Annotated in this window: 48 protein-coding genes; 22 read left to right on the top strand and 26 right to left on the bottom strand. The window is 53.7% G+C overall.

Features of this window, described 5'->3' with window-relative positions:
- Position 1: 1 nt before the first annotated feature.
- The 18 genes from M5B43_RS00785 to rpmH form a co-directional block, all read right to left on the bottom strand.
- A complete protein-coding gene (locus tag M5B43_RS00785) occupies positions 2–427 on the bottom strand; it encodes a F0F1 ATP synthase subunit epsilon (protein WP_248748352.1) in 426 nt (141 codons plus the stop codon).
- A gap of 44 nt (positions 428–471) precedes the next feature.
- The gene (gene atpD, locus M5B43_RS00780) at positions 472–1,848 is read right to left on the bottom strand and encodes a F0F1 ATP synthase subunit beta (RefSeq protein ID WP_017135118.1); all 1,377 of its coding nucleotides are present in this window, start codon (positions 1,846–1,848) and stop codon (positions 472–474) included.
- Between the two features lie 27 nt (positions 1,849–1,875).
- The gene (gene atpG / locus M5B43_RS00775) at positions 1,876–2,736 is read right to left on the bottom strand and encodes a F0F1 ATP synthase subunit gamma (protein ID WP_003233565.1); all 861 of its coding nucleotides are present in this window, start codon (positions 2,734–2,736) and stop codon (positions 1,876–1,878) included.
- Between the two features lie 50 nt (positions 2,737–2,786).
- Positions 2,787–4,331 carry a F0F1 ATP synthase subunit alpha gene (gene atpA / locus M5B43_RS00770; RefSeq protein ID WP_017848933.1) on the bottom strand — a complete coding sequence of 515 codons (1,545 nt, stop codon included), beginning with the start codon at positions 4,329–4,331 and terminating at the stop codon, positions 2,787–2,789.
- 21 nt (positions 4,332–4,352) lie between these two features.
- Positions 4,353–4,889, bottom strand: coding sequence for a F0F1 ATP synthase subunit delta (locus M5B43_RS00765; RefSeq protein ID WP_053258794.1), 537 nt, complete (start codon positions 4,887–4,889; stop codon positions 4,353–4,355).
- Positions 4,890–4,901: 12 nt separating this feature from the next.
- Positions 4,902–5,372, bottom strand: coding sequence for a F0F1 ATP synthase subunit B (locus M5B43_RS00760; RefSeq protein ID WP_060756576.1), 471 nt, complete (start codon positions 5,370–5,372; stop codon positions 4,902–4,904).
- Between the two features lie 56 nt (positions 5,373–5,428).
- Positions 5,429–5,686, bottom strand: a complete 258-nt coding sequence (gene atpE, locus M5B43_RS00755; protein ID WP_002555987.1) for a F0F1 ATP synthase subunit C — start codon at positions 5,684–5,686, stop codon at positions 5,429–5,431.
- Between the two features lie 133 nt (positions 5,687–5,819).
- On the bottom strand, positions 5,820–6,689 hold the full coding sequence (gene atpB / locus M5B43_RS00750; RefSeq protein ID WP_248748351.1) for a F0F1 ATP synthase subunit A: 870 nt from the start codon (positions 6,687–6,689) through the stop codon (positions 5,820–5,822).
- Between the two features lie 16 nt (positions 6,690–6,705).
- On the bottom strand, positions 6,706–7,113 hold the full coding sequence (locus tag M5B43_RS00745; RefSeq protein ID WP_248748350.1) for a F0F1 ATP synthase subunit I: 408 nt from the start codon (positions 7,111–7,113) through the stop codon (positions 6,706–6,708).
- Positions 7,114–7,261: 148 nt separating this feature from the next.
- Positions 7,262–8,134, bottom strand: coding sequence for a ParB/RepB/Spo0J family partition protein (locus M5B43_RS00740; protein ID WP_015886650.1), 873 nt, complete (start codon positions 8,132–8,134; stop codon positions 7,262–7,264).
- A gap of 9 nt (positions 8,135–8,143) precedes the next feature.
- Positions 8,144–8,941, bottom strand: a complete 798-nt coding sequence (locus tag M5B43_RS00735; RefSeq protein ID WP_016978715.1) for a ParA family protein — start codon at positions 8,939–8,941, stop codon at positions 8,144–8,146.
- 18 nt (positions 8,942–8,959) lie between these two features.
- Positions 8,960–9,604 (bottom strand): 16S rRNA (guanine(527)-N(7))-methyltransferase RsmG, encoded by a 645-nt coding sequence (gene rsmG, locus M5B43_RS00730; RefSeq protein WP_248748349.1) that lies wholly within the window; start codon positions 9,602–9,604, stop codon positions 8,960–8,962.
- Positions 9,601–11,493, bottom strand: a complete 1,893-nt coding sequence (mnmG, locus tag M5B43_RS00725) for a tRNA uridine-5-carboxymethylaminomethyl(34) synthesis enzyme MnmG (RefSeq protein WP_105696012.1) — start codon at positions 11,491–11,493, stop codon at positions 9,601–9,603. The genes rsmG and mnmG overlap by 4 nt, the downstream gene beginning before the upstream one ends.
- Before the next feature lie 552 nt (positions 11,494–12,045).
- On the bottom strand, positions 12,046–13,416 hold the full coding sequence (gene mnmE / locus M5B43_RS00720) for a tRNA uridine-5-carboxymethylaminomethyl(34) synthesis GTPase MnmE (RefSeq protein ID WP_248748348.1): 1,371 nt from the start codon (positions 13,414–13,416) through the stop codon (positions 12,046–12,048).
- A 79-nt stretch (positions 13,417–13,495) separates the two neighbouring features.
- Positions 13,496–15,178, bottom strand: coding sequence for a membrane protein insertase YidC (gene yidC / locus M5B43_RS00715; RefSeq protein ID WP_248748347.1), 1,683 nt, complete (start codon positions 15,176–15,178; stop codon positions 13,496–13,498).
- 2 nt (positions 15,179–15,180) lie between these two features.
- Positions 15,181–15,426 (bottom strand): membrane protein insertion efficiency factor YidD, encoded by a 246-nt coding sequence (yidD, locus tag M5B43_RS00710; RefSeq protein ID WP_003213574.1) that lies wholly within the window; start codon positions 15,424–15,426, stop codon positions 15,181–15,183.
- On the bottom strand, positions 15,419–15,823 hold the full coding sequence (gene rnpA / locus M5B43_RS00705) for a ribonuclease P protein component (protein ID WP_248748529.1): 405 nt from the start codon (positions 15,821–15,823) through the stop codon (positions 15,419–15,421). Before rnpA ends, yidD begins: the two co-directional genes overlap by 8 nt.
- Before the next feature lie 16 nt (positions 15,824–15,839).
- Positions 15,840–15,974 (bottom strand): 50S ribosomal protein L34, encoded by a 135-nt coding sequence (gene rpmH, locus M5B43_RS00700; protein WP_003213577.1) that lies wholly within the window; start codon positions 15,972–15,974, stop codon positions 15,840–15,842.
- Positions 15,975–16,560: 586 nt separating this feature from the next.
- Between rpmH and dnaA the strand changes: the two genes are divergently transcribed.
- From dnaA to drmC, 8 genes are all read left to right on the top strand, one after another.
- Positions 16,561–18,078 carry a chromosomal replication initiator protein DnaA gene (gene dnaA, locus M5B43_RS00695; RefSeq protein WP_248748346.1) on the top strand — a complete coding sequence of 506 codons (1,518 nt, stop codon included), beginning with the start codon at positions 16,561–16,563 and terminating at the stop codon, positions 18,076–18,078.
- A 38-nt stretch (positions 18,079–18,116) separates the two neighbouring features.
- Positions 18,117–19,220 carry a DNA polymerase III subunit beta gene (gene dnaN, locus M5B43_RS00690; protein ID WP_005783345.1) on the top strand — a complete coding sequence of 368 codons (1,104 nt, stop codon included), beginning with the start codon at positions 18,117–18,119 and terminating at the stop codon, positions 19,218–19,220.
- A 20-nt stretch (positions 19,221–19,240) separates the two neighbouring features.
- Entirely contained in the window at positions 19,241–20,344 is a 1,104-nt protein-coding gene (gene recF, locus M5B43_RS00685; RefSeq protein ID WP_248748345.1) for a DNA replication/repair protein RecF, read from the top strand.
- Positions 20,345–20,348: 4 nt separating this feature from the next.
- Positions 20,349–22,766: a DNA topoisomerase (ATP-hydrolyzing) subunit B gene (gene gyrB, locus M5B43_RS00680; protein ID WP_248748344.1), complete on the top strand. Its 2,418-nt coding sequence runs from the start codon at positions 20,349–20,351 to the stop codon at positions 22,764–22,766.
- Positions 22,767–23,301: 535 nt separating this feature from the next.
- On the top strand, positions 23,302–24,552 hold the full coding sequence (gene dcm / locus M5B43_RS00675; protein WP_248748343.1) for a DNA (cytosine-5-)-methyltransferase: 1,251 nt from the start codon (positions 23,302–23,304) through the stop codon (positions 24,550–24,552).
- Positions 24,542–27,973 carry a DISARM system helicase DrmA gene (drmA, locus tag M5B43_RS00670; RefSeq protein WP_248748342.1) on the top strand — a complete coding sequence of 1,144 codons (3,432 nt, stop codon included), beginning with the start codon at positions 24,542–24,544 and terminating at the stop codon, positions 27,971–27,973. Before dcm ends, drmA begins: the two co-directional genes overlap by 11 nt.
- Positions 27,974–27,977: 4 nt before the next feature.
- Positions 27,978–29,777 carry a DUF1998 domain-containing protein gene (locus M5B43_RS00665; RefSeq protein WP_283099305.1) on the top strand — a complete coding sequence of 600 codons (1,800 nt, stop codon included), beginning with the start codon at positions 27,978–27,980 and terminating at the stop codon, positions 29,775–29,777.
- Positions 29,778–29,785: 8 nt separating this feature from the next.
- A complete protein-coding gene (drmC, locus tag M5B43_RS00660; RefSeq protein WP_186728445.1) occupies positions 29,786–30,604 on the top strand; it encodes a DISARM system phospholipase D-like protein DrmC in 819 nt (272 codons plus the stop codon).
- Here drmC and M5B43_RS00655 read toward each other — a convergent pair.
- The 6 genes from M5B43_RS00655 to M5B43_RS00630 all read right to left on the bottom strand — a co-directional run bounded on the left by M5B43_RS00655 (position 30,601) and on the right by M5B43_RS00630 (position 41,082).
- The gene (locus tag M5B43_RS00655) at positions 30,601–34,569 is read right to left on the bottom strand and encodes a BREX-1 system adenine-specific DNA-methyltransferase PglX (protein WP_248748340.1); all 3,969 of its coding nucleotides are present in this window, start codon (positions 34,567–34,569) and stop codon (positions 30,601–30,603) included. The two genes, drmC and M5B43_RS00655, sit on opposite strands and share 4 nt — an antisense overlap.
- Complete coding sequence (gene drmD, locus M5B43_RS00650) at positions 34,569–37,637, bottom strand: DISARM system SNF2-like helicase DrmD (protein WP_248748339.1); 3,069 nt, start codon at positions 37,635–37,637, stop codon at positions 34,569–34,571. Before drmD ends, M5B43_RS00655 begins: the two co-directional genes overlap by 1 nt.
- A 593-nt stretch (positions 37,638–38,230) precedes the next feature.
- Positions 38,231–38,476 (bottom strand): hypothetical protein, encoded by a 246-nt coding sequence (locus M5B43_RS00645; RefSeq protein ID WP_186728448.1) that lies wholly within the window; start codon positions 38,474–38,476, stop codon positions 38,231–38,233.
- A gap of 57 nt (positions 38,477–38,533) precedes the next feature.
- The gene (locus tag M5B43_RS00640) at positions 38,534–38,920 is read right to left on the bottom strand and encodes a helix-turn-helix transcriptional regulator (protein WP_186728449.1); all 387 of its coding nucleotides are present in this window, start codon (positions 38,918–38,920) and stop codon (positions 38,534–38,536) included.
- Between the two features lie 153 nt (positions 38,921–39,073).
- Positions 39,074–39,241: a hypothetical protein gene (locus M5B43_RS00635; RefSeq protein WP_186728450.1), complete on the bottom strand. Its 168-nt coding sequence runs from the start codon at positions 39,239–39,241 to the stop codon at positions 39,074–39,076.
- Positions 39,242–39,324: 83 nt separating this feature from the next.
- Entirely contained in the window at positions 39,325–41,082 is a 1,758-nt protein-coding gene (locus tag M5B43_RS00630) for an N-6 DNA methylase (protein ID WP_248748338.1), read from the bottom strand.
- A gap of 453 nt (positions 41,083–41,535) precedes the next feature.
- Here M5B43_RS00630 and M5B43_RS00625 point away from each other — a divergent pair, with 453 nt between their 5' ends.
- From M5B43_RS00625 to M5B43_RS00585, 9 genes are all read left to right on the top strand, one after another.
- On the top strand, positions 41,536–42,264 hold the full coding sequence (locus M5B43_RS00625; protein WP_248748337.1) for a TnsA endonuclease N-terminal domain-containing protein: 729 nt from the start codon (positions 41,536–41,538) through the stop codon (positions 42,262–42,264).
- Complete coding sequence (locus tag M5B43_RS00620; protein ID WP_248748336.1) at positions 42,261–44,228, top strand: transposase; 1,968 nt, start codon at positions 42,261–42,263, stop codon at positions 44,226–44,228. The genes M5B43_RS00625 and M5B43_RS00620 overlap by 4 nt, the downstream gene beginning before the upstream one ends.
- Entirely contained in the window at positions 44,225–45,169 is a 945-nt protein-coding gene (locus M5B43_RS00615) for a TniB family NTP-binding protein (RefSeq protein ID WP_248748335.1), read from the top strand. Before M5B43_RS00620 ends, M5B43_RS00615 begins: the two co-directional genes overlap by 4 nt.
- Positions 45,166–47,010 carry a TniQ family protein gene (locus M5B43_RS00610; protein WP_248748334.1) on the top strand — a complete coding sequence of 615 codons (1,845 nt, stop codon included), beginning with the start codon at positions 45,166–45,168 and terminating at the stop codon, positions 47,008–47,010. The genes M5B43_RS00615 and M5B43_RS00610 overlap by 4 nt, the downstream gene beginning before the upstream one ends.
- Before the next feature lie 137 nt (positions 47,011–47,147).
- A complete protein-coding gene (locus M5B43_RS00605; RefSeq protein WP_248748333.1) occupies positions 47,148–47,504 on the top strand; it encodes a hypothetical protein in 357 nt (118 codons plus the stop codon).
- Positions 47,505–47,651: 147 nt separating this feature from the next.
- Entirely contained in the window at positions 47,652–47,990 is a 339-nt protein-coding gene (locus M5B43_RS00600) for a hypothetical protein (RefSeq protein WP_186611276.1), read from the top strand.
- A 31-nt stretch (positions 47,991–48,021) separates the two neighbouring features.
- The gene (locus M5B43_RS00595; protein ID WP_186728455.1) at positions 48,022–48,459 is read left to right on the top strand and encodes an antitoxin Xre/MbcA/ParS toxin-binding domain-containing protein; all 438 of its coding nucleotides are present in this window, start codon (positions 48,022–48,024) and stop codon (positions 48,457–48,459) included.
- A 114-nt stretch (positions 48,460–48,573) separates the two neighbouring features.
- Positions 48,574–48,798: a hypothetical protein gene (locus M5B43_RS00590; RefSeq protein WP_248748332.1), complete on the top strand. Its 225-nt coding sequence runs from the start codon at positions 48,574–48,576 to the stop codon at positions 48,796–48,798.
- Positions 48,799–48,890: 92 nt separating this feature from the next.
- Positions 48,891–50,027, top strand: a complete 1,137-nt coding sequence (locus M5B43_RS00585; RefSeq protein WP_248748331.1) for a hypothetical protein — start codon at positions 48,891–48,893, stop codon at positions 50,025–50,027.
- Between the two features lie 79 nt (positions 50,028–50,106).
- Here the strand turns inward: M5B43_RS00585 and M5B43_RS00580 are convergent, their stop codons facing one another.
- Positions 50,107–50,610, bottom strand: a complete 504-nt coding sequence (locus M5B43_RS00580; protein WP_248748330.1) for a hypothetical protein — start codon at positions 50,608–50,610, stop codon at positions 50,107–50,109.
- A gap of 186 nt (positions 50,611–50,796) precedes the next feature.
- On the opposite strand from M5B43_RS00580, the gene M5B43_RS00575 reads away from it, so the two are divergent.
- The 5 genes from M5B43_RS00575 (at position 50,797) to M5B43_RS00555 (ending at position 56,609) form a co-directional block, all read left to right on the top strand.
- The gene (locus M5B43_RS00575; protein WP_248748329.1) at positions 50,797–51,906 is read left to right on the top strand and encodes an ATP-binding protein; all 1,110 of its coding nucleotides are present in this window, start codon (positions 50,797–50,799) and stop codon (positions 51,904–51,906) included.
- The gene (locus tag M5B43_RS00570; protein WP_003340138.1) at positions 51,903–52,463 is read left to right on the top strand and encodes a helix-turn-helix transcriptional regulator; all 561 of its coding nucleotides are present in this window, start codon (positions 51,903–51,905) and stop codon (positions 52,461–52,463) included. Before M5B43_RS00575 ends, M5B43_RS00570 begins: the two co-directional genes overlap by 4 nt.
- A gap of 291 nt (positions 52,464–52,754) precedes the next feature.
- A complete protein-coding gene (locus tag M5B43_RS00565) occupies positions 52,755–53,087 on the top strand; it encodes a YegP family protein (protein WP_248748328.1) in 333 nt (110 codons plus the stop codon).
- Positions 53,088–53,240: 153 nt separating this feature from the next.
- Positions 53,241–54,032 carry a hypothetical protein gene (locus M5B43_RS00560; RefSeq protein WP_248748327.1) on the top strand — a complete coding sequence of 264 codons (792 nt, stop codon included), beginning with the start codon at positions 53,241–53,243 and terminating at the stop codon, positions 54,030–54,032.
- 204 nt (positions 54,033–54,236) lie between these two features.
- Positions 54,237–56,609, top strand: a complete 2,373-nt coding sequence (locus tag M5B43_RS00555; protein ID WP_248748326.1) for a DEAD/DEAH box helicase — start codon at positions 54,237–54,239, stop codon at positions 56,607–56,609.
- A 312-nt stretch (positions 56,610–56,921) separates the two neighbouring features.
- On the opposite strand, the gene M5B43_RS00550 is transcribed toward M5B43_RS00555, so the two are convergent.
- Positions 56,922–57,641: a response regulator transcription factor gene (locus tag M5B43_RS00550; protein ID WP_248748325.1), complete on the bottom strand. Its 720-nt coding sequence runs from the start codon at positions 57,639–57,641 to the stop codon at positions 56,922–56,924.
- Positions 57,642–57,671 lie beyond the last annotated feature (30 nt).

Below are 57,671 nucleotides of genomic sequence, written 5' to 3'. Positions count from 1 at the left end.
CTTAGCCGCCAAACTTCTTGCGGATCTGCTGGACGGTACGCAGCTGAGCTGCGGCCTCGGCCAGACGTGCAGCAGCAGAACCGTAGTCGAAATCTGCGCCTTTTTCGTTCAGCGCCTTCTCGGCAGCCTTGACGGCTTCCTGAGCGGAGGCTTCATCCAGATCAGCAGCACGTTGCACGGTGTCGGCAAGTACCTTGACCATGTTCGGCTGAACCTCGAGGAAACCACCGGAGATGTAGAACACCTCCTTTTCCCCGCCTTGCTTGGTCAGAGTGATCGGACCTGGCTTCAAGCTGGTGATCAATGGCGCGTGGCCCATGGCAATACCCAGGTCACCGAGTTCGCCGTGTGCAATCACCATTTCTACCAGACCGGAGAAGATTTCCCCTTCCGCGCTGACGATATCGCAATGGACTGTCATAGCCATCTGATTGCCTCAACCTGATGAGCGCCCGTTGCCGGGCGCCTGGATTACAGTTTCTTGGCTTTCTCGATCGCTTCTTCGATGCCGCCGACCATGTAGAACGCTTGTTCTGGCAGGTGGTCGTAGTCACCGTTGAGGATGCCTTTGAAGCCAGCAATGGTGTCTTTCAGGGAAACGTATTTACCCGAGGCACCGGTGAAGACTTCAGCCACGAAGAACGGCTGCGACAAGAAACGCTGGATCTTACGAGCACGGTTTACCAACTGCTTGTCGGCTTCCGACAGCTCGTCCATACCCAGGATCGCAATGATGTCCTTCAGTTCTTTGTAACGCTGCAGCACGTACTGAACGCCGCGAGCGGTGTCGTAGTGCTCCTGGCCGATCACGTTCGGGTCCAGCTGGCGCGAAGTCGAGTCGAGTGGATCGACCGCTGGGTAGATACCCAGGGAAGCGATGTCACGGGACAGAACGACGGTGGCGTCCAAGTGGGCGAAGGTGGTCGCTGGCGACGGGTCGGTCAAGTCATCCGCAGGTACGTATACCGCTTGGATCGAGGTGATCGAACCTTCTTTGGTCGAAGTGATACGTTCTTGCAGAACGCCCATCTCTTCAGCCAGGGTCGGCTGGTAACCTACTGCCGAAGGCATACGGCCCAGCAGTGCGGATACTTCAGTACCGGCCAGGGTGTAACGGTAGATGTTGTCGACGAACAGCAGAACGTCGTTACCTTCGTCACGGAACTTCTCGGCCATGGTCAGACCAGTCAGTGCTACGCGCAGACGGTTTCCCGGCGGCTCGTTCATCTGACCGTAAACCAGTGCCACTTTGTCCAGAACGTTGGAGTCCTTCATCTCGTGGTAGAAGTCGTTACCCTCACGAGTACGCTCACCCACACCGGCGAACACGGAATAACCGCTGTGCTCGATGGCGATGTTACGGATCAGTTCCATCATGTTTACGGTCTTGCCTACACCGGCACCACCGAACAGACCCACTTTACCGCCCTTGGCGAACGGGCAAACCAGGTCGATAACCTTGATGCCGGTTTCCAGCAGGTCGTTGCCGCCAGCTTGTTCGGCGAACGAAGGTGCTGGACGGTGAATGCCCCAGCGCTCTTCGGTGTCGATTGGGCCAGCTTCGTCGATCGGGTTGCCCAGTACGTCCATGATCCGGCCCAGGGTCGCTTTACCGACCGGTACGGAGATGGCTGCGCCAGTGTCGACAACGTCCAGACCGCGCTTCAAGCCTTCGGTGGAACCCATCGCAATGGTACGAACTACGCCGTCGCCCAGCTGCTGCTGAACTTCCAGAGTAGTTTCCGCGCCTTGTACTTTCAGCGCGTTGTAGATGCTCGGTACGCTGTCGCGTGGAAATTCCACGTCGATAACGGCGCCGATGATTTGAACGATACGTCCGCTACTCATAGCTGGATCCTCTGAATATTTGAACCGTTAAACCGCGGCAGCGCCGCCGACGATTTCCGAGATCTCTTGGGTGATCGCAGCCTGACGCGCCTTGTTGTAGATCAGCTGCAAATCGCTGATCAGATCACCGGCGTTATCGGTAGCGTTTTTCATCGCGATCATCCGCGCCGCTTGTTCAGCTGCGTTGTTCTCGACCACCGCCTGGTACACCTGCGACTCCACGTAGCGCACCATCAAGCCGTCAAGCAGCTCTTTGGCGTCTGGTTCGTAGAGGTAGTCCCAGTGGTGCTTGAGTTCCTGATCCGGAGTCGCCACCAGTGGAATCAACTGCTCCACGGTTGGCTGCTGGGTCATGGTGTTGATGAACTTGTTGGATACCACGGACAGGCGGTCAATCCGGCCTTCCAGGTACGCATCCAGCATCACCTTCACACTGCCGATCAAGTCATTGATCGACGGCTCTTCACCCAGGTGGCTGATAGCTGCAACGACGTTACCGCCGAAGTTACGGAAAAAGGCCGCACCCTTGCTACCAACAACACACAGATCAATCTCGACGCCGTTTTCGCGGTTTACCGCCATGTCCTTGACCAGGGCCTTGAACAGGTTGGTATTCAAACCACCGCACAAACCACGGTCACTGCTCACTACCACATAACCCACACGCTTGACTGCGCGGTCGATCATGAACGGGTGGCGGTATTCCGGGTTGGCGTTGGCCAGATGCCCAATTACCTGGCGGATACGCTCCGCATAAGGACGGCTAGCAGCCATGCGCATTTGTGCCTTGCGCATTTTACTGACCGCCACTTTTTCCATGGCGCTGGTAATTTTTTGCGTGCTTTTGATGCTCGCAATCTTACTGCGAATCTCTTTTGCGCCTGCCATGTAACACCTATCAGGTTAGCAAGCGGGAGCCTTGCGGCTCCCGCTGCGGCTTACCAGGTTTGGGTGGCCTTGAACTTCTCGATACCGGCTTTCATGCCAGCATCGATATCGTCATTGAAGTCACCCTTCACGTTGATCTTCGCCATCAATTCGGCGTGATCGCGGTTGAAGTAAGCAATCAGCGCTTGTTCAAAGCTGCCGACCTTGGCGATTTCAACGTCGGTCAGGAACCCACGCTCAGCGGCATACAGCGACAACGCCATGTCAGCGATCGACATTGGGGCGTATTGCTTCTGCTTCATCAGCTCGGTAACGCGCTGACCATGCTCAAGTTGCTTACGGGTCGCTTCGTCCAGGTCAGAAGCGAACTGGGCGAATGCCGCCAGTTCACGGTACTGAGCCAGAGCGGTACGGATACCACCGGAGAGCTTCTTGATGATCTTGGTCTGAGCGGCACCACCCACACGGGATACCGAAACACCGGCGTTCACTGCAGGACGAATGCCTGAGTTGAACATGGCCGATTCCAGGAAGATCTGACCGTCGGTGATGGAAATCACGTTGGTCGGAACGAACGCGGAAACGTCGCCAGCCTGGGTTTCGATGATCGGCAGTGCGGTCAGGGAACCGGTTTTGCCGGTCACTGCGCCGTTGGTGAACTTCTCTACATACTCTTCCGAAACGCGGGATGCGCGCTCCAGCAGACGGGAGTGGAGATAGAACACGTCGCCTGGGTAAGCTTCACGGCCTGGTGGACGGCGCAGCAGCAGGGAAATCTGGCGGTAAGCCACTGCTTGCTTGGACAGATCGTCATAAACGATCAGCGCGTCTTCACCGCGGTCGCGGAAGAATTCACCCATGGTGCAACCGGAGTACGGTGCCAGGAACTGCAGCGCAGGAGATTCCGAAGCACTGGCAGCCACGATGATCGTGTTGGCCAGGGCGCCGTTTTCTTCCAGCTTGCGAACCACGTTGGCGATGGTCGATTGCTTCTGACCAATAGCTACGTAGACGCAGAAAATGCCGCTGTTCTTCTGGTTGATGATCGCGTCGATCGCCAGAGCGGTTTTACCGATCTGACGGTCACCGATGATCAGCTCACGCTGGCCACGGCCGACCGGGATCATGGCATCGACAGCCTTGTAGCCAGTCTGTACAGGCTGGTCTACCGACTTACGCCAGATCACGCCTGGAGCAACTTTCTCGACCGCGTCGGTCTCGGTGTTGTTCAGCGGACCTTTGCCATCAACTGGGTTACCCAGTGCGTCGACTACGCGACCCAGCAGTTCCTTACCCACCGGAACTTCCAGGATGCGGCCTGTGCACTTGGCGCTCATGCCTTCAGCCAGACTGGTGTACGCGCCCAATACAACGGCACCTACGGAGTCTTGCTCCAGGTTGAGGGCCATACCGTAGACGCCGCCCGGAAACTCGATCATCTCGCCGTACATGACGTCGGCCAGACCGTGAATCCGCACGATGCCGTCAGATACGCTGACGACAGTGCCTTCGTTACGGGCTTGGGAGGTCACATCGAGCTTGTCGATGCGGCCCTTGATAATTTCACTTATTTCGGAAGGATTGAGTTGCTGCATTGCTCTGCTGCCCCTTCAAACTCAAGATTTCAATGCTTCGGCAAGTTTCGCGATTTTGCCGCGAATCGAGCCATCGATAACCAGGTCGCCGGCGCGGATAACGACACCACCAATCAGGGATGCGTCCTCCGTAGCTTGCAGGCGCACTTCCCGATTGAGTCGTGCACTGAGAACCTTGGCGAGTTTGTCTTGCTGTTCTTGGTTCAATGCGAAAGCACTGGTCACTTCAACGTCTACCGATTTCTCTGCTTCGGCCTTGTACAGGTCGAACAGAGCGGCGATCTCCGGCAGTAGCGGGAGACGGTCGTTTTCGGCAACGACATGGATGAAGTTCTGCACTTTCACATCAAACTTGTCGCCGCACACTTCAATAAAAGTGGCGGCCTTGTCTGCGCTCGTCAGGCGCGGGGCCTTGAGCACGCGCTGCATGGTGTCGTCTTGCGACACTGCTGCAGCCAGGCCGAGCATGGCTGACCAAGAGGCCAGCTGCTGGTGGGCCTGGGCGTGCTCGAAGGCTGCCTTAGCGTAAGGTCGGGCCAACGTGGTCAGTTCTGCCATGATCGCCCTCGCTTAAATTTCAGCAGCCAGTTTGTTAACCAGCTCCGCGTGCGCGTTTTGATCGATTGTGGCACCGAGGATCTTCTCAGCACCGCCGACCGCCAGAGCACCCAGTTGGGCACGCAGCGCGTCTTTGACGCCGTTCAGTTCCTGTTCGATCTCGGCATGAGCCGAAGCCTTCACACGGTCAGCTTCGACGCGGGCTTTTTCAACAGCCTCTTCGACGATCTGGTTACCGCGTTTCTTGGCTTGCTCAATGATTTCAGCTGCCTGTGCTTTAGCTTCGCGCAGTTGATGACCCGCTTTCTCTTGGGCCAACTCCAGGTCGCGAGCTGCACGGGTGGCAGCGTCCAAACCATCCGCGATCTTCTTCTGACGTTCGTGCAAAGCCGCGATGACCGGAGGCCACACGAACTTCATGCAAAACACTACAAAAATGAAGAACGCAACGGATTGGCCAATCAGGGTTGCATTAATGTTCACGCCAACACCTCGCTCATTCGTTGTCCATCACCCTAATCACTCGAAAATTCGAGTGATTAGCCAGCGAGTTGACCAACGAAGGGGTTCGCGAAGGTGAAGAACAGAGCGATACCAACGCCGATCATGGTCACGGCGTCGAGCAGGCCGGCGACGATGAACATTTTAACTTGCAGCATTGGGACCATTTCTGGCTGACGCGCTGCGCCTTCCAGGAATTTGCCGCCCAGCAGGCCGAAACCAATGGCAGTACCCAGGGCGCCCAGGCCGATCAACAGTGCAACAGCGATAGCGGTTAGACCAACTACAGTTTCCATCTTTCCTCCCGACTTTTACGTCGTATGGTTTAGGTTTTTTAGATTTTAAAGCGGTAAAACAAATCGTTTCATAGCCCTGGTGGGCCACCTTCCCGTGTGACCGGGAAGGACATCAGACTAGTCGAGACTGGTCTTAATGGTTCTCTTCGTGCGCCATCGACAGGTAGACGATGGTCAGCATCATGAAGATAAACGCCTGCAGGGTGATGATCAGGATGTGGAACACAGCCCACGCCCACTGCAGAACTACGCCCAGGCCGCTAAGCCAGAGCAGACCACTGCCGAACATCACAGCGATCAGAATGAACACCAGCTCGCCGGCATACATGTTGCCGAACAGTCGCAAGGCCAGGGAAATCGGCTTGGCGATCAGGGTCACGAACTCCAGCAGGAAGTTCACCGGAATCAGCAGGGCTTGAACGAAGATGTTCTTGCTGCCGAATGGGTGCAGGGTCAGTTCGCCGATGAAGCCGCCGATACCCTTGACCTTGATGCTGTAGAAAATGATCAACGCAAACACCGACAGGGCCATGCCCAGGGTGGCGTTAGGGTCTGTGGTCGAAACAGCACGGAATGGAATGTGATGGTCGCCGGAAATCGCCATGGCCAACTGAGGAATCCAGTCGACCGGTACCAGGTCGACGGCGTTCATCAGGAATACCCAGACGAAAATGGTCAGCGCCAACGGTGCAATCACCGGGCTACGGCCATGGAAGCTGTCTTTCACGCTGCCATCGACGAACTCGACCAATACTTCAACGAAGTTCTGCAGGGCACCTGGCTGACCGGAAGTCGCCTTTTTTGCCGCCATGCGGAAAATCAGCACGAAGATCAGACCCAGTGCGACCGACCAGCCCAGAGTATCCAGGTGGAAAGCCCAGAAGCCCATTTCTTTGGCTTCTGCTGCGGTGTGGGCGAAGCCCCAGCCGCCGTTGGGAAGCTGACCGAAGGTCAGGTTCTGCAAGTGGTGCTGGATATAGCCCGAAGCGGTTGTTTCTGCCATGGTTGCCTCAAACGCCCTAAGGTTTCGAAAGTCTTGTTTTCATTAGCAGGGGAGCGAACCAGCTGACCAGTTGGGTCAACACGAAGACACCGAATACAGCCAGCGGCGCCAATGGCTTCACACCTGCAAAGGTCAGTGCAAACAGCACTGCCGTCAAAATCAGTTTCCCCGCCTCGCCGGCATAAAAAGACCGGACGATAGACTGGGCTGCTCGGGCGCCGGAAAACCGAAAGGCCCTGTGAGCAAAATACATATTGGGCAGCAAGGCTATCAGGCCTCCGCAGAGTCCTGAATATCCGGCTACGACTCCATGCCCATACCAAAGCGCCAATGCGGCGATCAGCAAAACGACAAATTGAGCCAATAAAACCGGGAAAACGGCCAAGCGATGGAACGGCAACGTGTTTGGCGTGCGGGTTTCCATCACTCTTGCTCCTCAATGGTCGGCTGCCGGAAATCAATAACTTGGCATACTTTGTGCCGACAAAATGCGCGCAGAGTATAGGGGCGGTTCAGCCCCTATTCAACTGTCGGGTAGTGTTTTCCGATCGCTCGCTACATAAGCAGATGTTTCAGCGGATGTGGGCAAGGACACCCTGAAGCTCATCGAGGGAGTTATATCCGATGACCAATTGGCCTTTGCCTTTCTTCCCGTGGCGAATTTGCACCGCAGAGCCCAGGCGCTCGGCCAGGCGCTGCTCGAGTCGCGCGATATCCGGATCAGGTTTGGCGGTTTCGACCGGTGCAGGTTTCCCACTCAGCCACTGGCGGACCAAAGCCTCAGTCTGACGAACGGTGAGCCCTCGTGCGACAACGTGTCGCGCCCCTTCAACCTGTTGATTTTCCGGCAAACCGAGCAAAGCACGGGCGTGGCCCATTTCCAGGTCGCCGTGGGACAGCATGGTCTTGATGACTTCCGGCAACGCGATCAGCCGAAGCAGGTTGGACACCGTGACGCGGGACTTACCTACCGCTTCGGCCACTTGTTGCTGGGTCAGCTGGAACTCCTGCTGCAGACGCTGCAAAGCGATCGCTTCTTCGATCGGATTGAGGTCTTCACGCTGGATGTTCTCGATCAACGCCATGGCAATAGCGGTTTCATCCGGCACATCGCGCACCATTGCCGGGATGGTGTCCTTGCCCGCCTGCTGGCTGGCGCGCCAGCGACGTTCACCGGCGATGATCTCAAAGCGCCCCCCACCGATCGGGCGCACTACGATCGGTTGCATCACGCCCTGGGCCTTGATCGAGTTGGCCAGTTCTTCCAACGCTTGAGGGTCCATGTCCCGGCGTGGCTGGTATTTGCCACGCTGGATCAGGTCCAGCGGCAGGTGTTGCAACTCGCGCTCGTCAGCCTGCACCGCTTGTTCTTCAAGCGATGTGACGGTCGGACCACTCAGGAGTGCATCCAGTCCACGTCCGAGACCTCGTTTCTTGACGGCCATGGGGATTCCTTAAGTTGGCTGGGCTGCAGCGGTGCGAGAGTTGCGGCGTTGACGGCGAACCATCTCGCCGGCCAGCGCCAGGTAGGCAATGGCACCACGCGATGACTTGTCGTATGCCAGCGCCGGCATGCCATAGCTTGGCGCTTCGGCCAAACGGATGTTGCGTGGAATCACGGTGTCGTAGAGCTGGTCACCGAAGTGTTCCTTGAGCTGCGCCGACACATCGTTCATCAGGCTCAGGCGCGGATCGAACATCGTGCGCAACAAGCCTTCGATCTGCAGGTTCGGGTTAAGCAACTCGGCAATGCGCTTGATGTTATCCACAAGGTCGCTCAAACCTTCCAGCGCGTAGTACTCGCACTGCATGGGGATAATCACCCCATCGGCGGCAACCAAGGCGTTGAGCGTGAGCATCGACAGCGACGGTGGGCAGTCGATCAAAATGTAGTCGTAGTTCTCGCGAATCGGCGCCAGGGCGCTGCGCAGACGGCTTTCTTTCATCTGCATTTCCAGCAGCACCACTTCCGCCGCCGTCAAATCGCGGTTGGCCGGCAGCAGTTGATAACCGCCGTGTTCGGAATAGTGCATGGCCTGGGCCAGGTCGCACTCACCAATCAGCAAGTCGTAGACCGAGTTTTCCAGGCCGTGTTTATCCACACCGCTACCCATGGTGGCGTTGCCCTGTGGATCGAGATCGATCAACAGCACCCGACGCTTGGTGGCGACCAGGGATGCTGCGAGGTTGATGCAGGTGGTGGTTTTACCCACGCCACCTTTCTGGTTCGCTATCGCGAATACCTTAGCCATTCTTGCTTGTGTTCCCAATCATGCCGTGCGGCGCAGTATCAGCAGATGGCGTTGGCCTTGGCAACCGGGTACGGCCAAGGCGTGTTCGCTATCGAGGTGGAAGTCTGCCGGCAATGCTAACAGCTCGTCGCTTGGATGGACGCCCTTCATTGCCAGCCAGCGGGTGTAGCGGTCGCCCAGGTGGCGGGTCCAGTTGCTGAAGTTATCCATGCTGCTGAATGCCCGGGACACAATTCCGTTGAAAGGCTGTTCAGGTGTGAATTCTTCGACCCGGCTGTGGATAACTTGCAGGTTATCCAGTTTGAGCTCGAGTTTGACCTGGGTCAGGAAGCGGGTTTTCTTACCGTTACTGTCCAGGCACGTCACTTGTGATTCAGGAAACAGGATCGCCAACGGGATGCCAGGCATGCCACCGCCACTGCCAACGTCGAGCCAGCGGCCGTTTTCGATAAACGGCATCACGCTCAAACTGTCGAGCAAATGGCGGGAGACCATTTCGTCCGGATTACGCACTGCGGTCAGGTTGTAAGCCTTGTTCCATTTGATCAACAGGGCCAGGTAGCCCAACAGCAACTCGTGCTGGACGTCAGTCAGGTCTACACCCAATTGGCGTGCACCTGTGGATAACTCTTCGGCGTGTTGCGAGGTGACCAACGAACTCAAGCGCTTTGCTCCAACTGACGGCCCGCGCCGCGTTTTTTCAAATGAATCATCAACAGCGAAATGGCTGCTGGGGTGACTCCTGGGATTCGTGAAGCCTGGCCCAGGGTTTCCGGCCGAGTTATCCCCAGCTTGCTTTGGATTTCTTTCGACAAGCCGGAAATCCCGGTGTAGTCGATATCCACAGGCAGCTTGGTGTCTTCACTGGCGCGCAGGCGAGCGATCTCATCCTGTTGGCGGTCAATGTAACCGGCGTACTTGGTCTTGATCTCGACCTGTTCAGCGACCTGTGGATCTTCTGCGCCTTGACCCGTCACTTCGACCAGACCAGCGTAGTCGATCTCCGGACGGGACAGCAGGTTCAGCAAGTTGTATTCATGTGTCAGCGGCGTGCCGAATTTTTCGGCAATCGCGTCACCTTGCTCGGTGCCAGGGCGAACCCAGGTACTTTTCAGACGTTGCTCTTCGAGCGCAATGCTTTCGCGTTTTTTGCAGAAGGCAGCCCAGCGCACATCGTCGACCAGGCCCAGTTCACGGCCTTTTTCGGTCAGGCGCAGGTCGGCGTTGTCTTCGCGCAGGATCAGGCGATATTCCGCTCGGGATGTAAACATCCGGTACGGTTCCTGGGTGCCCAGGGTAATCAGGTCATCAACCAATACCCCGATGTACGCTTCATCGCGACGCGGGCACCAACTGTCTTTGCCCTGTGCACGCAATGCCGCGTTGGTCCCGGCCAGCAAACCTTGGGCGCCTGCCTCTTCGTAACCGGTGGTGCCGTTGATTTGCCCAGCGAAAAACAGACCGCCAATCACTTTGGTTTCCAGGCTGTACTTCAGGTCACGTGGGTCGAAGTAGTCGTACTCGATGGCGTAGCCCGGCCGCACGATATGGGCATTTTCCATGCCTCGGATCGATTGCACGATCTGGATCTGCACGTCGAACGGCAAGGAAGTGGAAATCCCGTTCGGGTACAGCTCGTGGGTGGTCAAGCCTTCGGGTTCGATGAAAACCTGATGGCTTTCCTTGTCGGCGAAGCGGTGGATCTTGTCTTCGATCGATGGGCAATAACGCGGACCAATACCTTCGATGACACCGGAATACATCGGCGAACGATCAAGGTTCGCGGCAATGATTTCGTGGGTACGGGCGTTGGTGTGGGTAATCCAGCAGCTGACCTGCTTAGGGTGCTGCTCCTTGGAGCCCATGAACGACATGACAGGAATCGGCGTATCACCGGCTTGCTCGGTCATGACCGAAAAATCCACAGAACGGCCGTCAATACGTGGCGGGGTCCCGGTTTTCAGACGCCCGACTCGCAGCGGCAGTTCACGCAGGCGTTTTGCCAGGGCAATCGAGGGCGGATCACCGGCACGACCACCGGAGTAGTTCTGCATGCCGATGTGGATAAGTCCACCGAGAAAGGTACCGGTAGTCAGCACCACGGATTCTGCGAAGAAACGCAGACCCATTTGAGTGACGACACCACGGACTTGGTCCTGCTCGACGATCAGGTCATCAGCGGCTTGCTGAAATATCCACAGGTTCGGCTGGTTTTCCAGGGTTTCACGTACCGCCGCCTTGTACAGGATGCGGTCGGCTTGAGCCCGGGTTGCACGCACGGCCGGGCCTTTGCGGCTGTTGAGCACGCGAAATTGAATACCACCTTTGTCGGTGGCCATGGCCATCACGCCGCCTAGGGCATCGATTTCCTTGACCAGATGGCTTTTGCCAATCCCACCAATAGCGGGGTTGCAACTCATGGCACCGAGGGTTTCCACGTTATGCGTCAACAACAGGGTTTTTACGCCCATGCGTGCTGACGCCAGTGCTGCCTCGGTACCGGCATGACCGCCGCCGATGACGATCACTTCAAAACGGGAAGGGAAATCCACCACGCACCTCGTGCCTGCTTATGTAGGTAATTAGGAATTGATTGGTTGAGCTGGTTTTAGAGCTTTGCCGGCAAGTATAGGGACTTCGCCCTTCCTAAAGAACCCTTTGCACAAAATTTAACCAGCTGTGGATGAATCACAGACAATAGAAATTAAAAGAGAGAAATTTATAAGATCTTTGTTTTTATGTTTATTTCTACTGAACCACATTTCTGTGGATAGATTGCTATAAGCCTTTATTCACTTGATGTACAGAGATTCAAAAGTCTGTGGTCATGTGCCAATGAGGCCCTTGGATAAGTGCTTTAAGCCTGTGGATTAAACAGGTGGTTATCCACAGAGGGGTTTTTACTCAGGTTTCAAGCCCTGTTATCAACTGGGCACAGCTGCGGTTATTCACAGGGCTTAATCCACAAAAAAGTGCTCACACCGCCAAATGGCGCCCACATAAAAGCCGCCCAAGCTGGGTGAGGAATCAAAAAAAGGAATGGAATGCCCTGAAGCGGGCGAAACAGACAGGCGCGAATGGCCTGTCTGTGGACAACGAAGGGTCTACTTACCGATGCAGAAGCTGGAGAAGATCCTTCCCAGCAGGTCATCGGAGCTGAATGCGCCGGTAATTTCCCCTAGCAGTTGCTGAGCCTGGCGTAAATCCTCAGCCAGCAGCTCCCCGGCCCCCGCCAAGGTCAATTGAGCCCTGCCGTGCTCCAATGCCGCGCTGGCGTGGCGCAGCGCCTCCAGGTGCCTGCGACGTGCACTGAAGCTGCTTTCCGAGGTTTGCTCATAACCCATACAAGCTTTGAGATGATCTCGTAACAGCTCCAACCCGTCGCCAGCCGATTTAGCGCTCAGGCTGATGGTGACATGGCCGTCTTCACTGGTTTCCACGGCGATGGCTTCACCTGTCAGGTCGGCCTTGTTACGGATCAAGGTGACTTTGGCCGGGTCGGGCCGCTGCTCAAGAAATTCCGGCCACAAGGCAAAGGGGTCCACGGCTTCGGGGGCTGTGGCATCGACGACCAGCAACACCCGATCCGCCTCGCCAATCGCCTTGAGTGCTCGCTCCACACCAATTTTTTCTACCTGGTCGTCGGTGTCGCGCAAACCTGCGGTGTCGACAACGTGCAGTGGCATGCCGTCGATGTGGATATGTTCACGCAAAATATCCCGGGTGGTGCCGGCAATCTCGGTGACGATGGCCGCTTCGCGACCCGCCAGGGCATTCAGCAGACTGGATTTACCGGCATTAGGCCGCCCGGCGATCACCACCGTCATACCATCGCGCAGCAAGGCACCTTGCCCTGCTTCACGCAGCACTGTGGATAATTCCTCGCGGACTTTATCCAGCATTGCCAAGACGTGGCCATCTGCCAGGAAGTCGATTTCTTCTTCCGGAAAATCAATTGCCGCTTCAACGTAAATGCGCAAGCTGATCAGCTGTTCGGTCAAGTTATGCACACGCAGGGAAAATGCGCCCTGCAACGAGCGCAGTGCATTACGTGCGGCCTGTGCAGAACTGGCCTCAATCAGGTCGGCGATGGCTTCTGCCTGTGCCAGATCGAGTTTGTCGTTGAGAAACGCACGCTCGCTGAATTCTCCTGGTCGTGCCAAGCGGCAACCCAGTTGCAAACAGCGCTGCAGCAGCATGTCCAATACAACAGGACCGCCGTGCCCCTGCAGCTCCAGAACGTCTTCACCGGTGAAGGAATTAGGTCCCGGAAAATAGAGGGCCAGCCCCTCGTCCAACACGCTTTCATCACTGTCCAGAAAGGGACCGTAATGGGCGAAACGCGGTTTCAACTCCCGGCCGCTGATGGCTTTGGCCGCAATGCCGGCGAGCGGCCCGGAAATTCGAACGATACCGACGCCGCCGCGACCTTGAGCGGTAGCGACAGCAGCGATGGTTTCACGAGGAGCACTCATCAGCAGGTTCCAGGACAAAAGTGACGGAAAGCAAAACGCCCCACTAGGGGGCGTCTTGAGTGGTTATTCACAGAGTAAATTACGCCGCAGCTTTTTTGGTAGCCGCTTCGATTTTACGTGTGATGTACCACTGTTGAGAGATCGACAACACGTTGTTGACCACCCAGTACAGCACCAGACCCGCTGGGAACCACAGGAAGAAGAAGGTGAAGATGATTGGCATCATTTTCATTACCTTGGCCTGCATCGGATCCGGCGGTGTTGGGTTCAGACGCTGCTGGATAAACATGGTCGCGCCCATGATGATCGGCAGGATAAAGAACGGGTCTTTGATCGACAGGTCAGTTATCCACAGCATGAATGGCGCCTGGCGCATTTCCACGCTTTCCAGAAGTACCCAGTACAACGACAGGAACACCGGCATCTGCACCAGAATCGGCAAGCATCCACCCAGCGGGTTGATCTTCTCTTTCTTGTACAGCTCCATCATGGCCTGCGACATTTTCTGCCGGTCGTCGCCATGTTGTTCCTTCAACGCGGCCAGTTTCGGAGCCACGGCACGCATGCGCGCCATCGACTTGTAGCTGGCTGCCGACAGAGGGAAGAAGATCCCCTTGATCAGCATGGTCAGGAAGATGATCGAGAAGCCCCAGTTACCGACGATGCTGTGGATATGTTGCAGCAGCCAGAAAATTGGCTGGGCAATGAACCACAGGATGCCGTAGTCCACAGTCAGTTCCAGACCTGGGGACAACTCTTTCAGTACGGCCTGGCTTTTCGGGCCAGCATACAGAGTGGCGCTGGTTTCAGCCTTGGCACCTGGAGCAACGGTCAACGCTGGGCCAGTAAAACCAATGATGTAGTTACCTTGGCTGTCTTTACGGGTCTGAACCAGGTTGGCTTCACCCTTGTTCGGGATCCATGCGGTCACGAAGTAGTGTTGCAACCAGGCAACCCAGCCGCCTTGGACTGTTTCTTTCAATGCGCCCTTGTCGATATCTTTCATCGACACTTTTTTGTACGGCTCGCTACTTGTCCACAGGGCTGCGCCCAGGTAAGTCGCGGTGCCGGTGGCGGTACTGGAAGAAGGATCGGCGCTGTTATCACGTTTGAGCTGGGCAAACAGGTTGCCTGTCCACGGCTTGGCGCTTTCGTTGTCGATCAGATAAGTGACTTTCAGATCGTACAAACCGCGGGTAAAGCTGAAGCGCTTGATGTAGTTGACGCCGTCGTGACTGAATTTCAGGTCGACGTTCAGCTGGTTCTGGCCATCAGCCAGTTGATAAGTCTTTTGTTCGGTCGAATAAACCGGACGACCGGTAGCACGAGCATCCGGACCGTCAGTGCCGGTCAGGCCACTTTGCGCCAGATAAACACGTTCACCGCCGTTATCGAACAGTTGGAACGGAACATCTGGATGGTCTTGGCGACGCGGATACAGTGGCAGCTTCAGCTGCGCGATATCACCACCTTGTGGGTCGATAGCCAGGTCGAGCACATCCGTTTTTACATGGATGAGGTCTTTATTGGTGACCACTGGCGTTTCTACAGGAGTGCTGGTATCGGCATTCGCGCTGGGTACATCGGCACTGGCGGAAGCATTGTTACCCAGCGGGGTGTCCGGAATAGCCGGCGCAGCCTGATTGGTAGCAACATTCTGAGTCGGCAGGGCAGCCTGGCCATAGTCCTGGTTCCACTTAAGAACCATGACATAGGACACGATTGCCAGGGCGACGATCAGGATCGTGCGTTTAATATCCATGATTACTCGGCCATCGAAGAAGAACGGGAGGTAGGGATAGGTGGAACCGGGTCATAACCACCGGGATTCCACGGATGACAGCGACCTAAACGACGAAAGGTCAGCCAGCCACCGCGCAGAAGACCATGATTTTCTATGGCCTCTAACGCGTAGCAGGAACAACTGGGGTAGAAACGACAGTGGTTGGCCATCAGAGGACTAATGGCATAACGGTAAAACTGGATCGGAACGAGGGCCAGTTTACGCATCGGTGCTGTCTACCCCTACAGTTTCGGTGCTGACTGCTGGTGTTGGCTTGTTGGTACGCGCCAAACGTTTCCAGAGCTTGCCGAAATGCTGAATCAATTCGGGGTTTTCTACATCCCCCAAGCCTTTGCGCGCGACGATAACAATATCCCAACCAACCAGAGTGTCCTGGTGGAGGCGAAACGATTCGCGCATCAGACGCTTGAGGCGATTGCGCTCAACGGAGAGCTTTACGCTCTTCTTGCCAATCACCAACCCTAGACGTGGGTGATCAAGATCGTTGTTACGCGCAAGGAGCAGGAGATTTTTCCCCGGAACCTTGCCGGTGGGGGAGTCAAAGACTGCCTTGAAGTGTCGGGGGGTTAGCAGACGCTTTTCCCGACTGAAGTCCTGACTCACCACCAGTACCGGATTATCAAACTGCCAGACGCGCACGACCTTTGGCGCGGCGACGCGACAGGACAGCACGGCCGTTCTTGGTAGCCATGCGAGCACGGAAGCCGTGGGTACGGGCGCGTTTGATGGTGCTTGGTTGGAAAGTACGTTTCATGGCGTTGTTACCTGGTTCGTCCACAACGGGCCGGAATGGCCCCCGTTTTAAGAGACCGGCGATTCTAGAGAAAGCAAGCCTCTAGGTCAATTTCCAACCAGCTTTTCCTTTAATTAGATCTTTTATGGGTAACGAGCCCTTTTCGTGTCGACCGCCTTCCAAGGACGATGCGATAGATATAAAAATAAAGAAGGAAGTTATTTAAAGCTTTTCTGTAAAGCTTATAAAAGCTAGGCACGCGATCATCTGTGGATAACTACCTTTAGCCCTTGTTCTACGTGATGTACAGAGAATGACAAAGCGGGGGAGAAGCAGTGCTCTGCCTGTGCTGCGCTGTCGGATAAGCTGTGTGTGGAATGGCATGTTATCCACAGGCCAGTTACCCACAGACTTTCGAGCCCACTTGTACAACGAGCTTAGGTACGCTTATCCACAGACCTTATGCACAGACCATTGGTCGCCTTTTTTGTGGTTAAGGCATTGATTTTGGGTGGCCTGTGAGCAACCTACATGTGGATAAGTGGGCGGCTGGCCGCTACAATGGCGGCTGTTTTTGCCTCACCGGCTTTCAACTTAGGGGATATCCGTGTCAGTGGAACTTTGGCAGCAGTGCGTGGAGCTTTTGCGCGATGAGCTGCCTGCCCAGCAATTCAACACCTGGATCCGTCCGCTACAGGTCGAAGCCGAAGGCGACGAGTTGCGTGTCTACGCGCCTAATCGTTTTGTTCTTGACTGGGTCAACGAGAAATACCTCAGCCGCGTTCTCGAATTGCTCGATGAACACGGTAATGGCCTCGCGCCCGTGCTTTCCTTATTAATAGGCAGCAAACGTAGCTCGGCACCTCGTGCTGCGCCGAATGCGCCTTTGGCTGCCGCGGCCTCGCAAGCCCAGGCTGCAGCGGCTCCGGTTGCTGCGTCGCCTGCTCCTGCGCCGGCGCCATCCAAATCCGCTGCGCAAAAAAACGCCCCGGAGAATGAAGAGCCGTCCCGCGACAGCTTCGACCCCATGGCGGGGGCCAGCTCCCAGCAAGCACCGGTACGCGCTGAACAGCGCACCGTGCAGGTTGAAGGGGCGCTCAAGCACACCAGTTACCTGAACCGCACCTTTACCTTTGAAAACTTTGTCGAAGGTAAATCCAACCAGTTGGCGCGTGCGGCCGCCTGGCAAGTCGCCGATAACCCCAAGCATGGTTACAACCCACTCTTCCTTTATGGTGGTGTGGGTTTGGGTAAGACGCACTTGATGCACGCTGTGGGTAACCACCTATTAAAGAAGAACCCTAATGCCAAGGTTGTATACCTGCATTCGGAGCGCTTCGTGGCTGACATGGTCAAGGCCCTGCAGCTCAATGCAATCAATGAGTTCAAGCGTTTCTACCGCTCCGTTGATGCCTTGCTGATCGATGACATTCAATTCTTCGCCCGCAAGGAACGCTCTCAGGAAGAGTTTTTCCATACCTTCAACGCCCTGCTCGAAGGCGGCCAGCAGGTCATCTTGACCAGTGACCGTTACCCGAAGGAAATCGAAGGTCTGGAAGAGCGCTTGAAGTCGCGTTTCGGTTGGGGCCTGACCGTTGCGGTAGAGCCGCCGGAGCTGGAAACCCGAGTTGCGATCCTGATGAAAAAGGCCGACCAGGCGAAAGTCGATCTGCCTCACGACGCCGCGTTCTTTATTGCCCAACGCATTCGCTCCAACGTGCGAGAGCTGGAAGGTGCGCTCAAGCGGGTCATCGCGCACTCGCACTTCATGGGTCGCGACATCACCATCGAGTTGATTCGTGAATCCCTGAAAGACTTGTTGGCACTGCAGGACAAACTGGTGAGTGTGGATAACATCCAGCGCACCGTAGCCGAGTACTACAAGATCAAGATTTCCGACCTGCTGTCCAAGCGTCGTTCGCGTTCGGTAGCACGTCCCCGTCAGGTGGCCATGGCGCTTTCCAAAGAGCTGACCAACCACAGCCTGCCGGAAATCGGTGATGTGTTTGGCGGTCGCGACCACACCACGGTCTTGCACGCATGCCGCAAGATCAACGAACTTAAGGAATCCGACGCGGATATTCGCGAGGACTACAAGAACCTGCTGCGTACACTGACTACGTGATGACACCAGCGCAGCTTATTAAGGCAAGGGACTAGACCATGCATTTCACCATTCAACGCGAAGCCCTGTTGAAACCCCTGCAACTGGTCGCAGGCGTCGTCGAGCGCCGACAGACCTTGCCGGTGCTTTCCAACGTATTACTGGTGGTCGAAGGCCAGCAGTTGTCCTTGACCGGTACCGACCTGGAAGTCGAGCTGGTTGGGCGTGTACAGCTCGAAGAGCCCGCTGAACCGGGTGAGATCACCGTGCCGGCGCGCAAGCTGATGGACATCTGCAAAAGCCTGCCGAATGACGCGCTGATCGACATCAAGGTCGATGAGCAGAAGCTGGTGGTCAAGGCAGGTCGCAGCCGTTTCACCTTGTCCACCTTGCCGGCCAATGATTTCCCTACCGTGGAAGAAGGCCCAGGCTCGCTGACGTGCAGCCTGGAGCAAAGCAAGCTGCGTCGCTTGATCGAGCGCACCAGCTTCGCTATGGCCCAGCAAGACGTGCGTTACTACCTCAACGGTATGCTGCTGGAAGTATCGGAAGGCATCATCCGTGCTGTCGCCACCGACGGTCACCGTCTGGCGATGTGCTCGATGCGCGCCGATATTGGCCAGCCTGACCGCCACCAGGTCATCGTTCCACGTAAAGGCATCCTTGAGTTGGCGCGTTTGCTCACCGAGCCGGACGGTAACGTCAGTATCGTCCTGGGTCAGCACCATATTCGCGCAACCACTGGCGAATTCACGTTCACCTCCAAGCTGGTTGACGGTAAGTTCCCGGATTACGAGCGTGTGTTGCCCAAAGGTGGCGACAAGTTGGTGATCGGCGATCGTCAAGCCCTGCGTGAAGCATTCAGCCGTACCGCGATTCTGTCGAACGAAAAGTACCGCGGTATTCGCCTGCAACTGGCCAACGGTCAACTGAAAATCCAGGCCAACAACCCGGAGCAGGAAGAGGCGGAAGAAGAAGTGGGCGTCGACTACAACGGCGGTTCGCTGGAGATCGGCTTTAACGTGAGCTACCTGTTGGACGTGCTGGGTGTGATGACCACCGAACAGGTTCGCCTGATTCTGTCTGACTCCAACAGCAGCGCCCTGGTGCAAGAATCCGACAACGACGACTCGGCTTATGTTGTCATGCCGATGCGCCTGTAATCATGCTCAGCAGAAGCTAGATGTCCCTCAGTCGTGTCTCGGTCACCGCGGTGCGCAATCTGCACCCGGTGACCTTCTCCCCCTCTCCCCGCATCAATATCCTCCATGGCGCCAACGGCAGCGGTAAAACCAGCGTGCTGGAAGCCATCCATTTGCTGGGGCTTGCGCGTTCTTTCCGCAGTGCTCGCCTGTTACCTGTGATTCAGTACGAGCAGTTGGCGTGCACGGTATTTGGTCAAGTTGAATTGGCTGAAGGCGGTCACAGCAACCTGGGGATATCCCGTGATCGCGGTGGTGAGTTTCAGATCCGTATTGATGGGCAGAATGCTCGCAGTGCGGCGCAACTGGCAGAAATTCTGCCATTGCAACTGATTAACCCTGACAGTTTTCGCCTGTTGGAAGGTGCGCCGAAAATTCGTAGGCAGTTCCTCGATTGGGGCGTGTTCCACGTGGAACCACGATTCATGGCCACTTGGCAGCGCCTGCAGAAGGCCCTGCGGCAGCGGAACTCGTGGCTGCGGCATGGTACACTTGACGCCGCTTCGCAAGCAGCCTGGGACCGGGAACTGTGCCTGGCCAGCGACGAAATAGATGAATACCGCCGCGCCTATATCAAAGCCTTGAAACCAGTCTTTGAGCAGACCTTGAGCGAGTTGTTGGATCTCGAGGGGCTGACGCTGAGTTACTACCGGGGTTGGGACAAAGAACGTGAGCTGAGTGCAGTGCTCTCGACGTCCTTGCAACGGGATCAGCAAATCGGCCACACCCAGGCCGGACCCCAACGCGCTGATTTGCGCCTTAGATTAGGTGCACACAATGCCGCGGATATCTTATCCCGTGGCCAGCAGAAGTTGGTGGTGTGCGCGCTGCGTATTGCGCAGGGGCATCTGGTTAGCCAGGCCCGGCGTGGCCAGTGTATTTATCTGGTGGATGATTTGCCGTCTGAACTCGACGAGCAACACCGCCGCTCGCTATGCCGCTTGTTGGAAGACTTACGCTGCCAGGTGTTTATCACCTGTGTAGACCATGAATTATTGAGGGAAGGCTGGCAGACGGAAACGCCAGTCGCTTTGTTCCACGTGGAACAAGGCCGTATCACCCAGACCCACGACCATCGGGAGTGAAGGCATGAGCGAAGAAAACACGTACGACTCGACCAGCATTAAAGTGCTGAAAGGTTTGGATGCCGTACGCAAACGTCCCGGTATGTACATCGGCGACACCGATGATGGTAGCGGTCTGCACCACATGGTGTTCGAGGTGGTCGATAACTCCATCGACGAAGCTCTGGCCGGTCACTGCGACGACATCAGCATTATCATCCATCCGGATGAGTCCATTACCGTGCGCGACAACGGTCGCGGTATTCCGGTCGATGTGCACAAAGAAGAAGGCGTCTCGGCAGCCGAGGTCATCATGACCGTGTTGCACGCCGGCGGTAAGTTCGACGATAACTCCTATAAAGTCTCCGGCGGTTTGCACGGTGTGGGTGTGTCTGTAGTGAACGCTCTTTCCGAAGAGCTGATCCTGACCGTTCGCCGCAGCGGCAAGATTTGGGAACAGACCTACGTCCACGGCGTGCCACAAGAGCCGATGAAGATCGTCGGCGACAGTGAAAGCACCGGTACCCAGATTCACTTCAAGCCTTCGGCTGAAACCTTCAAGAATATCCATTTCAGCTGGGACATCCTGGCCAAGCGGATTCGTGAGCTGTCCTTCCTCAACTCCGGTGTCGGCATCGTCCTCAAGGACGAGCGCAGCGGCAAGGAAGAACTGTTCAAGTACGAAGGCGGCTTGCGTGCCTTCGTTGAATACCTGAACACCAACAAGACTGCGGTCAACCAGGTGTTCCACTTCAACATTCAGCGTGAAGACGGTATCGGCGTAGAAATCGCCCTGCAGTGGAACGATAGCTTCAACGAGAACCTGTTGTGCTTCACCAACAACATTCCTCAGCGCGACGGCGGTACCCACCTGGTGGGTTTCCGTTCCGCACTGACGCGTAACCTGAATACCTACATCGAAGCGGAAGGCCTGGCGAAGAAGCATAAAGTCGCCACTACCGGTGACGATGCTCGTGAAGGTCTGACCGCGATTATCTCGGTCAAGGTTCCGGATCCGAAGTTCAGCTCCCAGACCAAAGACAAACTGGTGTCTTCCGAAGTGAAGACCGCCGTTGAACAGGAAATGGGCAAGTATTTCTCCGATTTCCTGCTGGAAAACCCGAACGAAGCCAAGCTGGTTGTCGGCAAGATGATCGACGCTGCGCGTGCCCGTGAAGCGGCGCGTAAAGCCCGTGAAATGACCCGTCGTAAAGGCGCGCTGGATATCGCCGGCTTGCCAGGCAAACTGGCGGACTGCCAGGAGAAGGACCCTGCCCTTTCCGAACTGTACCTGGTGGAAGGTGACTCTGCTGGCGGTTCCGCCAAGCAGGGTCGCAACCGTCGTACCCAAGCCATCCTGCCGTTGAAGGGTAAGATCCTCAACGTCGAGAAAGCTCGCTTCGACAAGATGATCTCCTCCCAGGAAGTCGGCACGTTGATCACGGCGCTGGGCTGCGGTATTGGTCGTGACGAGTACAACATCGACAAGCTGCGCTACCACAACATCATCATCATGACCGATGCTGACGTCGACGGTTCGCACATTCGTACCTTGTTGCTGACCTTCTTCTTCCGTCAGTTGCCGGAGCTGATCGAGCGTGGCTACATCTACATCGCTCAGCCGCCGTTGTACAAAGTGAAAAAGGGCAAGCAAGAGCAATACATCAAAGACGACGACGCCATGGAAGAGTACATGACGCAGTCGGCCCTGGAAGATGCGAGCCTGCACCTGAACGACGAAGCCCCGGGTATCTCCGGTGAGGCGCTGGAGCGTCTGGTTAACGACTTCCGCATGGTCATGAAGACTCTCAAGCGTTTGTCGCGCCTGTACCCTCAGGAGCTGACCGAGCACTTCATCTACCTGCCGGCCGTAAGCCTGGAGCAGCTGGGCGATCATGCAGCGATGCAAGATTGGCTGGCCCAGTACGAAGTACGCCTGCGTACTGTTGAGAAGTCGGGCCTGGTATACAAAGCCAGCCTGCGCGAAGACCGTGAACGTAACGTATGGCTGCCTGAGGTCGAACTGATCTCCCACGGTCTGTCGAACTACGTCACCTTCAACCGCGACTTCTTCGGTAGCAACGACTACAAAACCGTCGTTACTCTTGGCGCGCAATTGAGCACCCTGCTGGACGACGGTGCTTACATCCAGCGTGGCGAGCGCAAGAAAGCAGTCAAAGAGTTCAAGGAAGCCTTGGATTGGTTGATGGCCGAAAGTACCAAGCGTCACACTATCCAGCGATACAAAGGTCTGGGCGAAATGAACCCGGATCAGCTGTGGGAAACCACCATGGACCCCGCTCAGCGTCGTATGCTGCGCGTGACCATCGAAGACGCCATTGGTGCAGACCAGATCTTCAACACCTTGATGGGTGATGCGGTCGAGCCACGTCGTGACTTCATCGAGAGTAACGCCTTGGCGGTGTCTAACCTGGATTTCTGATCAGGTGTCGATGGGCACATTAAGTGTCGCGAGTGGGCGGGTTATTGTCGCTCTCTAATGAAAACCCCCGGCCTCGTGCCGGGGTTTTTCTATGTATTGATCTATAAATATGGCCCAATGATCGTCATTCCCTCGAATGGAATAGACCAGGGTGATCCTGCCCAGGGCGACCATGCTTAAGGTCGAGCAGATGGTGAGTTGCCAAGCCTCAGTGGGAAGATATGCGTCAGGACTTTCGCTCAAAGGGTTGGCTCAGCAACAGACGAATCGGAAATACCGCGATCCAGACACATTGGTAAATGCTTCGGAAAATGTACAAAGTCACTCAAGGGTAGTACCAGAAGCTGCTGGGCTCTAGAAGCACCGGGCCACACCTTCGCTTGGATTGAAGCAATGCTTCTCGTAGCTTCTGTAATTTGATAGGCGCGGTTTGTTAGGTTTACCGCACAGCGTCACCGGTAGCTCTCTCTCGCACCCATATCTATCAGTTTCTGTGGGGGCGAGTTGCTCGAATACAAAACAGTGAGAATAAGGTGTGAGTAGCAAACCAACGAAAACAATGATTTCTCTCTTCAGTGGAGCAGGTGGGCTGGATCTTGGATTGAGCGCGGCCGGATTTACCAACAAATTATGTGTGGAAATCGACGAAATTGCTCAACAGACGCTTACCTTAAATCATCCAAAATGGAAAATAGCTTGTCCTGGCGATATCCACGCATTAACACCTAGCGAATTGCTAAAACAAGCAAATCTTAAGCCTAGAGAACTCACCCTCCTCGCTGGCGGGCCGCCATGCCAACCTTTCTCTAAGTCCGGATATTGGGCAACAGGGGATACAGATCGTCTGACGGATCCACGAGCTAGAACGTTAAAAGCCTATTTAGATATCGTCCGTGAAGCTCAACCGGAAGTTATTTTGCTTGAAAATGTCAAAGGTATAGCCTTCTCAGAGAAGGATGAAGGTTTACAGCTTTTGATAAATGAACTAAACAATATCAATAGAGCAAAGAAAACCAACTACAAACCTCATGTAATTACAGTGAATGCCGCTGATTATGGAGTACCTCAATCAAGGGAGCGTGTATTCATTCTTGCTAGTAGGGATGGTATGCACTTCAATCCTCCAGCGCCCACACATTTCGATCCTGAAAAATCTCAGGGTAAAGGCTTACCCTATTTAACATCGTGGGATGCGATTGGCGACCTGGACGTTGATATTTGGCCTGATGATGTTAAACCCTCAGGAAAATGGGCTGATCTACTGCCAACAATACCCGAAGGGCAAAACTACCTGTGGCACACAGAAAAGATGGGGGGATTACCGCTGTTTGGTTGGCGAACACGGTTTTGGTCGTTTCTTCTAAAGCTAGCCAAAGATAAGCCAAGCTGGACGATTCAGGCTCAGCCTGGCCCTGCAACAGGCCCTTTTCACTGGCAAGGAAGATTGCTGTCGGTTCGTGAACTCGCCCGAATCCAAACCTTCCCAGATGACTACATGTTTGCAGGCGATCGACGTGCCGCTCACATCCAGATCGGCAATGCGGTCCCTCCGGCGATTGGGGAGCTTTTTGGATTGGAAATACGGAGTCAACTTCTCGGGGAGCGAGTTCGTAGAAAGCTAAAGCTCATTCCTGAAAAAAGGACTGACTGTCCATCACCGGAAAAGCCAAAATCGGTACCGAAAAAATATTTGTCATTAAGTGGCGCTCACGATGCCCACCCCGGAACAGGGAAAGGTCCTGGAGCACAAAAACGCGAACAGAAGGAACACGTCCATGCCAGATAGCAGCAAACGAGAGTCGCGCTCACGAATTCTCGAAGCACTTGAGCGTGAGTTAATGGGCCCCACTTCTACGGATGAGGTAATCACTGAATTTCCTACCACCCGTTATGTTGTTGGACGGCTGGCACCTTTGAAGTCAGAGATTCCAGAACTGGAGCGCGACCAGATTGCTGCCGGGAACGATGATGATGAAGGCGGTGAATACGAGCCTCAACCACCGCTCATTGGGGGCTTTAGCCCTTCCTCCATGGGGCTCTCATTCCTCATATCCCAAGATACTCAAACAATTAATGCCAGGGCTTCGTGGGGCGACTACAGACGCGAAAAGGATGAGTCCGAAGGTGGAACCTATTGGAAGCGTTACCAGAGGTCAGTTTTAGTAGAGACCATCCCTGTTAACACAATCGGCAAACTCAAGCCAATCGCCCTATCTAAGTCCATTGCTCCAGCCTCTATAATCATTACACCGGAAGGTTTCCGAGGGCCTGGGGAGAATGGCGATGGAGACGCTCAAGTATTCCTCGAAGGAGTCGTTCACCATATCGATGGGGCCAAAGCAATTAGTCTGTTCCTAGTTAACAGGCGACCAAAAGGTGAAGATTCCGATAGGGCAAAAGATCAGCAATGGTTGATGCAACCTAAACTAGAACTGTTTTCAGCTGAAAAAAACCCCATATTTGTAGCTAAGGATTTTGATAAGGAAATTTCAAAAGACCTAGAAATTACTACGGCCAACATGCTCTATCGCGATGCGAAAGAATTCGCAACTGGCCATGGAGTAGCCGCTGGCTGGGACGGGGTGAACGCTACGCGTGATCGTGCCAGCGTCCTATTTACCGATTTTATCCCCAACTCCGAAGTGCCAAGCCTAATCGCTCAAAGTGGAGATATCCCCGATCTGAATCTGGATATGTGGCAACTGAGCAGGTGCACCTCCCCTACCGACGTATTCAACGCTATCGAACCGCTGGTCTCAGCTTATGACCAATGGATTACAGATAGAAAACAAGAGGCAAAAAACGCGCCCTTTATTTCCACACCGGAGAACCGGGATACTGCAACAGTTCTCATAGAAGCGTGCGAAGACGCTGCTCGACGAATGCGCGAAGGTTTGGAACTCATCAAAAATGAATCGAAGGCCTTTGAAGCATTTTTGTTTGCCAACCACGTTATGTGGGATCAGCGCATTCACGCCATTTGGGCGGGCAGAAATCGAGACGAAGGGCAAATTGTCGGAGCGCCTGCTGACTTTGATATGCCAAACAACCGTACGTGGCGACCATTTCAAATGGGCTTCATTTTGCTCAATATTGCGAGCATGGTGAACAAGCCTAAAACGGGTGAAAAGATTGCGTCAGATCGAAAACTTGTTGATCTGCTGTGGTTCCCAACAGGTGGCGGTAAAACGGAAGCCTATCTCGGCTTAGCAGCGTTCACATTGGCGTATCGACGTTTGCGCGGCGACGTAAATGGTCTTGATTCTAGCGCCGGCGTAACCATTATCATGCGTTATACACTGCGTCTGCTGACGGTGCAGCAATTTCAACGTGCGACCGCGTTGATCTGCGCCTGTGAGTTGGTACGCAAAAGTGACCCTGGCAAGTGGGGCTACGAACCTTTCAAAATTGGCCTATGGGTCGGGAAAGCTACAACGCCCAATGACGCCAAAGCATCTGGCAAGGCGCTGGAAGATTTGGAAGAAGGCAAGAAACCACGTGACGGTAGTCCGGTACAGTTAGTTTCTTGCCCCCGTTGCGGCACCTCATTGGTAACCCCTCAAGGAAAGCCGGAAAACCAGACTTACGATTTCGATAACGCTAGGTTAAGAACGCTCGTTCGCTGCCCCAATCCGAAATGTGAATTTTGTGCCCGCCGTTCTAACGACCAAGGTCTACCGGTAGTCGTGGTCGATGATGAAATTTATCGCGAATGTCCATCATTGGTTATCGCCACGGTGGACAAATTTGCCCGCATGCCATTCAAGGGCGAAACGCAGGCACTATTCGGATTACGAGATAGATACAGCCCAACCTACGGGCACCTGACGCCAGCTCACGGCGAAAAACCCAATCAACGAATGGTAAAAGACGGTCAACCAGCACGCCGTTTAGTGCCGCCAGAATTGATCATTCAGGACGAACTACATCTGATTTCCGGCCCACTTGGTACCATGGTCGGCCTATATGAAACAGCCGTTGATTTTTTAACGCGCATTGAAACCGAAACTGGGGTCTCAGTTCCAGCAAAGATCATTGCCTCCACTGCCACAATACGCCGCGCTCGCGAGCAAATTCGCCAACTCTATAACCGCGATCTGGCTATCTTCCCGGCGAGTGGTTTGTCATCCAAAGATTCCTTCTTTGCCAAAGAGCAGGATATCAAAGAGGACGACGATAAGACTGCCGGTCGATTGTATGTGGGTTTGAACGCGCCAGGCTCCAGTACCAAAACCTTGCTCGTTCGCGTATATGCAGCGCTGCTGGCGGCCGGTGAGGCGGAAATCACCCGTGACCATGAAGCGGCAGATCCCTACGCTACGGTTGTCGGCTATTTCAATAGCCTTCGCGCACTAGGTGGTGCACGCCGACTGGTTGAAGACGACATAAAAAAACGTCTTCGTTATTTAGCTCACCAAAGAGGCTTTCCTCAGCGTTATATCAATGACCCAGATGAGCTGACCAGTCGACTCGATTCTTGGCGAATTCCCGGCTTGTTAAAAAGGCTTGATAACAAATTCCCGCGCGAAAAAGACAAGCAGTACCCCGTCGATGTTCTGCTAGCCACCAACATGATTTCCGTAGGCGTGGATATCGATCGACTCGGCTTGATGGTTGTTACAGGCCAACCTAAAAGTACCTCCGAATATATCCAAGCTACCAGTCGGGTGGGCCGAAAGCATCCTGGTTTGGTGATCACTATGTACAACTGGCTTGGTACGCGTGATCTTTCTCACTACGAACATTTCCGAGCTTACCATGCGGCGCTTTATCGATACGTTGAGGCCATTAGCGTCACACCTTTTTCGTCACGAGCTTTGGATAGAGGCTTACTTGGTGCCTTTGCTGCCATGCAGCGCTTGGGTGGGCAAAACATGGCTCGCGAAGTTCAGGCCCAAAATTTTGATCCGGCTTTGCCCTGCACAGATCTCATGATCACTAATATCACCCTGCGCGCGGCAGATTTGGTGGGTAAGAAAAACGCCAAATTGGTAAACGATCGACTGATGTCGAGCCGCGATGATTGGGCGCACTACGCCGATGATCTTTTGCGCTATTCCTGGCTGAAAAGTGGTGAACGCCCCCCAAATAACTCCCGCGTATTACTTAAAACATCGGGAACGGATAACGAAGGCCAATGGACAACGCCAGGATCTTTGCGCGAAGTGGAACCAACCGCAGCATTTTATCTTAGTGACGAGGAGTAAAAGGATGTCGAGCAAAAGAGCTATCGGAGACGTCCGCCCGAGTCAGGTGATTACCACTTTTGGTCCTGGTGCCATTGTGGACTTGCAAACCTTGTCGGTTATCGTCGCGGGCATTGACGGCTGGCACTTGGATGAGGAACTAGTTATTCACGAGCCGCGCTTGCAGCGAGCCCTGAAAGTAAAGCGCTTCTTTTCCGCTGAGCCGACTAGCGGCAATAATTTTACCAAACGCGGAACCGTGCCTACCTTTCTGTTTCCTCGCTATCAGGTTTGCACTCATCCCGAATGCGCAACCCTGTCCGAGCCTGGTGAAGAACTGGTTGAGTACAACGAAAAAACGCAGGAAATGGAATGCAAGGCACCGAATTGCAAGGGCCGCGGTAAGTATCGGGCTCCCGCCACTCCAGCGCCGTTTGTAGTTGCCTGCCCGAGCGGCCATATTGATGACTTCCCCTGGCGTGCATATGTGCACCGGGAGGCCGACAACAAGTGTAAGAAGCGAATGCGCTTGGTGTATTCCGGCACCACAGGGTCGGTGTCTGATATCTGGGTTTATTGTGCATGCGATGCCAAGCGCAGCGTCAGTGATGCCTTTGGTGAAAATCGCAACCTCGCCTTGGGCGAATGTAGCCGCAAGCGTCCTTGGTTGGGTATCAAAAATAAAGACCCTCATGAATGTAAACACGCAGGCCAATTACGTGCCATTCAACGTGGCGCCACTAACGGTTGGTTCCCCCTGGTGCGCAGTGCCTTATCCATTAAAGAAGCTGCTACCCCAATAGGACAGGCGCTAAAAAAATGCCCACAACATCAAGTTGAAAAAATCGACTCCCCAGAAAAGCTGAAAACGCTGCTCGATATGGAAATGTTCCCTACGTTGTCAGAGTTCAGGGTGGAAGAGATTTGGCTGACGTTGCTGAAAGAGCGAGGCGCAATTGAAACCGATGAAATCGATTTACGCCTACCGGAATGGAATGCGTTTAGAGATATTGAAGGCAGCAACCAAGGCGATCAATCCGATTTTTTCTTAGAGGCGGGTGAGGTTCCCGATCTGCAAAGCAATAAAATCGATCGAATAGTACTTGCCAGAAAATTGTTAGAAGTTCGCGCGCTCACCAGTTTTACGCGCATCGACTATGCCTCAGGCATGGACGACGACGGAATGGGCGCCTCTCGTGCGCCAATTTACAAGGAGCGGCAGGACTGGCTTCCCGCCGTTGAGGTGCGAGGCGAAGGCATTTTTATCGAATTAAATGAAGATGCCTTGGCAAATTGGGAGGCTATACCTGCGGTGCAAAAACGGGCGGCCGCCATTGAGCAAAAATACCGAGAGTGGGCGGCCGAACGTGGAGTTGATGCGAATGATTTCCCCGGTGCGCGATACGTGCTGCTGCACAGCCTGGCTCACGTATTGATGCGTCAGCTTGCTTTGGATTGTGGTTACTCCGAATCCGCAGTTCGAGAGCGTATTTACAGTAGCACCGATCCGGAACGCAGAATGGCGGGGATCTTGCTGTACACCGCTAGTGCCGATTCCGAAGGTAGTCTGGGTGGTTTAGTGGATCTAGGCAGCAAGGAGCGCTTTCCCAATTTGATTCACAGCGCCTTAGAAAACGCCAAGCGCTGCTCGTCGGACCCCCTTTGCGCAGATCACCAACCGGATGTGCATGCCACCATAAACGGTGCGGCCTGCCATGCTTGTGTGTTAGCGCCGGAGACCTCTTGCGAGGCCTTTAACCGCTTTCTGGATCGCAACTTCCTGGTGCCTACCATGGCATATAGTGATATGGCTTATTTCAAATAAGGAAGGCCATGCCAGCTACCAACACTAAAACTGCCCATACTCTTGCACAGAACGTGCGCCAGTTAATCAATGCGGGTACCTTTGCCGAAGTTATCGTGGCATTGGAATCGGGGGAGCTAACCTCACAATCCGGCTCTGCAAGCATTGCCAAACTGGCCGCAGGGCGGAGGACCGTTCAAAGTGCGTTATCGAGCTTGATAACCATCTGGACAATTGAATTCACTGCGCTCGGCAGCGCTGCATTTGCCTTGCAACTGACAGCACTCAAAGAAGCCGTGTTACTGACTGAAGGCGAAGCCACCCTAACCGAAGTTGTGTGGACAGGGCCCAAGGTGGAAGGCTCTTATCTGCGTGCTACCCGCCAAGTGGTGCAGGACATCATTTCCGCAGCCCAATCCGAGCTTTTAGTCGTAGGCTATTGGCTGGCCGGCAAAGAAGATTACGAAGGCATTATCAATGACATCATTGCGTTAATGGCCGAAGCCGTTTTGCGCGGCGTGGAAGTCACCCTGGTCCTAGACGAAGGCGAAAAAGGCTACGGAAAAAGCAATCGCGATATTTTGATTGCTCTCTGGCCAAAAATCGTAGCGCTGCCAAAACTGCTGACCTGGAAAATCCCGGCTGACGATAAGCACTTAAAGCTGCATGCCAAGGTATTGGTGGCGGATCGTCACGATGCGTTGGTGACTTCTGCCAACCTGACCATGTATGCGCTAGACCGCAATATGGAGATGGGGGTTAGAGCGCAAGGGCAACCGAGTGTACGAATTGCCCAGCACTTCGCGCTGCTAAGGCACAAGGAAGTTCTCGTGCCATATGATGCTTAATGTCTTTCTTGTCGATGGCTCTCTTTGTTGAGAGCTAGTAGGCGAGCAAGAATTTCATCCCGAATATTTTCGGGCCAACGGTACCTCCAAGGAATAGTCTTTCCATCATCCACTTCATATTCGGACTCAAACACGTATTCAAGCACAATATCTTTCCATCCATATTGCGATAAAACCATCGAGTCGAGTTCACGATGAAATTTTCTCAATTGCTCGATATTTTCGGCTTTACACTGAGGGTTGTGATAAAGATTATATAACTGTGTAAAACCAATCCCTTCATCGACAAGTAACTGTTCCCTATATTTGTATAGCTTCTCTGCAATGGAAGTGAGATCCCGTCTCCCGCTTTCTTCTTTAGAAAATGGAAATGTTTCAAAGCAGTCGGATGGAGTATATCTAGGCCGATCTTCAAGAGTCGGACCAAAAAATAAGCTCCATTCAATATGAAAGCTTGATTGCAAAAAGGCAAAAGCAAAGAAGTCAGAAAATGGAAAAATCAACAATGTCTGGTCATATACAATACCTTTTTCAAGGAAAACAAAATTCCTGTATTTGCTAGTTTGGACTGTTGCGAGAACTCTTGTTAGATTTTTTATAGATGCGTAGAGGCCCGGCCGCTTTTCACAAAATTGCCACCAGCGGTCGCGCACTGCTGGTCGTTTTTGTTTGTCTCTGTCGGGTTTAACTTTCGATTTTAATATGTTGTAAAGATCAGGCCATCGCTGAGCTTGCTCCTCATCCATATCAAAGAAATCAATGATGTATCTATGATGCTCATGGGTTGGCGAGTCGTTCACTTCAGCTCCGCCGATATAGGGGAAAATCCGATCTTGGTTCTTCGGGTCCTTTTCAATTAGCCGATGCATTTCGGCAATTGAGGTGGCTACACCTTTGGTGTCGGTATCGTCAAAGGTGAATCCCATTCCCAGCGGGTAGCTGCCCACAAAACTCTTGTTTGCATTAGAGATAAGCATATGCGGGTCTTCGCTGTCGCCTTTGTCAAACAAATGAGCCGTTATTTGCTTGACTGGTTTTTGATCAAGATAGACGCACTGGTCAGTTTTGCCCTTATTGGTAAATATTAAACTGACAATAACCGCTGCTTTGCCAGGCCATGGCACTCGGCGCTGTGCGTTATAGATAACGCCACCATGATTAATAATCCATCGAAGTGCTGTGCTGCGGGTATCACCTTGACGGATAGTTTTGGTGGCAATCAAGCCAAAGCTGCCCTGTTTTCGGAGTAGATCAAAAACGCTACGGAAAAAGTGAGCTACCAGATCGGAGTTGCCATGGGATTCTTCATGCATCAGTTTTAGCCAATCGGCAAAGTAATTCCGATTCCCCTCAATAGTAGTGTTTTTACCGGCAAATGGCGGGTTGCCCACGAAGGCATCGAAACCGCCATTGTCTCGATGAAAGACTTCCGGAAACTCCACTTCCCAGCAAAAGGGGATGATTGGTTTGTCGCCAGTGGTAAGCCCCTTTACAATATTATCAACCTCGTTTGCGGCCCTCTCATCCGCCGCCAAGCGCTCAAGCCAATAACTATATTCGGTCAGTTTCGACTCCCGCTGCTTGGTGTTAGCGCCGTTAAAGAAGGCAGCTATCACTAGAGTCGCCTTTAAACGGATACTAGCGAGTGCATCTTCTGCTATGCGATTTTCTTCCTCTTTAGCGAGGAAGTCGTGATCGGGAATGGCATGTATTGCCTCGCGATGCTGCTCGACTTCTTCCACTTCTTGGTCAGACTGATTGGCGAATAAGGGGCCAAAGTCATTACTGGCGGGCCTCCAAGTAAAGTTGCGTATCTGCTCAGGTGAAAGCCCTACCAGGGAGTTGCCATGCTTGAGTGCATGATCCACAAAAGTAAAAGGGCGATCGGTGGAGAGCGTGGTCAGCCAGAGGGATAGCTTGGCCATTTCCACCGCTAACCGGTTCATATCCACGCCATAGATACAGCGCTCGGCCACATAGCGGCGAGCGAATACTAAGCGTTCCTCGCGGGACTCCGGCATGAGGTTTTCGCTAGCGCGGCCTTGCGATGGGGTGGAAAACGGCATGGTTAATATGGCGTCCGGTAATTCGGCAGCCATGCGCTCCCAGGCATCTACCAATCGCTCCGCCATATACCGTGTTGCCTGTACGAGAAATGCGCCGGAGCCCATTGCAGGGTCACAAACCTTTAGACTTAGGATTTCCTGCGGTGTCTTGATTAACCTGGGCTCTAAAAGTAGCCCGGGTTTACCTTCAACATTCACATAGACCTGATGCTCTAGCGTGCGGCGCACCACGGGTTCGGTGAGACTAGGAGGAGTGTAGTGGGCGCCACTGGAGCGGCGATCCTGCCCGTGGGTAACATAAAGTCCGCCCGGTCGGAGGATCCCCAAGGGTTGCAAAAATCGTTCAACCGGTTTGGCTTGCACCAGCAGCTCTGCATCATCAGTACCGATGTTAACCAGTGTCTGCCGGTCTTCGTTTCGTTCCAGCACTTTTTTGATTGTGCCAGCCGCTTTACTGGTGTACTTGGCAATTGCCTTGATCAGTGCCTCTTGTTCCAGGCCCGCAAATTCATCTGCGTTCACAGGTTCTGGCTCGACGATTTTAGAACCGCCCTGCAACAGCAGTAGGGTTTGATTAGCAGGCGCTCTGGCTACGCGTCGATCAAGAAGGCCTTCATACATATGACCGATCTGTTCTACTGCAAGTGTCCGATAGCTCACCAACTGGCGCACGCCGTCAACTTTGGCGTATTTCAGGCTGCGCAGAATATCGCGTATCACAACATCCCTGACCTTTGGCGGTTCCGGTATATCGGTCGGCCAGTTACCGTCCTTCTCCCTTCCATCCAGCAATGGGTATCGATTGGGGTCGAACAGCTGCCCTCCATGGGCGGCAATGCGAATGTCGGGATCGACACTACCGTCATGCAGGAGACGAGAACTTGCTAGCAGACGGGCATAGCCTGCGTAGGAGTATTTGAGTTTTTCCGGGGCTAGCCGGAGTGTTTCTTCGAGTTCAGTTAACAGGTGCAGCACGCCATAGGCTCTGTCGTAAGTGACATTACCGTGCGGCAGCAAGCCGTTCTCTTCCGCATAGAGGGTAAACAACAGGCGCATGATAAAAGCGACACTGGACTCAAACATCTCAGCTTCGCTATACCCGCGAAGGTAGTCGCCGCCGAGTTCGGCATCGACTCTATCGAACTCGTGCACCAGAATCTGTAATGCCTCGCGTACCTGATTGCCCAGTTGGTCGGCTACGTCCAGTTGTCGCTTACGGCTCTGCTTGATCAGTTCTAGAATGACCTGATCCCGAGGCCCGGCAAAAAAGCGCGATTCACCCAGCAGATCTTTGAAGGCCGCCAAGGTCAACGGGTCGTCATTCCAGGTTTGCGCCGTCCAGGTCATCCAGGATGTAGTTTCTGAAGGTGATGCAACGACCAAACGCCAGGCTTCGCCATTAGTTAGCAGTCCAAGTTCGACGCCGGCTTCTCGCAACAATCGTTCAAACTTGGTGGTAGGCGATGCCTTCCAGCGGCCTTTCTCTTGCTGCCAAGGTTTGTCTAATGACTGCTCACGCGGCACTTCAAGCACTAGCATTACGGCGTTTTCTTCATCCAACAGCACGCGGCTTGGACGCAGAATTTCCTGTTGTTCATGCAAATTTGCTACTTTGTCGACGGGAATCGCTGCACCGACTTGCCAGTAGTTTTTGTCTTTCAGGCCGAGAAAATCTTCGAGAATAAAACTAATCCAGGCCGGCTGACCATTGCCCTCGACCATGCCTTTGGGCAGATTCCATATCTCACGCTGCTTTCGGAAGGCTGCGACTTCTGTCTTATCGAGTGATCTGAAGTTGCCGGCGTCGGCTAACACTGGCTCGCTTAATACCACTCCCGTAATTTCTACGCTGGAAAGCCAGCGATGCTGTCGGCTTGCTACGCGTTTATTCGTGGCCATCAGCTGTTTACCTTAGGAAGGATGACCTCTAGGGCGACTGGGTACATTCTTTGGTCTATCACTTTGTATAAATCTCTTTGGCGTTTTGGCTCAGTCTCACGCTCTTGTTGAAGCTGTTCGAGCCTACGCTGAAGAGCAAGAAAATCCTGCTCGCGCTGCGCTTGTTCTTCATCATCGAAAGCAAGTTGCATCTGCATATCCGCAGAGCGCTTTTGCCAGTTCTGTATGGCATTTCTGATGGCCGCAATACGCTCGGTGGCCAGACTTTTAGCATGCTTGCGCGCAACCTCGCCCCGAGCAGTAAGGGTCAGAATCAATAGTTTGGCTTGATCATCGGCACTAATGGAAAGCTGCTTAGTGATCGCCGGAACATGAGGCGAAATTAGTTCCTGCACACTAGCGATGTCACCGGTGAAGACCTTAGCATCTTCAGGCCGAGTGACATCCCGCTCTATAACTACACCATTTTGGATCGACATCTGGCAGCGGATTAAGCCTTCGTGCAGGCGATTATGCTCTGGCCCCAGCAAAACTAGTCGACCCCAAGCAATAATGGCAGGGGTCGTAATCAGGCTCGACTCTGAGATTGAAACTCTGTTGAGGCGGATACGGGAGGATTGCGTTCCCCACATCTGGATTCGGAACGCGGAAACTGCCCTTCTCATTAACGGATGATCAAGATGGACGATACCCACGGCATCGTCTTCTCTAGCTCTATTACGATTAAAGGAAAGGCGCTTTTGCAGATAATCTGTACTGACATAGACTTTGCATTCAGTCCAAGCGGTTGGAATCCGCGTTAAGATGAATTCGTCATCATTCAGCTCCCGAACGGACTCATTACAGCCTTCCAAGTATATAGCCTGCTTTAATAACGCAAGCTGGTTGCTATCGGATATATCAAGCGCACTTCTTGCTCTATTCAGGGCCTGAACTATTTGCGCAACACTTTCATTTTCGCGAGCCTCGATGGCTATTTCTTCTCGCGCTAGCCGTAAACGCGTATCATCGTCGATAGTAGCAAGACTGACAGCCTGACCGAGTGCCTTTTTCCTGACGCTGTCTGCGATTAAAGCACCAACACTGCCAAGGTCACCTCGGATAACTTCAACTTTATCGACGATATGCTTGAGAAACTCAGAGTCTTCTTGGTTTTTATAAACAAAATGATGAATGCGCACTTCATCCGCTTTCTGACCGTGACGGTCAATACGGCCGTTACGCTGCTCTAACCGAATAGGGTTCCACGGGATTTCGTAGTGAATAAGATTGCGACAATGTTTCTGAAAATCCGCCCCTTCGGATGCAGCATCTGTGGCCAGCAAAATACGTACAGTAGTTTCACTATTAGATGCTTGAAACTCATCATTGATTTTTTTACGATCAATATCGCTCATGCCGCCAACAATGGTTCTTGTCGCTTCAAGGAAACCATTTTTTTCTAGGATGCGTTCCAGATAGTTGAGCGTGTGTTTGTATTCAGTAAAAATAATTACACGCTGGCCATTCCATTGATCCCCATACCGCAAATTAAGGTTGATCCATGCGATTAAAGCTGCTGCTTTGCTATCTTCCTGTATCGAAAAGTGGGAAACCTGATGATCGACAATCTCAAACATGCCTTGAAGCATGCCTTTTTCAGCATCCGTTAACTCATTGATTAGTTGAGATGCGGCATTGGTAGCGGCTTCCAGGTTGTCCTCTTTGTCTTCATCATCGCTCCAATCTTCTGACTCTTTTTGCTCGAAGCTATTGAACAGAGATTCCCCGATACCAAGCGCTCCCTTAACACCAGCATTTGTCGTATGAACAATGAGGCTCTCTCGAAACGCCAAGGGAGAGGACAACGCTCGCTTTTTCAAAAGCGTGAGAATGAATTGAAGAGGCCGTTCTGAGCGCTTATCGACCGAGGCCAAACGGCTATTGGTATACGCTTTGAGCAGATTAAAAAGCTTCTGCTCATCCCCATTCTGCATGACGTAGAGTTGCGGATCACAAGTTTCGTTGCGTGGGAGTATGATCCTTCTGGGGAAACGCGGTGTCCCATCTGGATTGGAGATCTCTTGCTTTAAACGGCGAATGGTAACGGCGGAAAGCTGAGCTTTATCTAGGTCAGTGCCGCGTGAGAAACGAAGATTGTCCAGTATCTCCAATAAACCGGTGAAGCTCTCACGGTAGCCGTTATGGGGGGTGGCAGTAAGAAACATCTTGTGCTCGAACTGTTCAGAAATAGAACGCAGAAGTGATGTGCGTTCAGAGTCACGTATGTATTGCTTTTTACCTGATGGGGCTGCGTTGTGGGCTTCGTCTAGAACTAGCAAATCCCAAGGGCGGTTGTTAGGCCTCTCATCAAGTCTGCGCCTGGTACACTCATCGAACAATCGACGTGGGTGTTCGGTTTTTAGGTAATCAATTGAGGTCACAAGTCTGGGAAAGCTTGCCCACGGATTAATGCTAGGGCCGTACTCTTTTCTCATTTTAAGTACGGCGTCTCGGTCAATCATTTTAAATTCAAGGCCAAACTTCTCAGCCATCTCATCGACCCATTTGATCTTCAGGTGAGCTGGACAGACGATCAAGACCCGGCTGGCCCTGTGGCTATGAATGAGTTCTTGCATAACCAAACCAGCTTCAATGGTCTTACCCAGTCCTACATCATCGGCCAGCAAGAGGCGCACCCGAGGCATGTTGATGGCCCGGATCACAGGTGCGAGCTGATACTCCTCCATCTGTACACCACCACGAAACGGAGCTTGGAGTGTGTCTCCAATGGCCAACGAACTGGCTCCCCATTGCATAGACCTGATGAACGCATCAAAAAGTTCGGGTTCATCGTGGGCAGTGATACTGGGAAGAGAGGTGGACTCAATTATGGATGGGGCAATTTCCCGCTCCCAGATAACCTGGATACTCTCTCCAAGAGCATCATCGCTCAGACATTCTAGTGCGACTCTATGGATGGTCTGATTTGGCTGTGTTTTTGTTTTATTGACCGCTGTGACCGCCCATATTTTGTGGCGCAGCTTCACAATCTGTCCCTGCTCCGGCGCCGCACCTAACTCTGGCATATTGTTATCCGTGCCCTTTAATACATGATTATTCTTGATTACATCTTTGACTCTTCAGAAGCGGTGCAACGGTGCCCATTTACTAATGTTTGTAGCTTTTGCCTTCCCTGCTCAGCAATCAAATCGTCCGAACCACATGACAATACAGCGTTGATTTTAAATGGATGTCAGCTCTATTACGATGAGTTTGTGCTGTAGTTATCGATGTGAAGCGCGGGGAATATGAAAACCTCCCAACCAATCCTACCCGCACGTCACCCCAAACTCCCGCCCCGCTCTTGATCAACGCGACCAGCGCGTCCTGCTCCCCCCGCTTTTTTCCGTTGTTCTAGACCCAAATCCAGCTCCTAAAGAGGGCAGGCTAGTGGTCGAACCATTTTTCTACCACATGGGTGGCTACTGACCGGAGATCGGGGGGGGTGATCAATTCTGAGAAGGGCTCACACCAGGAGCGGCAAACAGGAGGGCGGTGATTGACCATAACGTCCAACACATGCAGCGAGGCCGGCCGGGCAACCTGGGAACAACGCAGTGGGCTTACTGAGCAAACCCGATCCGTTGGCGACAGGTGCGCCAGACCCGAGTAAAACCGTTCAGATGGCCGACTTTTTATACACGGCGATACGGCCGGCCATGCGTGCAAACACCAGCCCATAGTGTTCAAGATTGGCGCGTACGTGTTTCCCGAAGCGATGGCGCGTGGATCGGTGCAGTGGCGCCCAGGTCACTTCGCCAATGATCTCGCGAATCTTGCGCTCTTGGCCGAGCGGCATTGCTGCAACGTTGTGTTTCAGGGTTTCCGAAGCCTTGTCCCAATCCGAAGTCTGCGTCGTGTTCATCTGTAGCACCTTAAAAGTTACAACTTTTGTATTGGTTGATGATGTTTTATTTTCGCATCAACCACGAATGGTGATTTCGATGCGGTCGACGTCCACATCAAACGTGAGCGCCAGACCGGCTTTGGCTTCCGCGAGGGTCAGGGCCTTCACCTCGCCTGCCTTCGCGGTAATGGCATCCCCATCGGCTGATGGCGTAAGGGGCGCTTGCATCAGCGATCCCAAAATGTCATCCGGAATGTCGTACCCAAGTGCCTTGTTCAAGGCCAGCCAGGTGGTGTCGACGCGAGGTCGAGCGAACTCCCCGCAGTCAGGTTCTTCGTAGCGACGCGGCATGACCACATGGATCTTGGCTTCGCGGGCCAAGGCCGAGCGGCTCATGCCAAGCGACTCACGACGGGCTTTCAGGGCGGCTGGGAACTCGGGAGAGGATGGGTAGGGAAGCATGATGACTCCTAGGCGGTGGCTGTAGGAGCAAATCTATCTTGTCACTGGTAACTCGTCAATATTAAGTTACAACTTGTAAGTTTGATTTTTGGTAGCCTTCAGGGGCCGCTGAGCGACCTCAGCGACGAGCTGGGTCGCGCGGCCCTGTCGTAGCTAGCGCCAAAACTCGTCTGAAAGGGCTGCCTGTTCGTGTTTAAGCTCTTCAGTGGCCGCTTGAAGCCGCGCTTCGGAGTCCACTGCGTCGCGCATTTTCTCGGCATCCAGTTCATCCGGCACAGAAACCGACAACTCTTTAAGTGATGCGAGTTGCAGCGTAGGCATCGTCGCCCCGACCATCAAGCGACTCGGGGCACTTGGCCTGCCGCTGAGCGGAGAAACGTCAGAAGGCTACGGTGCAAATCGGTTTAGAGTTTCCACAGCGCTGAAGCAATCTTGGATTGCTTCTGACGCAACGCCTCAATCTCCGATTGCACGGACGCCTCCTCTTCCAAAGCTTCGACGGCCATTCCTTGTTGTACGATATTCATCGTCGGTATTTCCAGTTCTTTGAGCGCCGAACCTTGCAGAGTGGGAATGCTGCTCCCTACGGTTAGTCGGCTGAGTTGGGCCTGTCCCATGGGCGAACGCAAGTAGACCATCAGCGCTCCTGGGTCGTAATGGCCAGACGGCCGGGCGCGTAGAATGGCCAACGATTGGCCTGCAACCCACCCACCCGCTCCTCTTTCAGGAGCGGATTTCACGATGCCGACCTTCCCCACCGCCCCTTTTAGGCAAATCAACACGTCGTTTCGCTGGATAAAATAACTCTGTGCCTTCGCGGTGCTGAGATCGAATAATGAGTCTTTGCTTGCGCTTAGCACATGGCCATAGTCGGGTAGGTCGGCAGCCTGAATTTCTCGAACAAATACTCCTCGCGCGCTCGTTGCGTGCTGACGCGCACGAACAACTTCAAAGTGATCGAACATTTTGGTGGTGTGCTGCATGGCCAGCACTGCGCTCAGTTTGCGTGTTTGCTCGTCGAGCAAATAGCGACCTATCTCAAGATTGCATTCGTCTCGCGCAATCGCGCTGACGGCGACATTGATCGCCATCAGATTGTCATCGCGGTCCCGCGTTGCCCTAAGCAGCTGTGGAAGTTTGGCCAGTTCGGTGTCTTTTCTGGGGCCGCTGGCGGTGAACTCCTCCGTTATCTTCACGAATCGAATGGAGTCGGAAGGTTTCACCGTATCGAGAATAAGCACTGAATTGGCAGTCGAAGATCGAGAGAACAGCCCGTCAGGTAGTCCGATGACGGTGTGGATCATCCGTTTCTGAAGCAAATCAGCTCGAAGCAGCCTTTCAGCGCCCGCATTAAAGAGTAAACCATTCGGGACGACGACCACGATTTTGCCCTGAGTCTGGGCCAGGAGGTGTCTGATACTTAGAACGATGTTCGAATGAGTCTTTTCTGGAAAACGATCGTGTGGATCGTTCTCGATGTCTTTCAATGAATAACGCTGAGCTGGTTCAAGGATGCTCAGGCTGACCGGGAATTGTTTGAGTTGGCCCGGCCCTAATTCGACAGGTGAGAGAACCGGGTCGTTTCGGTGAGCATTGGGATGCGCACCACTGAGCTGAGCCAACACCAGATCCACCATCAAGGGGGCTGGGGAGTCGATCCAGCAATCAATGTTTCTGCGTCGACAGCGTGCCGCGAGTTGGCCCGACCGTTCCCATGGCAGGTAGATTTGATCAGGAGCGTCAAAAGTCGCGAGGGAAACCAGAAAATTGGCCAGGCTCGGGGCGATAGCGCTCGTCGCTGGTGTTGGTTCAGATGACCAATACAGTACGTCGTCGGCGCACCATTTCCGTAGCTCATGCTTCTCTAGCATGACGACCTTTTCAATCAACAGCGGAAGGTGCTGCAAGAGAGTCGCGTCGACTGTCCAAGACGTACTGGTCAGGTGAGAGGAAATCAGCGGCTGTACGCATCTGAAATTGTCTGCTTGCTCCTGCGGCGACAAGTTCATTTGACGGGGTAGCGTGAGATCCACCGGCAGAGATTCGGTACGCGATAAGCTGGCCCACGCTGTGGTTTGCAAAACCAGCGGCAGAGCTTCGGCCCAAGACAGGCCAACGAAAACCTCCATCAACTGTTCGAGGAGTTGCTCATCTTGGGTCATTGGCGTCTCGTGCAGGTGGAGGGACAGAGCGCATTAGGTTAGACAAAATCGTAGTCATCGTCAAAAAAGTATTGATTACTTTTTAAGGTCTCGCTATGCTTCGGCTCATTAAAGCAAGCTGATGGGGGTGGTTTGAACGCTAACGAACCATCTCCGACACCGTATTTTGGACGGTAGTAGAGGTGCCGAGAATGGCGATTGCTGCCTGGGGTTAGTTACGTAGGCATTTATCCGCTACCACTGGTCGAAAATTATTCCTAACTTACTTTACTTATTATATCTAGTTGAATTGTGTGAGGTTTTTCAATTTATTGAATTGCTGGTAAAAATTTTGTCTCGATGTTTTTTGTTGTTTAAGTAAGCACAGTTTTTGTAGTTAATTAGATATTAGAGTCATTTGACTTTCTTCTACGACGAATAACACTTTCCAGTGCATCGTAGGAGCACACCAGCATGATCAAAGACATCGATAGTCCCTCTTTTGCAAGGGATGTTTCCCGCAGAATAAAGCGTGGGCGACGCGCACTCGTATTCAAATCGCTGAAAAGCAAGGGTGGCGATTTGCGCGTTGAAAGCGCGCTTGAGCGCGATATCGGCGTGATGCTGGATATTGATCCGCGCGTGATCGAACTGACGGCGCAGCCCTTCTCTCTCGAATTGCAGAGCAACGAGGTGCTGCCATCTCGTCAGCATTACTGTCCACGGCCAGGCGTTAAGCCGCGTTTCTACACACCCGATTTCCTCTGCCGACTTGATGATGGGAGCGCTCTGGCCATTGATGCCAAGCATTCTCAGTTTATTGAGGAGTTCGAGGCTAAGCGTGCAGGCATTGAGAGCGGTCTTCGCCAGCACGGTATTGGCTTCATGATCATCCCAGACACCGTAGTGTCGCCCACGGTCATGCAGGCACTGTCTAGCCTGCACCATCTGCGAGCAGATTATCTTGAGTCGACTCGTGCGACAGCGGAAAGAGAAATATGCACCTTGCTCGACTCCCGTTCCGACTGGTTGACCGAAGAACTTTCCTTGCGTTTGACGTCTGGCCGAATCGGAGTACTAGCGGGTTTGCTGATTGGGTTGCTGACGGCCGATTTGTCCATTCCCCTCTTCTTGCCAACCAGCACAGTACGTGCGGCTAATGGCGATCTGTCTCACCTCCAGTTTTTGGAGGTGTACCCATGAACCGCGCCTTGTCAGTCGACAGCATCATCCTCGAACGCGGCCAGGTGCGCCGGGTAACGTCCATTCGCCCGGAGATCGCTCAAATTGTGCTGCAAGGCTCGTTGGGTGAAGAGTTCGTCCTAAACATCGATGAATTCCAGCAACGTTTCGCGCAAGGCCAATACCGTCGTGTCTACGGTCCAACGATGTCCGCCGTCCAACCCTTGCCGGTGCGCAACTTGACGCAGAGTGAGCGCGATACGCTGGATCAACGGCTTGAGCTGCTTGAGTACATTGACGAAGCGCGTCGTGACGGTTGCTCCTGGCCAGAGACAGTTGAGCGTCTGAAGGCCCGCTGCGACCAGTTGAAGGTGGCCCTACCCTCCACGCGGACAATTCAGCGCTGGCGCAAGTCGTCGAACCTCGCTAGCTCAATGGACCAAATGGCACCGCGATTTAGTGCCTGTGGCAATAAACGTCGGATGGAGACCCTTGAAGATCTGGATTTCGAGGAAACCGTGACCGATGAAATCATGCGGTCGTACTTTCAGACCGACAAATTTAACGTCAGTCAGATCACCAAATTGGTGAACCACCAGTGTCGAGAGCGTGCTGCTCAGCGAAACGCGCCATTTCGTGGCATTTCGCGCCGCAGCGTCAGTCGTCGTATTCATGCGATGGAGCACACTATGATCACCCAAGGCCGAGTGTCGAAAGCTACGCACGATCAAGAGATGCGCACGGCGATCCGCAAGTTGCTGGTCGAGCGCCCTTACCAACGAGTCGAAGTTGATGCCACGCCGCTGGACATTTTTTGCTGCGATGCACAGGGCCAGCCGATTGGTCGGGCTACCTGTTATGCAGGTATCGACGCGGCTACTGGTGCAATTGTCATGCTCAAATGCAGTATCAAAAAGCCCTCGCAGGACTTCGTATTGTCCGCGCTTGAATTTTGCTTTTCGCCAAAAGGTGAGGCATTCAGCGAGCGTTATCGGCTAAAGAATTCTTGGTTGGTTCCGGCGGCAATCGAGACAATCGTACTCGACAATGCGCAAGAACATCACGGCGGTGTGGTGCTGAATGCACTGCGTTATCTGAACACCACGATTGACTACCCAATGGCTGGAAAGCCGCAGGCCAAACCATTTATCGAGCGGTTTTTCGGCACGCTGAAGTCTGGCCTGATCAATACGCTACAGGGATCCACGAAGTCGCAGTCGTCATTGGAACGTGACCCCATTGGGCGTGCGATGAAGGAGCGTTTGTACACCGTCGTGGAGCTTGAGGCTTTGATCATCAAGTGGGTAGCGGACGTGTACATGCAAACCCCACTTCAACGGTTGGAGCACCGCTTTGAACCTGGCTGCTCGCCGGCACGGGCCATGGAGTTGTTGAAGAGGCAACATCCAGTGATGCCACCGCCAGATCCTGTGGAGTTCAGGAATGCTTGTCTGCGTTATCACACCTGTGAAAAAACGTTGGGTCGGGAGGGTGTGTGTCACGACACCATGAAATACAACAGTTTCGAGTTGAGCAAGCTGTATCAGCGCCGGGGGCAAAAAACCAAGGTTAAGGTACGGCTCAATCCGCTCGATTGTCGCTCGATTTTTGTGGTTGATCCCGACGATGCCGATGTGTTGATCGAAGCGTACAACAAGCGGCCTGGGATGCCTTTGATCGGCTTTGAAGAGGCGCGCACTATTCGCCGCGCCCTCGGGAAAAGCGATGCCCAGTTGTCCGGCGAGGACTACCAAATCGCTGATATGCAGATGCTGAAAGAAGGTCGTGACCGGGCGGTCGGTGGAAGTATGAAAGATAAGAATCATGCTGCGCGAGGGCGGGAGCGTGAAGAAGAGCGGTTCAAGACCTTGCGCCAAGAGACGTCTCGTCCGGCAGTCGAGACGATTCTTGACACTCCGTCTACGACAGCAGTGCTCTCAGCCGCGCCGCGTCGCAAGAAATCCGTTAAAGGAGACGCACAATGAGTGCTCTGGTGAAATACGAGTTGATCGAGCACGCAACCTTCAGCCAGGCACTGAGCCGTTTGGAGTCTACGGTCAAGCGTGGTCTGGCCGGCGAATCCTTGATCCTGCCGATCTTTGGACCGACCCGGGTCGGCAAGAGCGAACTGGTGAAAACGGTTATGGCCGACAACGTGCCAAAAGTGGTCGACGGCATTCGACGTATGCCCATTGTGCGCGTCGTAACGCCGGTAAATCCAACGCGTCGCTCCTTGCCTATTGCCTTGCTAGAGGGTTTGGGTTCCCCGCGCTATAACCGTTCAAGCTCTGAAGAGCTGACTCGCATGGCTTGCGAGTTGATCAAGATTACCGGGACGAGAGTCCTGGTCTTCGATGAAATGCAACATTTTGCCGAGCGTGGTTCTCGCACTGCTGCCCGGGAAGCGGCGGACTGGTTGAAGGTGCTCGGCGAAGAGATGGGGCTGACCTTGGTGCTCACTGGATTGCCTTTGGCAAACGAGGTCTTGATCCGCAATGAACAACTGCGCGACCGCGCTGAAGCCGTGTTCGAGTTTCGTCCCTACAACTGGAATCACGAAGGCGAGCAATTGGAGTTTCGCCGTGCCCTGTTGTCATTGACTGAAGCATTTAGTGATGCTGGCTGGGTCATTCCTGATGCGACAGACTTGGACTATGCCAGACGCGTCTATGCCGCCTGCTTGGGGCGCATTGGCATGCTGGTGAAGCTGCTCCATGCCGTAGAGCATTTGGCAACGAATCAGCGCATCACGGAGCAGACCTTGGTCCGCGCCTACGCGGAAGCAATCAACACCCGCTTTCTCGAATTTAATCCCTTTGAAGGCAACCCCCCTGTAGAAAGTCTACTGGGGCAAGGGTTCGCCAGAATGTTGACCGAGGCACACATGTCTGTGCCCCGGTCCGTCGCAAAGGGAGTGGCGTCATGAGCTTGATCGTGCGTCTGCAACCGTATTCCGATGAGTCTCTGCACGGTTTTCTGCGACGGGTCAGTGAGCGTAACCTGGCCCCAAGCCTTAAAGCCTTCTTGGCCAGCTTCGGGGTGAAATCCCGGTTGGCCTACAGTGACACGGAGCTTGCCCGGCTGGCGGAGATGTTGCACCTCGATGCTGCCCAGTTGGCCGTTCGCCAACCTGCTCCAGACAGTTGCAACGTCATGCTTCGCCCCAAATATCAGATCCGTGAGGGTCACAAGGTATGCCCCCGGTGTATTGCACAGCATCCTTATCAACGCATCGGTTGGGGCCATGTGCTGATGACAGCCTGCCCTCATCACGACATTCAGTTGGTGTCGAGCTGCGTCGCCTGTGGCCAAGGCTTCAATGCGCTCGGTCAGCTTGAACGCTGCGATTGTGGCCAGCCTTACGCGCAAAATACTGGCGTCACAGCCAGCGAGCAGACGCTGGCCCTTTCAGCGCTCATGCTGGGTGTAGAGCATCAGGCTCGACACTCGCTGCCACCGGCTTGGCGCAGTGGTCTGCCTCCTGCCGATCTGGTCGATTTGTTGTGTTTGCTCGGCAAGCAGTTCACCGGTCAGAGTCGTTCACGGGGCAAGTCGACGGCCGATGAAATGATGGTAGAGGCGCACACCGGTTTTGGCCTGCTGTTGCAATGGCCGACGCGTTTCGATGAGGCTCTGCGCAGCCGCCTGGCCAGCACTGAAGGGCCAGGTTTGGCCAAACGATTGGGGGGCTGGTACCGCGAGTTGCATCAGCGCTACACCGATCCGGCGTATGACTGTATTCGGCAAGCGCTGGTCCAGCATCTGACCCATAACTTTGACGGCCACCTTAACCTGCGGCTCAGCACCATCGATCCGCAACACCTAAAAGACAAGTGTTGGCTGACTTCGGAAGAAGCTGGACGTCTGATTGGAATTGGCTCGCAATTGATTCGTAGCGCGGTGACCACTGGCGAAATCCGGGGTAAAGTCACTGTTAACGGCAAAAATCGATTCGTTTCCATTCACCGGGACGTCGTCGAGAAAGTGCGCCAAGATCGCTTGCATTACCTGACCGCGACCGAGGTTCGACGTCGACTAGGTGTTAGCAAAGTGGTATTTGAAAAGCTCATGCAATCCGGTGCATTGGATAGAAAGACCAAGGCCCAACGTCCCTCGCTGGTATCCGCCGAATTTCTGGCTGTCGATGTCGATACATTGGTGAAACGCCTGCATAAGGGCGTTCAATCACGAGCGGTTGACGAGTCAGCCTGGGTGGGACTGCAAGGCATCTCAAGCAAAAACGGCATCCCGGATACGCACATTTGTCAGGTCCTGCAAAAAATTCTGCACCAGGAAATTCTTCCTGTGGCGGTTATTGCTGAAGTGCCGGGCATCGCGGGTCTGCGCTACGACATGGCTGAAATCAAAGGCTGTTTTGAAGAGGAACAGCTCGAACCGGTGTTGAGCATTACCCAGCTCGCGCGTCTTCGCGGCTGGAAGCATGAGTCGATTAAGGAATGGATTGAGACCGGTTTTTTGAAGGCGCATAGAGAGTCAGTCAATGGCAAATTGCATTGGGTGATTCCGCTGTCCGGGTTGTTGGAGTTCACCTCTGAGTTTGCCGTGCTAGCCGACTTGGCGCGCCGCAACGATACGAAATCCATTTGGATGTTGCGAGGATTGGTACCCGGCGGGGTTGAACCTGCACTCGCACCAAGAACCGGCCAGGGTACTCGACGCGGCGTATTGCTGCGCATCGACGATTTGGTCAGGGCAGCCCAGCCCAGCAAACGAGAGCGTTTCAGTACCTCTCCTGTTTTGCAATAAGAGCTGGTTGTACGGCGCGAGCGTTGAGTGGCGAAGTAACTGAGCCATGTGCGCCTATCGATCCTAAGTGTGCCCGCCTTCGCAGTGAGTGTGATGGCTGGCGAGGCACTGCTTCAATCGGGTTCTGGAGGTAAGCAATGGCTCCTGTCAGTCATTACGCTTTACGCCAGCTGGCGCGCGCCAGGCGCACGGAGTTTGAGGCTCCCGTGACGGGTTATCTGATCAACGTGCGGATGGTTGCCTGTTGTTGTGTCGGGCAAGTGTACGGTCATGCGAAAGCGAGACCGGATGGTTGGCTGCGTGACGGACACACGATTCGAACGTCGGACATTTATCGCGTCGAAGAGCGGGAACGTCATTGGATCTGCATTACAGCGAGCGGCAGCTTTTATGTGATCGTCAGTTTTGCCCGAGAGGGTGGCCGTCGATCATTGGACGCATTTCTCAAGATTTCGCTGAAAGGGGTTCATCCCACGGCACGCCACTGCCAGTAGAGGCCGCGTAAACCTTTTGTTTTACGTAAACCGCACCGGTTTACGCAAAAAAACAGGTTTACGCAGCCTCAGTCGAGACTGTCAGGTGCATTCCGTTGGCTGACTCGGCATCCATCGATGCGTCCATCCCGAGGTGGAGGTGAATCAATGCTGACCGACCGAAAAGTGCGAATGTTGCTCAGCGCCCTGCTGGAAAGTTACCCCGAGCAGTGGATCACCGGCTACCTCCTCGATGCCTATATCAGCAGTTATTGCGTGATAGGTACGGTTTACAAGAGCTTGGAGTACCGTGATGGGGCATTGATCCTTTCGGAGCCAATTAGCCAAGTGCTGGAGTATCAGCATCGGTATTTGATTGAAACAAGCGACCGCGAGCGCTTTCTCATCGTGAATTTTCACACTCACGGAGGACGCAAATCCCTGACGCATTTGCTGAGCTTATTCAGCACCGCTGCGCGGCTGGGCTCGCGATACTGCCTGCATTGAATTGAGGTGTTCTACCGCTCGGAGGAACGCGATGAGCCTGTTAGCCCATGACGGCCAGATGAAGGATGCCTATTGGCAGCGTTTGGGCCTTCCTTCGCAAGGTGAGCACCTGCTGGGCTTGGTTCGCCTCGGCTTCCCCTTTGCTGTGTGGGATCACCTGATCAGTGTGTTTCAGCTGACGTCCCCTGCACTGAGAGCATGGCTGTCGATGTCCCCCTCAACGTTGCGGCGCCGACGCCAGCATGGGCGCTTTAATAGCCGTGAAAGCGATCAACTGTTTCAAATTGCTTTGGTGCTGGTGCACGCGAGCTGTCTCTTCGAGGGTGATACCGGCATGGCCAATGGGTGGATGGACACGCCGCAGTATGGACTCGGCGGGCGTCGTCCAAAGGACATGCTGGCCACGGCCGTCGAGAGACAGGCGCTGCTAACGTTGATTGGACAAGTCGAACATGGCGTCCTGAGTTGACAGCGAATTCGGATCGTCCTTCAAACGGCCTACTGCGAATTGCACTGGGTTCAGCTGTGGGTCGATCTGCCCCTTCTGCCACCGAACAGTTGTAATGAACCTGAGGACATCCTGATGAATACGCTGGTACTGCGTCGCTTCAAGGGGGCCCTGGTCCTCAGCTTACCGGATGAATTTGTGGCGCAGAACCACCTGAAGACGGGTTCTGTGGTGGAATGCATCAGGGTCGGTCAGGACATGCTCATCGTGCGGCCGGGTCGCAACAAGCTGAGTCTGGAGCAACTGCTCGCCGATACACCAGAAGACTCGCGGGTAAAGGGCTGGGAATCGCTGGGTTGATGGCCGTGTGGGCACCGGGGGCTTGTTGAGTGGTGCTCAGCGCAGACCTATAGGGAGTCGAACCGCGCTGCGCATAATCGAGGATGAGTTAAATGGTGGAACGCTATGACCGGGCAAAGCTGCTGGATGAAGTCTGGTCCGAGCCGGTGCAGGCGGTCGCGCCGCGCTACGGCCTGTCCGACGTCGGGCTGAAAAAGCTCTGCTCACGCCTGCAAATCCCCACGCCGCCACGGGGTCATTGGGCCAAGGTCAAGGTGGGTAAGCGCGTGTCCCCGCGCCCCAAGCTGCGCGAATACACTGGCCACCCCGGTTATTTGTATCGCCCTGTCGGGCAGCCCTCTCCTCAGGCTCAGGCCACTGAAGTGGTGGACAGCCGTCTTCAGCAAGTACTGACCTTTGAGCAGCAGCCCGAAAACCAGATTGTGGTACCGGAGCGCATCAAGGTGTGGCATCCCGTTGTCGCGGCTGCTCGCGAAGCTTTAGTTCGACCGATTATTGATAAGCGCGGAATGCCGCAGACGCACGGTAATGGGCTGAATATTTCGGTATCTGCCGCGCTGCAAAGTCGCGCATTAAGAGTAGCGGACACGCTGTTGAAAGCATTAGAGAAGCGCGGGTATTCCGTTCAACAAGGGAAACAGCCGATCGAGGTCGTGATGTTTGGCGATGCATTGCGTTTACGCCTTTACGAACCGTCGTTGCGTTCGGATTACGTGCCCTCAGCTGCCCAGTTAACTGCAAAGGCCAAGGGCGGATGGAGTTACTGGCCAAAATGGCAGTTCACGCCGTCCGGGCGGCTACAGGTTATGGCAGACGAAGGTTTTGGGGGGAAAATCACGGATTCGGATCGTCGCTCGGTGGAGCAACAGCTCAACAAACTTATTGGCCTGATGGCCACCAGAGCGATCGGCTTACTGGTCCGTAATGAGCGTCAGGCGATTGAGGATGCCGAACGTCAGCGAGTTCGCGAAATTGCGCTGGAGCGAAAACACCAATACGACGCGGAAGAGCAGCGGCTGGCGAAGCTTGAAATCGATGCGCAGAACTGGCGGCGTGCGCAGGCCATCCGTGAGTACCTCAATGCACTGGAACAAGGTGTCGAACAGTACGAGCTGACTGTGGAGCAGCGAGAACTACTCCGTTGGGGGCGTGCCAAAGCGGACTGGATTGATCCGCTCAAACTGGGTGTGGTGGATGTATTAGATGAGGAAATTGTAATTCCTAAATAGATGCGGCGAAGGCAGCCGCTTTGTCTGTGGGCCACGACTCGATTGCAGCAAGGGGCCCTGAATCTCATAAAATCAGTCTCTAACTGAGTTCGACTGCGATAGGGCTCTTCACAACATTGAGTGGGGGCAGACGGTTGTCATGTTTAATGAAGTACAAATTGATCGCCAATGCCTCGTACCAAAATAAGCGTCCAGTATTCATGTGATCAGGTTCAGTCGCTGACAATGGAAAAAACGCGATCATCATTTTTGCAGTCGCTCCTTGTGGCCAGCGCCACGCAGCCGAATGCCCGTCGTAACGGTCATCCCAAAAAATACCCGCTGACGACGCAAACTGAGCCATACGCGCTTTAAAATTTTTTGTTTGTCCGATGTATTGCACCTGCTGTTCATCTGGAGTGGGCATCTTGCTGGTAGTGCCCCAAGCAATACAGTAAATACCTCCTGCATTTCTGACGTTCGCCAGGCTTGGATTGACGGCGTGAGATCGACCTCCTTGACCTGGCCAGAAACATTCCTCGACTTCTGCCCAAGTAAACCAACGGTTCTCGTGTGGGCTAAGATCAAATTGTTCTGAAAGCATGCTGGATTTCCAAGGTCGGTGGATGAGGGGCGAGGGTCGCTCGGTTAATTCTTTGTCTTGGTGTCGATAGGCCACTATAGTACGCGGACGGTGTCTGGTGACGCATGAATAGTGTCTGCCCGTGCTCGCCGTACAACTCGGCTAGGAAGGCTGAGAGCCAAGGAAATTAGGTGATTGAGTCTATTGATGATTGCTGATATTGAGACGTTTCTGAGATTGAACCCAGGCGCCATGGCAAAAGAAATTGCCCGCCATCTCGGCACGCAGAAGTCTGTGGTGAACCCTATCCTCTATGGACAACGTGAGGTTTTTATTCAGGATGAAAACAGTTGCTGGTCATTGGTGAACTCTGGAAAGCTGACAATCGCTCTTAAATCGGGTGCCTGGGTTGGGAGCGCTTCCTTCGAGGAGTCGCTGGCGGCCACCGGTTCACCATTGGATCTTGAGTGCTCGGTGGTCGAATTTGTTGTGCCCTTGGGCTGCAAAATCATGATTGACGCAGCCGCACGTATTTTAGCGTTGTGCAATCAGTTGGTAATGTTGAATAAGTCGGTATCGATTGATTTCAGCGCGTGCAAAACAACGCTGACCTACTTTAATCGGCTCGGGTTCTTTGATCATTTGGATGGCAAAGTAAACGTTCTTCCAAACAGGCCGAAGTGGTCGGCAGCCAAAGCACATCATGGTAATAATAATGGTGTGGTTGAGCTGGCGTCGATTGACCACCTGTTACCCGATGAGACTATCCCCAAACGTTTGAAGAATAGCCTTGTCAGCTGTGCAGGTGAGCGTTACTCACAATCCGCATTCACCGTTATTTCTGAGCTATTTGGCAACGTGCGAGACCATGCGCGGTCTCAAATCCCAGGCTTCGCAGCACTCCAGCACTACCCAAAGGGTGGAAAAATCCAGACGGTAATATCCGACAGTGGGGTTGGTATCGTTGGGAGTCTCCAGCCGGTACTGGCGGAAAAGTATCCAGCTATTTTTGGAAAGCTCGATTTTTCCCAGCCCGAAGCGGGTCCCGAGCTTGTGCTACAGGTGTTCCAGCAGGGTCAGATCTCCAGCTCAAGTGATGATGGTCGTGGCCTAGGCCTTAAGCGCAGTGGCGATGTGGCAGCGAACTACAACGCGACGGTCTCTATCCGACAACAGAATTTCGAGCTAATCATGGTTTATACAGAAGGCAAGCTGACGAGTAGCTATCGCGTAGGTATGCCCTCCTTGCTCGGAACGCACATCTGCTTTGAATTCTTGATTGACAGTCAGGCGACTCTGGTTAAACTGAAAAAATGAATCAGAAATCTTATATCGTCAATCTCGGTGGACTCACCGACGATGACCATCCCTTTGGCAACGTCCAAGGGAAAGCCACCTTTCGTAAACTCCTTGACGTCGTTGAGGCTCATCCTCAGTACGCCTTGTTTGGTATCTCTCTGGCTGACATAGAGGCGACGGATGCATCCTTTCCTAGGGAAAGTGTGGTTGCTGTTGCCAAGCATTTTAAAGGGGAGCGCGGTTTTTTTCTAAAAGATGTAAAAAATCGGGATTTACTCGATAACTGGAGCTATGCGGCCCACGCAAAAGACCAGCCTCTCACCGTCTGGGATGGGGATAATTTCGAGGTCATTGGTCCTGAGATCAGTTCCTCCGCGAAAGAGCTTTTACATTACGTGCTTTCCAAACGCTCCGTCACTGCGGCTAAGGTGGCTGAAACACTCGAAATTTCAGTGCCTAACGCCAGTACCAAGTTAAAAAAATTGCTGGATCAGGGCTACATTCTTAGAGCAGAAGAAACCGCTGAGTCAGGCGGTATCGAGTACGTGTACCACGCGATAGGCGAATCTGCTTAAACAGCTTTACACAATCAGAATCAGCGAGTAGTCTTTCCCATAAGCCAGGGGGTTGTTCGTTTAATACCTGGTTAAACTGGATCAATTAATCAGAATGGTGATCGACATGGCTACAAACCCTCCAGCAGGTGATGGGCACCGTAAAGGCGCTGTCCGGGATCGCTCTCAAACTCAGACGCCTTCAGGGCATTGGGTGAAACGAGATTCGGAAACTGGCCAGTTCATGGACGTAAAAACCTCGGACAAAACGCCGTTCAAGGGCGTCCGCAAAGAGAAATAAGGAGTACGAAAATGAGTGCAAAATTTGAGATTTTTCTGGGTAGCAATCGACAATATTACTTCCACCTCAAGGCTCCGAATGGAGAAAAAATCCTTGCCAGTGAGGGGTATACGACTAAAGCCAACTGCCAGAACGGTATCCAGTCAGTAAAAATTCACTCGCCTTATGACAATTACTATAAAAAACTAATCTCCACGAATTACCAGTACTACTTCACGTTAACTGCGAGCAATAACCAGGTGATAGGAGTAAGCGAAACCTACACAACAACTCAATCGCGTGATGCCGGCATTACTGCGGTGAAGGCATATGCGCCAACGGCGCCGGTAGTAGATTTGACCTGAACCCAGTCGGGTTCTCATTAGGGCCCCTGGATTTAGGGGCTTTTTTAGTGTGACGGATTCAGACGAGCAAATCTGAGGACACATTATTGTCCTGATGCGTCTGCATATAGGGCTCTAGCTGAAGGCATTGTTATGGACATAGCAAGATGTATCGTGGACGGCGCTGAATATCCCGCTGCAAAGTTCGCCAAACTTCCCCCTTCTGAACTAGCGAATAAACGGCGACACCTCGTTTGTATCAAGTGTGGTACCCGAGCAATTTTTGTCAAAGAGGCGCGAAGCGGACAAGGACCGCATTTCCGGGCTCGTCCTCATCTGAATTGCACATTCGCTGCACCTGAGTCTGAACGCGGTGAGGGCGGCGGCGATGATCAGGACATGTTACGTAACCCTGGTGATCGCATCGTTCTAGACCTCCGTTACGGTGCGGCGGAGAACGTGAACGGTGACCCAGTGTTGGGTGGGACAGGCGGTGGTTCTGGTGGCAGGTACGTTGGCCTTGGGGGGAGCAAGCGAGCAATATCTAAGCGCCGACTCCGACCAATTTTGAAGAATTTAATATATTCCGAAGCGTTCAGACATTCAGATCAAACCATTGAGTTGCCCGAAGTAGGTGAGTTTCGAGCGCGTGATTTGTTCGTGAATTTTTCTGACATCACGGAAGAGCACGTGGGTCAGCTCAGAGGTTTTTGGGGTGATATTCAGGATACCCGCGAGTCCAAGGATGGATCTCGATGGATCAATACCGGAGATAAAGAAAACGTCAGCGTGATCGTCGGCAAGGAGGTCTGCAAGGCTTTTCTAGACTATCACCGTGCCAAGTGGACGGAGCTTGAGGGCATGCATTTCTTGGTTTTTGGACGGTTGAACCGGGGGCGGACAAATAACAAATTGTGGATCAAGCCGAAGGGTACTGAATACACGGCTATTTATGATGAGTCTTAACGTCAGTCGTGTCTCATAACTTGTGTGTCACTACCTGCTTCAGCGAATATGGATTCTGCCGTAATTTTAAAGCCAATCACCATGCAGCCTGAGGTTCTTAATGACCGAACCTCAGTCGTTCGATAGTCTCGATATTTTTCTGATGGGCTGAGGATTGTAGCGTTAGGCTATAGTCTTCTCCTGAGATGTAGAGGCTGAAAGCGGGTGATGGACCCAAATCTGGTGGCGAAGCTACAGGCTGAAAATACACGGCTGATTGCCTTGTTGGATGCTCATGGCATCGAATGGCGGCTGCCTAATGAGCTGGTCAAGCTACCAGCGGCTCCACTTGAGCGCTCGCAACAACTCGATACTGATGGAAAGCTTGCCCTATTCCGAAGCTTGTTTCGTGGTAGGACGGACGTTTATCCCATCCGCTGGGAAAGCAAGGCAGGCAAATCAGGATACGCACCCGCTTGCGCAAACGAATGGAGGCCTGGCGTTTGTGAGAAGCCACGAATTAAATGTGGCGACTGCGGTAACCGCCAGCTGCTTCCGCTGACCGATGAGGTGGTCTATCGCCATCTGGCGGGCGAAGTGGTCGTTGGTATCTACCCCCTACTCTCTGATGACACTTGTTATTTTTTGGCAGTCGACTTCGATGAGGCCGAATGGCGTGATGATTCCAAAGCTTTTGTGCAGTCATGCCATGAGCTGAACGTCCCGGTGGCGCTGGAAATATCGCGCTCAGGCCAAGGGGCTCATGGCTGGATTTTCTTTAAGCGTAATGTTCCTGCCTGCGATGCGCGCCGCCTCGGTGCTGCAATCATCAGTCATGCCTGTGAGCGCACCCGCCAGTTGGCGCTCAGCTCCTATGATCGACTGTTTCCAAACCAGGACTATATGCCCAAAGGCGGCTTTGGAAATCTCATCGCGCTCCCTTTACAAAAGCGGGCCAGGGCCCAAAACAATAGCGTTTTTGTAGACGACTCGCTTGAGCCTCATCCTGATCAATGGGCCTTCCTGGCATCGATTCAGCGCATGAGTCCAGAAGATATCCAGCCCGTTATTATCCAGGCGATGGGTAATCGGGACCCTCTAGGGGTCGCCTATGTCGATGACGAAGGTGATGCAGAACCTTGGAAAGATCGTGAATCGAGATCACGTAAATTGACATGCCCGTTGCCTGCTGCTGTCAACATCACGCTGGCTAACTTAATTTACTTTGAAAAGTCGGAATTGCCACAGCCATTGGCAAACCAGCTTGTCCGGCTCGCTGCCTTTCAAAATCCTGAGTTCTACAAAGCTCAGGCCATGCGCATGTCAGTGTGGAACAAGCCAAGGATTATCGGCTGTGCCCAGAACTTCCCCAAACATATTGCGTTACCACGTGGCTGTTTGGATGCTGCGCTGGAGCTTTTAGAGGAAAACGGGGTTACCCCTATTCTTAAAGACGAACGCTTCGCGGGCGACCCCATCTACGTGAGCTTTCTCGGGACCCTGCGTTCTGACCAAGAGGCTGCTGTCAGCGCAATGCTAAGTCATGACACCGGTATCCTCTGCGCACCGACAGCTTTCGGTAAAACGGTGAGTGCTGCTGCGTTGATTGCCGCACGTGGCATTAACACGTTGGTGCTTGTGCATCGGACGGAACTGTTAAGGCAGTGGCAAGAGCGCTTGCAGGTGTTCTTGGGAGTCGGGAATGGTGTCGTTGGAACTCTTGGGGGCGGAAAAGCGAAGCTTACAGGCATCATCGACATTGCCGTAATGCAGTCGTTATCGCGAAAAGGCGAGATCAGCGATCAGGTGAAAAACTACGGCCAGATCATCGTTGATGAGTGTCATCACCTATCAGCAGTGTCATTCGAGGCGCTACTGAGGAGCGCGACTGCGCGGTACGTACTGGGACTCACAGCAACCCCAGTGCGCCGAGATGGGCAGCAGCCCATTATTTTCATGCAGTGCGGACCGATCCGACATTCTGCTGCTCGACCAGCGAGTGCGCCCCATGACCTATCTGTCGTGCCTCGATTGATGCCCAAACCAATAGTGGTCCCCGAGGGCTTTGGCATTCAGGACGTTTTTCGGCGTCTAGCCGACGACTCTGAGCGGACAGCTAAAATCGTCTCGGAGATTGAGCTGGCGTACAACGAGGGCCGAAAAATTCTAGTGCTAACGGAGCGGACGGAACATGTGGATGCCCTTGAATTAGAATTGAAGCAGCGCGTGCATAACCTTTTCGCGCTTCATGGGCGAGTGCCTAAGAAACAGCGGATTTCCAGTATGCATGAGCTTGAGTCCCTTCCCCCTGATGCTCCACGAGTGCTGCTCGCAACAGGAAAACTAGTAGGTGAAGGCTTCGATCATCCGCCGTTGGACACGCTGGTGCTGGCAATGCCCATTTCATGGAAGGGCATCCTTCAGCAATATGCGGGGCGGTTGCATCGATCACATGCCGATAAGGTCGACGTGCGAGTGATCGACTTCGTTGACGCGGGCAATGCTGCATTGATGAGGATGTGGGATAAACGGCAGGCGGGGTACAAAGCGATGGGTTACCGAATGGCTGACTCCCTAGCCACGATGGACTTGCTCTAGCAGAACGGTTCCTTTTTGGATGCCGCCAGCAAGCTCCTTCATTAGGTGAGGATGCTGGTTATGAAAACGACATTTAATAAGGTCAATAGTCCGCAGTACGACACTAATTGTTGCTCAGATGTGACAGTTATCGTGCTCATGTTCCACGTGGAACCCTGATTCCACCTAGGGTAGCCATGACACTTAATATGCCCATCGACATCAGGTTCCCCGCTAGTAAAATAAAAGGCCAACGCTTAGCGTTGGCCTTTTTTATTTGGGGCTGAAATGAGCGATTTTAGAAATGCTCCACGTGGAACATCCAAGCTGTCTTCAGCTTTCAGGTGTCGCCACGCTCTCCAGTCGATACCCATACCCGTAGATCGTCAGCAACTGCCAACCCCTATCTGCGGTTAGCCCCAGCTTGTTACGCAGGCGATAGATATGGGTATCCAGTGGGCGCGATGAGACCATCTCTTCGTGGGTCCAGAACCGCTCATAGAGGTATTCACGGGACAGCGGTCGTGCCAGGTTGGCGAACAGGCAACGGGCCAGGCGGTACTCGCGTTCGGTCAGGCTGATCGGCTTGCCGGCCCGAGTGACGGTCAGCTCGGCGTCGTCGAATGTCAGGTCATTAAAGGTAAGTACTTCGCTGGCGGCAGATTTGTGCAAGCCATGACGTCGTAGGACCGCTATCACCCGGGCCTTGAGCTCGTTGGGGCGAAAGGGTTTGCTGACGTAGTCATCTGCGCCGCTATTCAATGCCTGGACGATATCGCTCTCGGCATCACGGCTGGTGAGCATGATGGCGGCAGGTGGTACTTCCATATGCTCACGGGTCCAGCGCAATAGCGCCAGGCCGCTCAGATCGGGTAATTGCCAGTCGAGGATCAGCAGGTCGAATGTTTCGCGCCGCAGTTGGCGCAGCAGGCTTTCACCGTTCTCAAAGCAATGCAGCGTCCATGGCTGTTCCGAGGCGGTGGGGATTTGTCGCAGTGTCTGTTCTACCCGCCGTAGTTCTGCAGGTTCGTCATCCAGTATTGCGACACGCATGGGAGGGTCCTTTCTTCTTGATGAGTGCGG

The organism is Pseudomonas sp. MWU15-20650 (genome assembly GCF_023242475.1).
GTDB lineage: Bacteria > Pseudomonadota > Gammaproteobacteria > Pseudomonadales > Pseudomonadaceae > Aquipseudomonas.
Note: the sequence above shows the minus strand (reverse complement) of the source record. Positions and strands in the feature narration are given on the sequence as shown.

Bases quoted from the DNA above. Each gene is read 5' to 3' on its own strand.
- M5B43_RS00785 (WP_248748352.1), bottom strand. From the start codon at position 427: ATGGCTATGACAGTCCATTGCGATATCGTCAGCGCGGAAGGGGAAATC.
- atpD (WP_017135118.1), bottom strand. From the start codon at position 1,848: ATGAGTAGCGGACGTATCGTTCAAATCATCGGCGCCGTTATCGACGTG.
- atpG (WP_003233565.1), bottom strand. From the start codon at position 2,736: ATGGCAGGCGCAAAAGAGATTCGCAGTAAGATTGCGAGCATCAAAAGC.
- atpA (WP_017848933.1), bottom strand. From the start codon at position 4,331: ATGCAGCAACTCAATCCTTCCGAAATAAGTGAAATTATCAAGGGCCGC.
- M5B43_RS00765 (WP_053258794.1), bottom strand. From the start codon at position 4,889: ATGGCAGAACTGACCACGTTGGCCCGACCTTACGCTAAGGCAGCCTTC.
- atpE (WP_002555987.1), bottom strand. From the start codon at position 5,686: ATGGAAACTGTAGTTGGTCTAACCGCTATCGCTGTTGCACTGTTGATC.
- atpB (WP_248748351.1), bottom strand. From the start codon at position 6,689: ATGGCAGAAACAACCGCTTCGGGCTATATCCAGCACCACTTGCAGAAC.
- M5B43_RS00745 (WP_248748350.1), bottom strand. From the start codon at position 7,113: ATGGAAACCCGCACGCCAAACACGTTGCCGTTCCATCGCTTGGCCGTT.
- M5B43_RS00740 (WP_015886650.1), bottom strand. From the start codon at position 8,134: ATGGCCGTCAAGAAACGAGGTCTCGGACGTGGACTGGATGCACTCCTG.
- M5B43_RS00735 (WP_016978715.1), bottom strand. From the start codon at position 8,941: ATGGCTAAGGTATTCGCGATAGCGAACCAGAAAGGTGGCGTGGGTAAA.
- mnmE (WP_248748348.1), bottom strand. From the start codon at position 13,416: ATGAGTGCTCCTCGTGAAACCATCGCTGCTGTCGCTACCGCTCAAGGT.
- yidC (WP_248748347.1), bottom strand. From the start codon at position 15,178: ATGGATATTAAACGCACGATCCTGATCGTCGCCCTGGCAATCGTGTCC.
- yidD (WP_003213574.1), bottom strand. From the start codon at position 15,426: ATGCGTAAACTGGCCCTCGTTCCGATCCAGTTTTACCGTTATGCCATT.
- rpmH (WP_003213577.1), bottom strand. From the start codon at position 15,974: ATGAAACGTACTTTCCAACCAAGCACCATCAAACGCGCCCGTACCCAC.
- dnaN (WP_005783345.1), top strand. From the start codon at position 18,117: ATGCATTTCACCATTCAACGCGAAGCCCTGTTGAAACCCCTGCAACTG.
- recF (WP_248748345.1), top strand. From the start codon at position 19,241: ATGTCCCTCAGTCGTGTCTCGGTCACCGCGGTGCGCAATCTGCACCCG.
- gyrB (WP_248748344.1), top strand. From the start codon at position 20,349: ATGAGCGAAGAAAACACGTACGACTCGACCAGCATTAAAGTGCTGAAA.
- drmA (WP_248748342.1), top strand. From the start codon at position 24,542: ATGCCAGATAGCAGCAAACGAGAGTCGCGCTCACGAATTCTCGAAGCA.
- M5B43_RS00665 (WP_283099305.1), top strand. From the start codon at position 27,978: ATGTCGAGCAAAAGAGCTATCGGAGACGTCCGCCCGAGTCAGGTGATT.
- drmC (WP_186728445.1), top strand. From the start codon at position 29,786: ATGCCAGCTACCAACACTAAAACTGCCCATACTCTTGCACAGAACGTG.
- M5B43_RS00655 (WP_248748340.1), bottom strand. From the start codon at position 34,569: ATGGCCACGAATAAACGCGTAGCAAGCCGACAGCATCGCTGGCTTTCC.
- drmD (WP_248748339.1), bottom strand. From the start codon at position 37,637: ATGCCAGAGTTAGGTGCGGCGCCGGAGCAGGGACAGATTGTGAAGCTG.
- M5B43_RS00645 (WP_186728448.1), bottom strand. From the start codon at position 38,476: ATGAACACGACGCAGACTTCGGATTGGGACAAGGCTTCGGAAACCCTG.
- M5B43_RS00640 (WP_186728449.1), bottom strand. From the start codon at position 38,920: ATGCTTCCCTACCCATCCTCTCCCGAGTTCCCAGCCGCCCTGAAAGCC.
- M5B43_RS00635 (WP_186728450.1), bottom strand. From the start codon at position 39,241: ATGCCTACGCTGCAACTCGCATCACTTAAAGAGTTGTCGGTTTCTGTG.
- M5B43_RS00630 (WP_248748338.1), bottom strand. From the start codon at position 41,082: ATGACCCAAGATGAGCAACTCCTCGAACAGTTGATGGAGGTTTTCGTT.
- M5B43_RS00625 (WP_248748337.1), top strand. From the start codon at position 41,536: ATGATCAAAGACATCGATAGTCCCTCTTTTGCAAGGGATGTTTCCCGC.
- M5B43_RS00620 (WP_248748336.1), top strand. From the start codon at position 42,261: ATGAACCGCGCCTTGTCAGTCGACAGCATCATCCTCGAACGCGGCCAG.
- M5B43_RS00615 (WP_248748335.1), top strand. From the start codon at position 44,225: ATGAGTGCTCTGGTGAAATACGAGTTGATCGAGCACGCAACCTTCAGC.
- M5B43_RS00610 (WP_248748334.1), top strand. From the start codon at position 45,166: ATGAGCTTGATCGTGCGTCTGCAACCGTATTCCGATGAGTCTCTGCAC.
- M5B43_RS00605 (WP_248748333.1), top strand. From the start codon at position 47,148: ATGGCTCCTGTCAGTCATTACGCTTTACGCCAGCTGGCGCGCGCCAGG.
- M5B43_RS00600 (WP_186611276.1), top strand. From the start codon at position 47,652: ATGCTGACCGACCGAAAAGTGCGAATGTTGCTCAGCGCCCTGCTGGAA.
- M5B43_RS00595 (WP_186728455.1), top strand. From the start codon at position 48,022: ATGAGCCTGTTAGCCCATGACGGCCAGATGAAGGATGCCTATTGGCAG.
- M5B43_RS00590 (WP_248748332.1), top strand. From the start codon at position 48,574: ATGAATACGCTGGTACTGCGTCGCTTCAAGGGGGCCCTGGTCCTCAGC.
- M5B43_RS00585 (WP_248748331.1), top strand. From the start codon at position 48,891: ATGGTGGAACGCTATGACCGGGCAAAGCTGCTGGATGAAGTCTGGTCC.
- M5B43_RS00580 (WP_248748330.1), bottom strand. From the start codon at position 50,610: ATGCTTTCAGAACAATTTGATCTTAGCCCACACGAGAACCGTTGGTTT.
- M5B43_RS00575 (WP_248748329.1), top strand. From the start codon at position 50,797: ATGATTGCTGATATTGAGACGTTTCTGAGATTGAACCCAGGCGCCATG.
- M5B43_RS00570 (WP_003340138.1), top strand. From the start codon at position 51,903: ATGAATCAGAAATCTTATATCGTCAATCTCGGTGGACTCACCGACGAT.
- M5B43_RS00565 (WP_248748328.1), top strand. From the start codon at position 52,755: ATGAGTGCAAAATTTGAGATTTTTCTGGGTAGCAATCGACAATATTAC.
- M5B43_RS00550 (WP_248748325.1), bottom strand. From the start codon at position 57,641: ATGCGTGTCGCAATACTGGATGACGAACCTGCAGAACTACGGCGGGTA.